The organism is Mesorhizobium sp. M0306 (assembly GCF_040321655.1).
Classification (GTDB): Bacteria; Pseudomonadota; Alphaproteobacteria; order Rhizobiales; family Rhizobiaceae; genus Mesorhizobium.
Window position 1 is genome coordinate 171,651 of the sequence record NZ_JAMYRY010000005.1, and the last position, 57,276, is coordinate 228,926.

At 59.8% G+C, this 57,276-nt stretch carries 49 protein-coding genes, 5 pseudogenes and 1 riboswitch (2 of these 55 running past the window's edge); of the genes and pseudogenes, 18 read left to right on the forward strand and 36 right to left on the reverse strand.

Features of this window, described 5'->3' with window-relative positions; genetic code table 11:
* The 5 genes from NKI95_RS10975 to NKI95_RS10995 form a co-directional block, all read right to left on the reverse strand.
* On the reverse strand, positions 1-473 hold the 5' portion of the coding sequence (locus tag NKI95_RS10975; protein ID WP_352716628.1) for a DUF2493 domain-containing protein. Its footprint begins 463 nt before the window's first position; the window shows 473 of its 936 coding nt (coding positions 1-473); the start codon lies at positions 471-473; its stop codon lies beyond the left edge, outside the window.
* A 308-nt stretch (positions 474-781) separates the two neighbouring features.
* Positions 782-1,828, reverse strand: coding sequence for a DUF7146 domain-containing protein (locus NKI95_RS10980; RefSeq protein ID WP_352716768.1), 1,047 nt, complete (start codon positions 1,826-1,828; stop codon positions 782-784).
* Positions 1,828-2,025 (reverse strand): hypothetical protein, encoded by a 198-nt coding sequence (locus NKI95_RS10985; RefSeq protein ID WP_502908385.1) that lies wholly within the window; start codon positions 2,023-2,025, stop codon positions 1,828-1,830. Before NKI95_RS10985 ends, NKI95_RS10980 begins: the two co-directional genes overlap by 1 nt.
* A 480-nt stretch (positions 2,026-2,505) precedes the next feature.
* Entirely contained in the window at positions 2,506-4,626 is a 2,121-nt protein-coding gene (locus NKI95_RS10990) for a ParB/RepB/Spo0J family partition protein (protein WP_352716629.1), read from the reverse strand.
* 249 nt (positions 4,627-4,875) lie between these two features.
* Positions 4,876-5,805: an ArdC family protein gene (locus tag NKI95_RS10995; protein ID WP_352716631.1), complete on the reverse strand. Its 930-nt coding sequence runs from the start codon at positions 5,803-5,805 to the stop codon at positions 4,876-4,878.
* 732 nt (positions 5,806-6,537) lie between these two features.
* Here NKI95_RS10995 and NKI95_RS11000 point away from each other — a divergent pair.
* Positions 6,538-7,764, forward strand: a complete 1,227-nt coding sequence (locus tag NKI95_RS11000; protein WP_352716632.1) for a tyrosine-type recombinase/integrase — start codon at positions 6,538-6,540, stop codon at positions 7,762-7,764.
* 127 nt (positions 7,765-7,891) lie between these two features.
* On the opposite strand, the pseudogene NKI95_RS11005 reads toward NKI95_RS11000, so the two are convergent.
* The 3 genes and pseudogenes from NKI95_RS11005 to NKI95_RS11015 form a co-directional block, all read right to left on the reverse strand.
* Positions 7,892-8,029: pseudogene (locus tag NKI95_RS11005) on the reverse strand (amino acid ABC transporter permease); the annotation flags it as partial.
* 18 nt (positions 8,030-8,047) lie between these two features.
* On the reverse strand, positions 8,048-8,692 hold the full coding sequence (locus tag NKI95_RS11010) for an amino acid ABC transporter permease (protein ID WP_502909146.1): 645 nt from the start codon (positions 8,690-8,692) through the stop codon (positions 8,048-8,050).
* A 128-nt stretch (positions 8,693-8,820) separates the two neighbouring features.
* On the reverse strand, positions 8,821-9,462 hold the full coding sequence (locus NKI95_RS11015; RefSeq protein WP_352716634.1) for a peroxiredoxin-like family protein: 642 nt from the start codon (positions 9,460-9,462) through the stop codon (positions 8,821-8,823).
* Positions 9,463-10,077: 615 nt separating this feature from the next.
* On the opposite strand from NKI95_RS11015, the gene NKI95_RS11020 reads away from it, so the two are divergent.
* Complete coding sequence (locus NKI95_RS11020; protein WP_292655108.1) at positions 10,078-10,587, forward strand: hypothetical protein; 510 nt, start codon at positions 10,078-10,080, stop codon at positions 10,585-10,587.
* A 170-nt stretch (positions 10,588-10,757) separates the two neighbouring features.
* Entirely contained in the window at positions 10,758-10,928 is a 171-nt protein-coding gene (locus NKI95_RS11025) for a hypothetical protein (protein WP_352716635.1), read from the forward strand.
* A 649-nt stretch (positions 10,929-11,577) separates the two neighbouring features.
* Here NKI95_RS11025 and NKI95_RS11030 read toward each other — a convergent pair.
* The 8 genes from NKI95_RS11030 to NKI95_RS34435 all read right to left on the reverse strand — a co-directional run bounded on the left by NKI95_RS11030 (position 11,578) and on the right by NKI95_RS34435 (position 18,905).
* Complete coding sequence (locus NKI95_RS11030) at positions 11,578-12,339, reverse strand: hydroxymethylpyrimidine/phosphomethylpyrimidine kinase (protein ID WP_352716636.1); 762 nt, start codon at positions 12,337-12,339, stop codon at positions 11,578-11,580.
* Complete coding sequence (locus NKI95_RS11035) at positions 12,330-12,935, reverse strand: thiamine phosphate synthase (protein ID WP_352716638.1); 606 nt, start codon at positions 12,933-12,935, stop codon at positions 12,330-12,332. The genes NKI95_RS11030 and NKI95_RS11035 overlap by 10 nt, the downstream gene beginning before the upstream one ends.
* Positions 12,932-13,705, reverse strand: a complete 774-nt coding sequence (locus tag NKI95_RS11040; protein ID WP_352716639.1) for a thiazole synthase — start codon at positions 13,703-13,705, stop codon at positions 12,932-12,934. The genes NKI95_RS11035 and NKI95_RS11040 overlap by 4 nt, the downstream gene beginning before the upstream one ends.
* A 1-nt stretch (position 13,706) precedes the next feature.
* Complete coding sequence (thiS, locus tag NKI95_RS11045) at positions 13,707-13,904, reverse strand: sulfur carrier protein ThiS (RefSeq protein ID WP_111545250.1); 198 nt, start codon at positions 13,902-13,904, stop codon at positions 13,707-13,709.
* The gene (gene thiO, locus NKI95_RS11050; protein ID WP_352716641.1) at positions 13,873-14,874 is read right to left on the reverse strand and encodes a glycine oxidase ThiO; all 1,002 of its coding nucleotides are present in this window, start codon (positions 14,872-14,874) and stop codon (positions 13,873-13,875) included. The genes thiS and thiO overlap by 32 nt, the downstream gene beginning before the upstream one ends.
* Positions 14,871-16,706, reverse strand: a complete 1,836-nt coding sequence (thiC, locus tag NKI95_RS11055) for a phosphomethylpyrimidine synthase ThiC (RefSeq protein ID WP_352716642.1) — start codon at positions 16,704-16,706, stop codon at positions 14,871-14,873. The genes thiO and thiC overlap by 4 nt, the downstream gene beginning before the upstream one ends.
* 103 nt (positions 16,707-16,809) lie before the next feature.
* A riboswitch (TPP riboswitch) is annotated at positions 16,810-16,926 on the reverse strand.
* A 182-nt stretch (positions 16,927-17,108) separates the two neighbouring features.
* Entirely contained in the window at positions 17,109-18,653 is a 1,545-nt protein-coding gene (locus tag NKI95_RS11060; RefSeq protein ID WP_353016017.1) for a Fic family protein, read from the reverse strand.
* 81 nt (positions 18,654-18,734) lie between these two features.
* The gene (locus NKI95_RS34435; protein ID WP_502908462.1) at positions 18,735-18,905 is read right to left on the reverse strand and encodes a hypothetical protein; all 171 of its coding nucleotides are present in this window, start codon (positions 18,903-18,905) and stop codon (positions 18,735-18,737) included.
* Between the two features lie 365 nt (positions 18,906-19,270).
* Between NKI95_RS34435 and NKI95_RS11070 the strand changes: the two genes are divergently transcribed.
* The 3 genes from NKI95_RS11070 to panC all read left to right on the forward strand — a co-directional run bounded on the left by NKI95_RS11070 (position 19,271) and on the right by panC (position 21,495).
* Complete coding sequence (locus NKI95_RS11070) at positions 19,271-19,489, forward strand: hypothetical protein (protein WP_352716783.1); 219 nt, start codon at positions 19,271-19,273, stop codon at positions 19,487-19,489.
* A gap of 279 nt (positions 19,490-19,768) precedes the next feature.
* Entirely contained in the window at positions 19,769-20,605 is an 837-nt protein-coding gene (gene panB / locus NKI95_RS11075) for a 3-methyl-2-oxobutanoate hydroxymethyltransferase (RefSeq protein ID WP_352716643.1), read from the forward strand.
* A complete protein-coding gene (panC, locus tag NKI95_RS11080) occupies positions 20,602-21,495 on the forward strand; it encodes a pantoate--beta-alanine ligase (protein WP_352716644.1) in 894 nt (297 codons plus the stop codon). Before panB ends, panC begins: the two co-directional genes overlap by 4 nt.
* A 181-nt stretch (positions 21,496-21,676) precedes the next feature.
* Here panC and adh read toward each other — a convergent pair.
* Positions 21,677-22,146: pseudogene (gene adh, locus NKI95_RS11085) on the reverse strand (aldehyde dehydrogenase); the annotation flags it as partial.
* Between the two features lie 313 nt (positions 22,147-22,459).
* Here adh and NKI95_RS11090 point away from each other — a divergent pair.
* Positions 22,460-22,969, forward strand: coding sequence for a Ros/MucR family transcriptional regulator (locus NKI95_RS11090; RefSeq protein WP_352716645.1), 510 nt, complete (start codon positions 22,460-22,462; stop codon positions 22,967-22,969).
* Positions 22,970-23,422: 453 nt separating this feature from the next.
* On the opposite strand, the gene NKI95_RS11095 is transcribed toward NKI95_RS11090, so the two are convergent.
* Positions 23,423-23,605, reverse strand: coding sequence for a DUF6074 family protein (locus NKI95_RS11095; protein WP_352716772.1), 183 nt, complete (start codon positions 23,603-23,605; stop codon positions 23,423-23,425).
* On the opposite strand from NKI95_RS11095, the gene NKI95_RS11100 reads away from it, so the two are divergent.
* On the forward strand, positions 23,550-23,753 hold the full coding sequence (locus tag NKI95_RS11100; protein WP_352716785.1) for a hypothetical protein: 204 nt from the start codon (positions 23,550-23,552) through the stop codon (positions 23,751-23,753). The two genes, NKI95_RS11095 and NKI95_RS11100, sit on opposite strands and share 56 nt — an antisense overlap.
* Before the next feature lie 196 nt (positions 23,754-23,949).
* Here NKI95_RS11100 and NKI95_RS11105 read toward each other — a convergent pair.
* The 9 genes and pseudogenes from NKI95_RS11105 to NKI95_RS11145 form a co-directional block, all read right to left on the reverse strand.
* A pseudogene (locus tag NKI95_RS11105) lies at positions 23,950-24,607 on the reverse strand (ABC transporter ATP-binding protein).
* A gap of 111 nt (positions 24,608-24,718) precedes the next feature.
* Positions 24,719-25,381, reverse strand: coding sequence for an ATP-dependent DNA ligase (locus tag NKI95_RS11110; RefSeq protein WP_352716646.1), 663 nt, complete (start codon positions 25,379-25,381; stop codon positions 24,719-24,721).
* A 176-nt stretch (positions 25,382-25,557) separates the two neighbouring features.
* Positions 25,558-25,896, reverse strand: coding sequence for a slr1659 superfamily regulator (locus NKI95_RS11115; RefSeq protein WP_352716647.1), 339 nt, complete (start codon positions 25,894-25,896; stop codon positions 25,558-25,560).
* Between the two features lie 18 nt (positions 25,897-25,914).
* A complete protein-coding gene (locus tag NKI95_RS11120) occupies positions 25,915-26,475 on the reverse strand; it encodes a slr1658 superfamily regulator (RefSeq protein WP_352716648.1) in 561 nt (186 codons plus the stop codon).
* Positions 26,476-26,477: 2 nt separating this feature from the next.
* Positions 26,478-28,844, reverse strand: a complete 2,367-nt coding sequence (locus NKI95_RS11125; RefSeq protein ID WP_352716649.1) for a SpoIIE family protein phosphatase — start codon at positions 28,842-28,844, stop codon at positions 26,478-26,480.
* Entirely contained in the window at positions 28,841-30,019 is a 1,179-nt protein-coding gene (locus NKI95_RS11130) for a methyltransferase domain-containing protein (RefSeq protein WP_352716651.1), read from the reverse strand. The genes NKI95_RS11125 and NKI95_RS11130 overlap by 4 nt, the downstream gene beginning before the upstream one ends.
* The gene (locus NKI95_RS11135; protein WP_352716774.1) at positions 30,016-30,537 is read right to left on the reverse strand and encodes a ubiquinone biosynthesis methyltransferase UbiE; all 522 of its coding nucleotides are present in this window, start codon (positions 30,535-30,537) and stop codon (positions 30,016-30,018) included. Before NKI95_RS11135 ends, NKI95_RS11130 begins: the two co-directional genes overlap by 4 nt.
* A 175-nt stretch (positions 30,538-30,712) precedes the next feature.
* Entirely contained in the window at positions 30,713-32,455 is a 1,743-nt protein-coding gene (locus tag NKI95_RS11140; protein ID WP_352716652.1) for a putative bifunctional diguanylate cyclase/phosphodiesterase, read from the reverse strand.
* A 319-nt stretch (positions 32,456-32,774) separates the two neighbouring features.
* Positions 32,775-33,917, reverse strand: a complete 1,143-nt coding sequence (locus tag NKI95_RS11145; RefSeq protein ID WP_352716653.1) for a helix-turn-helix domain-containing protein — start codon at positions 33,915-33,917, stop codon at positions 32,775-32,777.
* A gap of 644 nt (positions 33,918-34,561) precedes the next feature.
* On the opposite strand from NKI95_RS11145, the gene NKI95_RS11150 reads away from it, so the two are divergent.
* The 3 genes from NKI95_RS11150 (at position 34,562) to NKI95_RS11160 (ending at position 37,947) form a co-directional block, all read left to right on the forward strand.
* Positions 34,562-34,795 (forward strand): hypothetical protein, encoded by a 234-nt coding sequence (locus NKI95_RS11150; protein WP_352716655.1) that lies wholly within the window; start codon positions 34,562-34,564, stop codon positions 34,793-34,795.
* An 825-nt stretch (positions 34,796-35,620) separates the two neighbouring features.
* The gene (locus tag NKI95_RS11155; protein WP_352716657.1) at positions 35,621-35,851 is read left to right on the forward strand and encodes a hypothetical protein; all 231 of its coding nucleotides are present in this window, start codon (positions 35,621-35,623) and stop codon (positions 35,849-35,851) included.
* 1,571 nt (positions 35,852-37,422) lie between these two features.
* Positions 37,423-37,947 (forward strand): helix-turn-helix transcriptional regulator, encoded by a 525-nt coding sequence (locus tag NKI95_RS11160; RefSeq protein WP_352716659.1) that lies wholly within the window; start codon positions 37,423-37,425, stop codon positions 37,945-37,947.
* Between the two features lie 422 nt (positions 37,948-38,369).
* Here the strand turns inward: NKI95_RS11160 and NKI95_RS11165 are convergent, their stop codons facing one another.
* Positions 38,370-38,663: a hypothetical protein gene (locus tag NKI95_RS11165; RefSeq protein ID WP_352716661.1), complete on the reverse strand. Its 294-nt coding sequence runs from the start codon at positions 38,661-38,663 to the stop codon at positions 38,370-38,372.
* Between the two features lie 377 nt (positions 38,664-39,040).
* Between NKI95_RS11165 and NKI95_RS11170 the strand changes: the two genes are divergently transcribed.
* Positions 39,041-39,232 (forward strand): hypothetical protein, encoded by a 192-nt coding sequence (locus NKI95_RS11170; RefSeq protein ID WP_352716663.1) that lies wholly within the window; start codon positions 39,041-39,043, stop codon positions 39,230-39,232.
* Between the two features lie 2 nt (positions 39,233-39,234).
* Here NKI95_RS11170 and NKI95_RS11175 read toward each other — a convergent pair whose 3' ends face one another.
* Entirely contained in the window at positions 39,235-40,095 is an 861-nt protein-coding gene (locus tag NKI95_RS11175; protein WP_352716664.1) for an ATP-dependent DNA ligase, read from the reverse strand.
* Between the two features lie 780 nt (positions 40,096-40,875).
* Between NKI95_RS11175 and NKI95_RS11180 the strand changes: the two genes are divergently transcribed.
* From NKI95_RS11180 to ligD, 4 genes are all read left to right on the forward strand, one after another.
* The gene (locus tag NKI95_RS11180; protein WP_352716666.1) at positions 40,876-41,052 is read left to right on the forward strand and encodes a hypothetical protein; all 177 of its coding nucleotides are present in this window, start codon (positions 40,876-40,878) and stop codon (positions 41,050-41,052) included.
* Positions 41,053-41,158: 106 nt separating this feature from the next.
* A complete protein-coding gene (locus tag NKI95_RS11185) occupies positions 41,159-41,419 on the forward strand; it encodes a hypothetical protein (RefSeq protein WP_352716668.1) in 261 nt (86 codons plus the stop codon).
* 70 nt (positions 41,420-41,489) lie between these two features.
* Positions 41,490-41,702 (forward strand): hypothetical protein, encoded by a 213-nt coding sequence (locus NKI95_RS11190; protein WP_352716669.1) that lies wholly within the window; start codon positions 41,490-41,492, stop codon positions 41,700-41,702.
* 3,549 nt (positions 41,703-45,251) lie between these two features.
* On the forward strand, positions 45,252-47,042 hold the full coding sequence (gene ligD, locus NKI95_RS11195) for a DNA ligase D (protein ID WP_352716671.1): 1,791 nt from the start codon (positions 45,252-45,254) through the stop codon (positions 47,040-47,042).
* A gap of 207 nt (positions 47,043-47,249) precedes the next feature.
* Here the strand turns inward: ligD and NKI95_RS11200 are convergent.
* The 6 genes and pseudogenes from NKI95_RS11200 to NKI95_RS11225 all read right to left on the reverse strand — a co-directional run.
* Positions 47,250-47,678, reverse strand: a pseudogene (locus NKI95_RS11200) (alcohol dehydrogenase catalytic domain-containing protein); the annotation flags it as partial.
* A gap of 80 nt (positions 47,679-47,758) precedes the next feature.
* Entirely contained in the window at positions 47,759-48,508 is a 750-nt protein-coding gene (locus NKI95_RS11205) for an alpha/beta fold hydrolase (protein WP_352716775.1), read from the reverse strand.
* Between the two features lie 71 nt (positions 48,509-48,579).
* Complete coding sequence (locus NKI95_RS11210; protein WP_352716673.1) at positions 48,580-49,485, reverse strand: oxidoreductase; 906 nt, start codon at positions 49,483-49,485, stop codon at positions 48,580-48,582.
* A gap of 67 nt (positions 49,486-49,552) precedes the next feature.
* Positions 49,553-50,065, reverse strand: a complete 513-nt coding sequence (locus NKI95_RS11215) for a cytochrome P460 family protein (RefSeq protein WP_352716675.1) — start codon at positions 50,063-50,065, stop codon at positions 49,553-49,555.
* A gap of 24 nt (positions 50,066-50,089) precedes the next feature.
* Positions 50,090-51,151: an alpha/beta fold hydrolase gene (locus NKI95_RS11220; protein WP_352716777.1), complete on the reverse strand. Its 1,062-nt coding sequence runs from the start codon at positions 51,149-51,151 to the stop codon at positions 50,090-50,092.
* 72 nt (positions 51,152-51,223) lie between these two features.
* Positions 51,224-51,640: an organic hydroperoxide resistance protein gene (locus NKI95_RS11225; protein ID WP_352716677.1), complete on the reverse strand. Its 417-nt coding sequence runs from the start codon at positions 51,638-51,640 to the stop codon at positions 51,224-51,226.
* Positions 51,641-52,042: 402 nt separating this feature from the next.
* Between NKI95_RS11225 and NKI95_RS11230 the strand changes: the two genes are divergently transcribed.
* On the forward strand, positions 52,043-54,913 hold the full coding sequence (locus tag NKI95_RS11230) for an ATP-binding protein (RefSeq protein ID WP_352716679.1): 2,871 nt from the start codon (positions 52,043-52,045) through the stop codon (positions 54,911-54,913).
* A 977-nt stretch (positions 54,914-55,890) separates the two neighbouring features.
* Here NKI95_RS11230 and NKI95_RS11235 read toward each other — a convergent pair.
* The gene (locus tag NKI95_RS11235) at positions 55,891-56,274 is read right to left on the reverse strand and encodes a PIN domain-containing protein (protein ID WP_352716680.1); all 384 of its coding nucleotides are present in this window, start codon (positions 56,272-56,274) and stop codon (positions 55,891-55,893) included.
* 110 nt (positions 56,275-56,384) lie between these two features.
* Between NKI95_RS11235 and traG the strand changes: the two are divergent.
* Positions 56,385-57,276: pseudogene (gene traG, locus NKI95_RS11240) on the forward strand (IncP-type conjugal transfer protein TraG); its annotated part runs 524 nt beyond the window's last position; the annotation flags it as partial.

Genomic DNA, 57,276 nt, shown 5'->3' on the forward strand with positions numbered 1-57,276 from the left:
GATCCGCTGCGCGGTCGCCAGTTCGATCCGGTGTGGCGCTCATAGTACTCGGCGGCCTGATCGCGCATCAGTTCGAAGGCGTTCTGGCGTTCGATGAGAGTCTGTCCTTCGGCCGTCAGGCGTTCCAGCTCGACCGATTTCACTTCGCTGCCGTCCTGCTCACGCTGGCTGCGGCGCTGCGCCTGCTCATTATGGTCAAGTTCACGCTCGATCCGATCTGCGGCGCGGTGAAAGACGTTGACGGTCGACCAAAGGAGATCGTCGAGGTCGGGCTCGAGGCGGGTATCTTGCAGGGTGGCGACGAACGCGTCGAAGATGTCTGCAATCGCGCCGGCGACGCGGTGGCCCTCCGGAAGCGGTCGGGGATCCGGCTCATCCGCGAAGGGCCGGTAGCCATAGAGCTGGAGTTCGGTGAGGGCGTGGTCGATCGGTGAAGACGAATGCTGTGGTTCGTAGTCGTCATGCTCGCTCATTTGGATGCTCCGTCGGTTGGACCGCGACCCTCGCGGCCTTCATGGCAGAAAGCCGGCGGGCGGGACGGTCCTGCACCCGCAGCGAAGCGGAGGGCCGGAGCGTCAGCGGAGGAGGGCGCAGGCCGGCTATTTTGCTTCGCGATGGAAAGCGCTCCCTTGGGAGCGCGCCGGAAAATAGTCGGCCGAAGACATTGCGAGGCCGGGTCGTTTGCTGGCCGATCGCCCTCTTGAAGGCCGGAGGCACGGTTTCTCTCCGATCTCAGGAGCACCCGAGCAATGCCACTACGCGGGGAGCGGCCGGTTCCGAGCTATGCCGCCACTGGCATAAATCGGGCGATGTCCTGCGGGGCGAGTTGGACCCGGGCGCGCGCTCGAAGATCAGCGATGCCGAGCCTACAGAGATCTTCGTTGAAATCGCCAAATGCCGGCGAGAGCACGATCGCTTCGATCCCGGCAGCATTTGCTCTTTCGATCAAGACATCGCGCGCGCCGTCACCGGCTGGATCGGGGTCACGGACAATGTAGAGCCGTCTGAGGGTGACGGGGAACAGGATGGCAGCAAGATGCGCGGCCGAGAGCCCTGCGGCCATGGCCATGTCGGGCAAGATACACCGAAGCGACAGGACCGTCTCGATGCCCTCGCCGGCCGCCATGACTTCGCTGGGCGGACCAAAGCGAACCGCATGCCCGAGAAGGTCGCCCATAGCGCGCCTCGGGGTATCTACCGGTGCCTTGCCCCTGCCGGAAGGGTCAATCCAGGTGCGATGTGCGCCGGTCAAATGACCGCAGACATCGGTGACGGACGCGATCATCGCCGGCCAGGTCTCAGTCGGCGAGTGTTGGTCGGGCCGATAATAGCAGTGGGGGTGAAAACGCAGGCTTTCGGTCCCGTGCAAAGCAGTAATACTGCGGTTGCGCAGATACGTCTCTACGACCGTGCCTGCAATCGGCCGCGACACCGCAAACAGCCGACGCGCTTTCTCCGACGTTTCCGACGGCGCGGCCACCAACTTCAACCGGGTTGATGCCTGCTCTGGTTCGGGATGCGGTAAGCCGAGAAACGCTATTGCCTCATGGGCAACGTCCCTGAAGTCGCTCAAGCCGCGGCTTTCGCGGATGATATCGAGAAGATCGCCGTGCTCCCCGGTCGCCGCGTCAGTCCACTTGCCGGCTGCGCCCTTTCCGCTCTGCGAGCCGACGAGCCGCACGAACATCGAGCGGCCCGGCGTGTTTCGGACATCGCCGACAAACCAGTAGCGGCCCTCGCGATGTCCGTTCGATAGATAGTGGCGACAAACCGCCTCGGCCTGCCGGCCCAAGCGTTGCGCCAGGTTGGACGCGTCGTGCCGGGGCATCATGCATCCTCCCGCGTCTCGATGCGCCGCACGGGATAGCGCTCCAGCAGCTTGCCCAGAATTGCGGGGCCAGATGCGTCGGTGGGTGCGAACATGCGCAGTTTCCAGGAGATGATCTCGCCGAAGAGGCCGTAGGTCGAAAGGCGCTCTCGCATGGTGTCGTTGAAGTCCGCCAGTTCGATTCGGTTGACGCCCATGATGCGGCTGCGCCGAAGCTGGATAGATGCGGCTGGTTCGGCCGCCGGGGATGAGACAAGCGGAAGCGGCTCCGCCGAAGCGGCAGTCTTGGAAGCGGAAACGTCAAGCATGGAGAAAACCTCGAGGAGAGCGGAACGGGATGAATCGGGGGGCCCTCTCTCTCGACCAACCCGGCTCAAATCCGTCCTGGCCGGCCTCTCTCCTCTGGACTGCGGTCTGTCCGATAGCGGGCCTTCTTCGATCCGGCTCTACGCCGCTGCACGCCGTCAGCCCAATGGTGGCGGCGGCAACGCGGTCGATAGGCGGGCGAAATCTTGGCGCGCAGTGGGAATGGCGGGTTAGCAGCAGCGGCCGAGCGAGGAGGGACGCGGCAGAACTGGCCAATTGGCTTTGCCCCTCCGGTTGGCCAGGGGAAGCGAGCATCCGGTAGGTGGTAGGAAAGAGCGCGGAGCGGCCGAAGCCACCCCGCGCGAGGCGATCTATTCGGTGGCCATATGCGGTCCGCTATCTTCAATCTGCGCACTATCGTCTGAGAGGAATTCGGGAAGCTCTTCCCCATAGCCCTCGGCTCCGGTGCCACTATCAGCGCCGGCACTACCGTCAAGGTCGACCAGGCGCAGCGGCTCGGGCAGCCAGCTACTGTCAGCCAGCAGGCGCTCGGCTTCTTTCGCCATATCTCCCTTCTTCAGATGGTCGATAAGCTGCGCGGCCTGTTCACCCTTCGCCTCTCGCACCGCCTCGAGAATGCGAGACTTGGTGATGCGGCCGAGATAGTTTTCGACAGTCGGCATCCAACCCGCCTCGATCATATCGAGACCGACGGCCCGGGCCAGTCGATCAGCTTGCGCGATCCGCTGCTGAACACCACGCGCCGAGATAGCGCCGCCGTAACGGTCGCCCTTCTCGTGGAGCGCGTTCACGCCGTAGCTGATACAATGGCCGAGCAATGCCGCACGACTGGTCTCATCGAGTGCGGCAATCCAGTCCCAAAGTGCATCGTCGTCAGTCGGCAGGTCCGATTTCCAGGCCTCATGGCGTTCGGCCACCGATTTCGCCGAGGGGCTGTCCTTCAGTTCATCTGCCTGCAGAGGGAAGAAGACGTGACGGATCGAGGCCTCCAGGCACCCGGTTCTGGTGCGGTGCTGGAACGTGTCGGTGACCAGCTTGTGCAACAACGCTGTCATGGCGACGTGGGGATTGCTGGCAACCGCATCGCGCAACGTCAGCGTCCGGTGCGCGGTCAATTCTGTCACCAGTCGGTCCGGCAGGGGCCTGACCGCATCGTCCTCGTCTTCCTCGCGCTCGACTGCCTGGCCGGCCATGGTGACAACGGCACGGTGCACCGACGGGTCGCCGGGAGCCCCGGACCCGCCGTCATTTTTCGATTCATTCGAGCCATCGAGTGAAACTGGCGGCACGTCCTCAGGACGGAAAAACCCACGTTCTACCGCGAGCGAGCCGTCGGCGTCGATGCTGACGAACGCGCCGGCGATGGCGATGTCGCTCGGATCGAACTGCCTTGGGCGCTTGTCGAAAGTGGCGAGCGCGGCCTCGATTTCCCCGAGCCGCTGATCGACCTCTTCGGGCAGCTCGTCAGCACCCTCATATTCGGTTGCAAGTTTGGCGTGCTCGGCACTGAGGGCGTCAATGGCAGCTTGCTCCTCGGCAGAGAGGTCGAGAGGATCACCCTGCAGCTGGTACAGCCCACGTGTTGCGCCGTATGGGAGACTGACAGCGACCTCGACCCACTTCCAACCTTCGGCTGCAACTTCCTGCGCAACCTCTTTGATTTTTTCCGCAACCAGGCGGTCCAGCAGCGCTGCATCCTGCAACCAGCCGCCATTGTCCGACTGGAACAGGTCGTGCATGACGATGCCACCGGCAGCCTCATAGGCATCAATGCCCACGAAGACCGCGCGCTTGTCTGATGTTCGTACCGTCGTCTCGGTCAGCATGCGCCGGATTTGATAGGGCTCTTTCGACCAGCTATTTCTGATCGCTTCCCAGACCTGCTCCTGGCGGGCACGGTCTTCGGAGACCGTGAAAGCCATGAGTTGCTCCAGCGCTATGCCGTCATCGGCATACACTTCGAGCAGCACTGGCGAGACAGAAGCCAACCTAAGCCGTTGCTTAACGACGTTGACCGACACGAAGAAGGCTGCAGCAATCTCCTCCTCGCTCATGCCTTTTTGTTGCATATCCTGAAAGGCGCGAAACTGATCGAGCGGGTGCAGCGGCGCACGTTCGATGTTTTCGGTGAGCGACACCTCCTCAGCAATGATCGTGCTGTGACGGTCGCGCACCACACAGGGCACCGGCGCGGTCTTGGCGAGGCGCTTTTGCTTCACCAGCAGCTCAAGGGCGCGAAAGCGTCTGCCTCCGGCAGGCACCTCAAACATGCCAGTCTCGTTGCCGTCGCTATCGACGACGGGCAAGACACTGAGGCTCTGGATCAAGCCGCGGCGGGCGATCGAGCCAGCGAGATCCTCGATCGAGACGCCGACTTTGACGCGCCGGACGTTGGACTGGGAGAGCACCAGCTTGTTGAAGGGGATGTCGCGCGAGGACGACAGGGTGATCTTCTGAACGGCAGTAGCCATTGGGATTTACTCCGCGACGGGCAGCCGAGAGCCTCTCTTTCGACCTCCAAACCCGTCATGAGAATTCCGACACGCCTCTCCCTCCGATGTGCTCGACAGCCACGCCACGTTTGTCGCGGAGCTGCATCTCGGTCCTGGCGTCCTGCAACGACTTCGCCGCAGCGGCGTCCGGCATCGAGGAAGACTTCGATCACAAACGCATTCGCAGGGAGAAGCCGACCTGGAAGCAGGCGGCAATCACGCTGCCTCTCACTGATCATCGTCAGTGGCGATGCTGTCAGGCAAGAACCCCAGGAGATAATCCGCAGCCTTGCTTGCCAGTGCGGCGGCGCGAAAGATCGCACGGTTGTCCTCGCGCAGCACCTCTAGCCACGAGCCGACATAGTCGGCGTGACGCACGGTCGGCGTGATGCCAAGCGAGGCGCAGCAAAAAGCCGCGCTTATCTCGGCAACCAGCTCTTCGAAGGCATACTTCTTGGTGCCAAAGGAACCAGAGAAATCCCGGTTGAGGCGTGAGACATGACCCGTGGCGTGCGCAAGCTCATGCAGGGCGGTCTGGTGCCAGTTGATCGGATCGAAATAGGCCTGGGGTGGCGGGATCCGCACATAGTCGTGGGCCGGAGCGTAGAAGGCGCGGCTGCCCCCGATCCGGAAATCGATCCCGGTTTTCTTGATCAGCGTCTCGACCTTGGGCTCGATCAGGACGGACAAGGGTGGGGGTATGGCTATCGCAACATCGTCGGGCAGCCCGTCGCACTGCGCGGCGTTGAACACCGTGAAGCGTTTGAGGAATGGGATCGATCGGGCTTGCTCGCCGGTTTCGTGGGCGCGCTTTTTCTCGTCCTCGGGCACGAATCGGTCGGCGTAGACGACCGTCGTTCCATGCTCACCCTTGCGGACGCTGCCGCCAAGCGAGAGCGCCTGACGGAAAGTCAGCCAGCTCTGTCCCGAAAAGCCCTGCTCGATCACCGAACCCCAGAGGATCAGGATATTTATCCCAGAATATTGCCGGCCGGTGACGGCGTTCTTCGGCAAGGCCAGCGGCGCTTTCGCGGCCGCCGTCCCCCATGGCTGAACCCAGGGTAGCCGACCGTCCTCCAACTCGCCGATAATCTTATTGGTGATTTCGTCATATAAGCTGGCCCGGGTGGGGGCAGCTTCGTGCCGATGCTTGGGCATTGCCAGTCTCCGCGCCGGGCGCGGGGAGCCTCTCTCCCTGCTTTCAACCCGTCAGTGCACCAAGCGCGGCCCTCTAACTCTAGGAACGCGAACGAAGATTCGGCTGCCGACCAACTCGAGAGAGATTTCCGAAACCGCGGCGTGAGGCGATCAGCAGAACCCCCAAATGCGCGGCGCGCGGGTTCCAGCCCGAGGGCCGGCCAGTGAGTCCATGGAAACGGAAGCCGCACAGATGGCCGAAGTTCAGTCGGGAGCCGTTTGACCGGCCACGGGTGCGCAGCCAGCCGAAAGGCTCGCGGAGCGTCGAGGCGCAAAGGCGAAAGCGTGTTAGGACAACCGTTCCGATTAGCAGGTCGAAGGAGCACCTTTGCCGCAGCAGCTCCAGTTGGCGCTTTTCGCAGCAGCGTGGTCAGAGGAAGGATCGCGCGGCAGGGCATCCGGCACGGCGAGATAGGAAAAAAGATGCGCTCAACGAGACCCGCGATCCGACTGTTTCCGAGTGAAACTATCGGATCATAAAGATTTGGCTGAGGGCTCCGTTTTGAAAATCCCCGACCAATTCGATGAGACCACGCCTCTCCGCGTCGAGATTGCAGCACGAATTGCCTTTCCGGACGGCTCGATGCGCGCGGCGGGCCTGCGCAAGGAGCGTGACGCTGGTCGACTTGAAACCGAGCTAATCGCCGGAAAGGAGTACGTGACCTTGCTGGCGATCACCAGAATGAGGGAATTATGCCGCGGACGTCGAAAGGGCCACACCTCGTCTGGCGGGACAAAAGCTGGAAAAAGGACGGAACACTCCGAAACCAAGCTGGATGGTTTATCCGCGATAGAACAACGTTCATCAGCGCTGATAGCTGCGAAAAAGGCCGTCCAGGACCTGAAGCTGAAAAGGCGCTCGCGGCCTACATCGCCAGCAAGTACCACCGAGTGCGCGGCGCCGAAGATGTCTTGATTGCCGAGGTCATCAACATCTACCTGAGAGAGGTTGCACCGAAGCATGCCGCGCCAGAAGAGACGGCGGCTCGGCTGGACAAAATCCTCGATTTCTTCGGTGAAAAGACGCTCGCCGCTATCAACGGCAAACTCTGCCGCGACTACACCGCGTGCTGTCCCACAGAAGCCGTTGCGCGCCGGCAACTCGAGGATTTTCGTGCGGCCATCAACTACTATCGCAGGGAAGGCTACACGACTGCCGCACCGACGATTGTCCTGCCCGACAAGGCCGGTGCACGCGAGCGCTGGTTGACGCGCAGTGAAGCGGCCGCCCTCATCTGGGCAGCGTGGCGTATGAAGCAGAAATGGAAGGGCCAGGAGAGCGGCCGGCGTACCGGACGACACCTCGCCCGCTTCATGCTTGTCGCGCTTTACACAGGAACACGCTCGGCCGCAGTCTGCGGCGCCGCCGTCCGTCCAACCAAAGGGCGTGGTAATGTGGACCTTGACCGCGGCATCTTTTACCGCAGCGCCGATGGCGCAAAGAAGACCAAAAAACGCCAGCCGCCCGTGCGCCTGCCGGACCGGCTATTGGCTCACCTCCGCCGCTGGGCGTGCACCGATCTCGATATCAGAACCAAGGCGCGCGGCAAAAGCGCAAATATCGGCCGAAAAATATCGCAAGATTTTGTCGTGGAGTGGAATGGCAAGCCGGTGGTGTCGGTAAAGAAGAGCTTTAGGAGAGCTCGCGACGCGGCCGGCCTCGGTCCCGACGTCACTTCACACACGCTTCGCCATACCGCTGCGACATGGCTTATGCGGGCCGGCGCCGACATGTGGCAGGCGGCGGGCTTTCTCGGCATCACCGTGGATGTTCTGATTGAAACTTATGGCCACCATCACCCCGACTTCCAGGCTGACGCCGCCGAGAAGATCGCCAAGAAGCAGGTCGCCGCCAAGGCGACGAAATCGGTCTCAGGACAGGTGACAATGAAACATGAACTCGGCAGGGGCGCCCTGTAGGCTCCCCACCCAAAGCTCGAAGGGAAACGCAATCATTGCGAAGCAAGTGTGACGATCAAGCCCAAAAAGCTGCAGCTTTGCTGGTAGCGCACATCGTTCGGGACGATGGGGTCGCAGGTTCAAGCTGCCGCCTATATTCGACGAGCGCAAAAAGGCTGCCGACGATCGTGGACAGGATGAAAATCGTGAAAGCCATGCCGAGCGTCACGGGTACGGCGCCCAGAATTTCCTGCGAGTCCTGGAGCAGAATTTCGGTATCAAACATGGTCGGATTACCCTTACGTCACACGCTCGCGACGGCCGCGTTCTTGATCTGAGCTGTTGTCGTCGCCTCTGGCGCTTGCATTGGTGAGCGGAGCTCGAAGAAGCGCACGATGAGCCACGCGACAAGGCACATCAGCGAATAGATAACCGCCAGCACGAGGTACGTTTCGAACTGGTACTGGTTATAGTCGCGCTCCACGATCAAGTGCGCGGTCGCCATCACGTCCGCAGCCCCGATGTACATGACCAGCGCAACGTCATGGATCAGGTAGATGATCGAGTTTCCATAGCCCGGCAATGCGAAGTGCACCGCTTGCGGGCCGACTACGCGGGTGATCTTCTGTCGGAAGGTATATCCCAGACTGTCGGCCGCATCATGCTGGCCGGGATCGACAGCCAGGTATGCAGGTCGCATGACTTCCGACAGATACCCTCCATGATAGAGGCTCAGCCCCACCATCGCAGCGATCGTTGCAGAAATAAGATCCTTGGCGCCGAACAGGATCACCAACAAGGGCAGCCCGTAGAACGCGACGAATAACTGCAGGACGACGGGAACACTCCGGGCATAGGACACGTAGAGGTCAGTCAGGTGACTGATCACCGGAATCCTGGGAACCCGGAGTGTTGTCGCGACGAGAGCCAAGCAAAAGCCGACGACCAAATCGCTACGAAGCCCACGGGCAGACCTTAGCCTCCCGCGCTGAGCATTTCGACGATTGTTAAATCCAAAGAATCACCACAGGACGGTGGCCGTCGAGCGAGTTTTCAGCAGCCCATTTCCGCAGCCTCTTAATGTGCAACTTGCGAAGCTGCCGACATCAATTCCTCGGGATTCAGCGCTCTGAAGGTGTTGAGGCCATCCTCCAGAACTTCAGTGAAGTTCCAGCGTACGATGCCCGCCCGGTCGATTAGGAACTGACCGACAAGCTGCGCCTGGCTGGAAGCCATCGCCTGCTGATCGACTTCCGTAATCTCATATCCTTCCTTCTTGTTAAGAAATTCATTCATTGCCATGACGTCCATAGGCTCGGGCAACTCGCCCGGGAGATGGAACGATATCGCCATGACCGTGTCCATCCCGACCTCGCGCAAGCCGAAAGCACGGTGCGAGGCGCGCTCCGGGTCGGATGCGGCGAGGAGATCGGGTGCCGGGTGGTAACGGAAATAGAGCCGCGCCCGCTCGACCGGCGTATTGACCACAGCCAGGCATTCGACGCCTTTCTCACGCAGGGCCGGCTTGAGTTGCGCCATCGCCGCGACATGGCGCCGGCAGAACGGACAGTGCAGGCCTCGGAACAAACCGATCAACAACGGGCTACGGCCTCGAAAATCATCGAGCGCGATCTTGCCTTCGCGTGAGATCGCATTGAGCACAACATTCGGTGCCCGGTCGCCCGGCTGCAGCGGGCGGTCAACACTACTCGTGGACATGGACAACCTCCTCGCCCGGGTCAGTCAGGGAAAGCAGCACCCAGCGTTTCGGAGGCGATCAAGTGCTGGGGCGAAAGCTTCCTGTGCCAAGGCAATAGCTTTCGACCTCTGCCATATTGCCGAGGTCGAGATTACGCGCGTTGCAAGCCCATCATAACACGAAAAAGCATCTGCGTCGTCAGTCCGGCGATCGCGGCTTGCGAAGAATAGGCGGGGGCGGGCGAGGCCGCTATTCTGCGCTTGATTTCATCTGTCCTCGATGCTCTGACACGAGATCGAAGCGTAGGGAAAAATCGCACGCCGGCGTCAAAATCGCGACTTGGCGTAGAAAAGGCGATGGCTCCCCGGGATCGATGAAGCGGCGAATTACGAATTCTCCATAGCACTGCGCCAGGATCCGCCGCGAGCATACAATATGCGAAAAACGCGATCGGGACCGCGCGGAAGCACTTCGCCTCGCCGGCGGCCCCTTTGGCCCTTCCGCCGAAGTGAGTGCACCCTCTGCCGGCGGCTTTGTAAATGATGGACGCCTAGACACATGTTGTGAAAACGCGTGATAAGTTCGGTCTGCGCTAGATTCAAAGATGGCCGGGGCACCAGAAGATGGCCCACCAAATGTACAACGCAATGCTTGGCTTCGCCGCGCTTGTCTTAGCCGCGTGCCAATCGGCCCCCGAAACGCCGCAACCCGTCACTCTCGAACCTGCGTTAGAATCGGGAATTCCTCTCCAACCGCCCTTGGCTGCTGCCGGGGTTCCTTCCGGCTCAGCAATCATGCATCAATCCGTGGCGGTCACTCCGCCAGGCAAGGGCGTTCCAACAAAGTACGCCGATTTTTCCGGTCTATGGGCCGGCCGATTGGAGGGGATGTATGACGCCAAACTTGCTGTTCAAACGGTTTCTTCCAATGGGAAGGTGACGGTCACCTATGCGTGGGGAAATCTGGGCGACAACTATCCGGGAGAGGCCGCCGGCGCTGGAAGAATTGTAGGGAGGACGTTGAAGCTTGAGCGCCTGCCGAATGGCGCCGACGTCAGTTTTGTCATGCGGCCGGACGGAGCACTGGCCGGAACCGTTACGCTTGCCGGCCAGACCTACACGGGCGCGTTCCTCAAGCTACGATGAAGACGCATCCGAAGGGCTATGCAGAGGGCCAGGCGACTGTTCCAATATTGCCGTCTACTCAGTTTCGTCCCGACTGAAATTAAGCCTTCGTTAGGTATGTCTGAGACCGTCGCAGGCTGGATTCAAAACGTTGGTCGACGGTTGTAGGTGCGCTCGGTAGGAACGCCGGTATGCATCATCTGTCGGTAAGTGTCGCCCTGGCCATTTCGCTTGTCGTCGGTTTAGTCGTGGCGGCGATCGCGTCGCAGGGGCAGTCAGAAGGCTGCGGCATCCGACGCTCACTCGTCCTGGCAGACAGTGAAGAAACGACAGTCATGCCGTCGCGGAGCGGCTATCATTGAGAATTGGCTTCGGTAGGCGCCCGCGAGCTTCGCAAGACGGGATCATCGCAATCTACCTGATTGAAAGCCGCTGAAGGTCCTCGACCATCGAATCTCGGTGTGTTTCTCACAAAGTCGCTGGGATCACCGCCCTCCTAGGCTCACCGACCTTGAAACGTGGTGCTACGCGCCTCCCCATTGAGCTCGGGCCCAGGGCATTGGCTGCTTCGATGACCGCCTCCGGTCACCGGCTGGCTTTTGTGCATTTCGCCCGAAACTGTGCAGTGGTTGGGAAACGGGCTGAACAACAGCAATGGCTCAAATGGCTGTGGTCGCAATCTTCTCGCGCCATATTTCCGGGGAGAGCAGATCGGTCGCGAATTCCTGGCCCCTATGCGAACACCCGTCGCAATCCCGACAGCGACCGCCAAGGCAGCGGCGCAACGTGCCTGTTTTAGGGGAGGGAAGAGATTCGGCCAACCGATTGGTGCCTAAGCTCAAGCCTTGTTGTTCAACGCCTTTTGCCGCGACCGCTGGCGAATTGCTGCCACGAGTTCGGGTTCGAACCGCCGTGTTGTTGCGATTTTCGTCGAAGAGTTTGCGACAGCGAGCAAACGCTCAGGATCCGGCGTACTAGCGGCAAAAGCTGCTTGTACCGCACAAGCCGGGTTCATTCTGCTCCATTCTTCTGAAACGTGGCGAAGACAAGCCGCTTGCCTTCGCGCACGCTATCTTCGAGCGGCTTCGCCTTCGCCAGATGCGCCGCAATCGCGCTGGCCAGCATGCAACCTGTTCCGCGCATCGATGTGGCAAGGCGCGGTAGATCGACATGGATGGGTTGATGATCGGAGCGCAGCAGAATATCGGTCGATTGGGGTCCCGAGGCATGCCCACCCTTGATCAGCACTGCCTGAGGGCCGGCGGCCAGCAGTCTTTGTCCTTGTTGGAGCGCACCGTTCTCATCCACTGCCAGTTCGGAGCCAATAAGGAGCGCCAGTTCAGGAAGGTTGGGCGTGACCAGGCAGCAAAGCGGCATCAGATCGCGCTTCATGACGGCGATAGCGCCTGCTTCCAGGAGAGCCCGGCCTGAGGTGGAGGCCAGCACTGGATCGAGTACTGCCGGCACCTGTCGATTTTCGCGCAGTACGGCGGCAACCGCAGCGATGATCTCGGCTGTTCCGAGCATGCCGATCTTGATGGTCGCCACTTCGTTGGCCCGCAGCGCGGCGCGCATCTGATCGGCGACCAGGCTTGGTGGAGAATGATGAATTTCCGTCACGGCGTCGTGCGTTTGCACCGTTAGCGCTGTGACGGCCAGACAGGTGCGCACGCCAATGGATGCGATCGTTTCGATATCGCGTGCTATTCCAGCACCCCCGCTGGAATCCGATCCGCCAACGACAAGCACATGCGGTTCTCGTCTCATCGCCATCGGTCCGTCTTTTCGATCCATTCCCTGGTGCGCGCTTCGGGATCGGAGCTCAAAGTGATGTCGGTGACCACTGCGGCGCTGTCGGCGCCGGCTTCAAAGACGCCATCGAGGCGGCCAGGGTTGAGGCCGCCGATAGTGACTAATGGGATTGGCGCCACCCGCCGCTTCCACTCGCTGATCCGCTCTAGCCCTTGCGGTGCCCACTTCATTTTCTTCAAGATGGTGGGATAGATCGGACCCAGCGCAACATAGTCGGGATCGGCAAAAATGGCCATCGCCAGCTCGACATGATCATGCGTGCTCAACCCGAGCCTGACACCGGCTGACCGTATCCTTGAGAGGTCGGCGGTTTGCAGATCTTCCTGGCCGAGATGCACGAAGTCGCAGCCCTCCTCGATTGCCAGGCGCCAATGATCGTTCACGATGAGCTGGCACTGGTGCTCGGCGCACAGGGCCTTCGCCTTCCGGATTTCGGTGCACAACCTGGCCTCATCTATGGTCTTGATGCGCAGTTGCACCAGCCTGACGCCAAGCGGCACTAGCCGTTCGATCCAGGCAGCGCTGTCGACGATCAGGTAGAAGGGATCGAGCTTCATGAAAAAACTGCCCTGCCGATCGCCGGCGTCGACGGCACGGCGACGTCGCGCGGTTCGAGCATTCCCGAGCAGAAGGCCTCACGACCGGCCTCGACCGCCTTGCCGAAAGCACGCGCCATGCCGACCGGATCGGCCGCCTTGGCGACCGCCGTGTTCAGGAGCACGGCGTCAAAGCCGAGTTCCATGACGGTCGCCGCGTGCGACGGCCGTCCGAGCCCGGCATCCACGATCATGGGAACGTCGGGGAAATGCCCACGCATCGAGCGCAGCGCCATGAGGTTGATCGGCCCGAGGGCGGAACCGATCGGTGCGCACCACGGCATCAAGGCCTTGCAGCCCGCCGCAAGCAGCCGCTCGGCGACAACAAGGTCGTCGGTGGTATAGGGGAATACCGCAAAACCGTCCTCGTACAGGATGCGGGCGGCTTCGACCAGACCGAACACATCCGGCTGCAGCGTGTCGTGGTCGCCGATCACTTCGAGCTTGATCCAGGTCGTCCCGAAGATCTCGCGCGCCATCTTCGCGGTTGTGACCGCTTCCTTGACGGAGTGGCAGCCTGCGGTGTTGGCAAGGATTCTCGTGCCAAGCGAGCGGATCAGCGACCAGAATTTTTCGCCTTCCCTGCGGCCTGCCATCTCACGTCGCAAGGAGACGGTCACCACCGACGTGCCTGACGCCTTGACCGCATCGGCAAGGATGGCCGGCGAAGGATACTGAGCCGTGCCGAGAAGCAGGCGGGAGGGAAGCGTTGTCCCGAGAAGATCGAACATGCTAGCCTCCCTGCATCGGCGAGAGGATTTCGATCCGGTCGCCGTCGCTCAACTGGAATTCCGCCCGGTTGGCTTTGTGCACGAGGTCGCTGTTGACGGCCGTCGCCAGCCAATCGCCCTCATAGTCGAGCGCGGCAAGCAGCTCCGCCAGCGTGGTGGCGGCAACCTCATGCGCTTCGCCATTGACCGTTAGTTTCATGGGCAAGCTCCTTGGTTCTGTCTTGACTGAAAATCAGGTCGGCAGCCTGGCGCGCCATAGCGGGGGCGAGGAGAAAGCCGTGACGATAGAGTCCGTTGATCGCTATGATCTCGCCGTTCGTTTCCACGCGCGGCAGGTTGTCGGGAAAGGCTGGACGGACGCCAACACCGGTTTCAACGATCTCGGCCTCGCCAAAGGCCGGATGGAGGGCATAGGCGGCACCCAGCAGCTCCATCATCGATCGCGCCGTGACCGGTCCGACAGACTGGCTTTCAATCATCGTCGCGCCGATCATGAAACGGTGGTCGGTGCGTGGCACCGCATAAAGCGGAAAGCGCGGATGAAGCAGCCTGACTGGGCGCGACAGCGAGACATCAGGCGTATTCAGGATTAGCATCTCGCCGCGAACGCCGCGCAGTCGGTCATCGCCCGCCGCCATTCCCGTGCATTCGATCTGGCGATCGAAACCGGAAACAGCCGAAGCGTCGGCGCCGAAGTGGAACTCGACGCCCATCGCCGCCAGCCTATCATGAAGTGCCGCCATCGCCTGACGCGGGTCGAGATGGGCTTCGTCGGGGAAGAGCAGTCCGCGGCGGAAGCGGCCGGCGAGGTCGGGCTCGAGCAACACGATTTCATCTTCATCGACACGCCGATGACCCGAGGTGCGGCTGGCGAACCGGTCGAGCTCGCCCGCATCGCGCGGCGCGGCCACGACCAGGGTTCCGGCCCGTGTCACGTGACCCGGCAGTACCGCATCCCACCAGTCGGCGGCATCGCGTCCGAGATCCAGCACTGGCTGCTCCGCGCTTTCACGCTCGCACCATGGCGCCAGCATACCGCCGGCGAACCATGACGCATTGCCGCCAAGGCTGTGCCTTGTCTCGGCAACGGTCACAGCCGCGCCGCGCGTGGCGAGTTCGAAGGCGACGGTGAGGCCGCCGACGCCAGCCCCTTTGACCAGCAGTCTCATGATCGCTCATGTGCCTCCGGCACAAGCGGTGCGCCGGTCTCGTCCGAGGGCACGTAGAGGTCGCCGCCCTCGCGGTATTTCGCCGCCATCGCGGCCATTCCCTCTTTTTGGGCCTCCGTGCGGATATCGTGAGAGATACGCATGGAACAGAATTTCGGACCGCACATCGAGCAGAAATGTGCCAGCTTGTGCGCCTCCTTGGGCAAGGTCTGGTCGTGGAAGGACCGCGCGGTTTCGGGATCGAGCGACAGGTTGAACTGGTCCTCCCAGCGGAACTCGAAGCGCGCCCGGGAAAGGGCATCATCCCTAACCTTTGCAGCCGGATGACCCTTCGCCAGATCGGCGGCATGGGCGGCGATCTTGTAGGTGATTACGCCGGTCTTGACGTCGTCGCGATCGGGAAGGCCAAGATGCTCCTTGGGCGTGACGTAGCAGAGCATGGCTGTGCCGAACCAGCCGATCATGGCGGCGCCGATACCTGAGGTGATGTGGTCGTAGCCTGGCGCGATGTCGGTCGTCAGCGGGCCAAGCGTATAGAACGGCGCCTCACCGCAGACGGCGAGCTGCTTGTCCATGTTCTGTTTGATCTTGTGCATCGGCACGTGGCCCGGCCCCTCGATCATCACCTGGCAGTCCTTTGCCCAGGCGATCTTCGTCAATTCACCGAGCGTTTCCAGCTCGGCGAATTGCGCCGCATCATTGGCGTCGGCGATCGAGCCCGGACGAAGCCCGTCGCCGAGCGAGAAGGAGACGTCATAGCCGCGGCAGATGTCGCAGATTTCCGCGAAATGCTCGTAGAGGAAGCTTTCCCGGTGATGGTGCAGGCACCATTTGGCCATGATTGAGCCGCCGCGCGAGACAATGCCCGTGACCCGGTCGACGGTCAGCGGGATGTAATGCAGCCGCACACCGGCATGGATGGTGAAGTAGTCGACGCCTTGTTCGGCCTGCTCGATCAGCGTGTCTCGATAGACCTCCCAGCTCAGATCCTCGGCGATGCCGCCCACCTTCTCCAGCGCCTGGTAGAGCGGCACCGTGCCGATCGGCACCGGCGCATTGCGCACGATCCATTCGCGGATGTTGTGGATGTTGCGGCCAGTCGACAGGTCCATCACCGTGTCGGCGCCCCAGCGGATCGCCCACACCATCTTTTCCACTTCCTCGGCCATCGAGGAGGTGACCGCCGAATTACCGATATTGGCGTTGATCTTGACCAGGAAATTGCGGCCGATGATCATCGGCTCGCTCTCGGGATGATTGATGTTGGCGGGAATGATCGCGCGTCCGCGCGCCACCTCGTCGCGCACGAACTCCGGCGTTACGAAATCGGGGATGGCCGCGCCGAAGGCTTCGCCGTCGCGCTGCAGCTTGCCGCGCAACATCTGACGGCCGAAGTTCTCGCGGATGGCGACGAACTCCATCTCGGGGGTGATGATGCCGGCGCGCGCATAGCCAAGCTGGGTCACCGCCTTGCCTGCCTTGGCCCTGAGTGGCCGGTTGCGAATGGGAAATTCCGGCGTCAGGCGCTCACCGGTCACAAATCCGTTGTCCTCCGGCCGCACGCGGCGGCCGTCATAGGCCTCGACATCGCCGCGCGCCGTGATCCATTCGTGGCGAAGCCGGGCAAGACCGTTTTCAATGCTGGTTTCGACAGCCGGGTCGGTATAGGGGCCGGACGGATCGTAGACGGTGACGGGCGGCTCGCCGGCCGTTGGATGGACGGAGATTTCGCGCATCGGCACCCTGATCTGCGGATGGAGGACGCCGGGCTTGTGGATTTTCCGCGAGGCTGGCAGCGGTCCCGTCGAGACGGCGGGAGTGAGGGCATTCATCTTGAGGCTCCTTTGCTCATGCATTGGAGACCCAGTTCTGTGCCGGAAGGATGAAAAGACGCTTCTGTCGACCTGCCGAAACAGGACCTGGGGCGTAAACTCCCGCAAAGCGCTTGCACCGTCCCTACGCCAGTATGAACTGGATCAGGTTCAACGGGTCACTGCGCCGCGAAAGCAAGCAGTATCTCAGCCCCTTGCCGGGACTCCCCTGGTGAATGCGTCAGGTTGAACGGGCCGGCGCCGGTTTGTCAAGCGCGTTCTGGCCGCGGCCGATCGGCGGCCGGTCAGACCGTGCGGAAAAAATCGTGCATGTCTCGGCGACAAGTCAAGCGTGGGAGATGAAGGCAGGGACAAGGGAATCGCAAACGGTCGGACTAAAAATCGATCCTGATGATCACGCCTTCAATGGGCACCAAAGGTTTGCGCGTAGATCGCCTCGATTCTTCCTGCCTCGTCACTGGTCAGCGCGGCGAATTCCTTTTCGCGCGCGCGGTTCGACAGATGTCCATCATTCTGGTGAAGAAAACGGAAGAGCAGATCGGTCAACCGCTCGGGCATCTCGATAAAGGCGTCCACCTGCTGCCGGAATTGATCGTAGCGCTGCAGAAATGCGGTTTCCTCGGGAAGGTCCCGTTCGATCGTCCGCCGAACGCAGGCATAGAGGAATTCGGCGTGCGGGGTTGCATCGAAGAACCGGTAGAAATCACCGGTGTCATTCAGCACCCGGACGTTGAATTGCGGCGTCGGTTCCCATTCCACCAACGGCAGAAGGCGCTGCGAATAGCTCTCGAGCACGCCCCTGTACTCGTTGATCTGGTCCAGGATCGCGGCCGAGACGGGAAAGACCACTCCCGGCGGATTGAAGCCGCGCATGGCAAGGACGTGGTGGATTAGGTAGCGGTGAATGCGGCCGTTTCCGTCCTCGAACGGGTGGATGTAGACAAAGCCGAAGGCGAGGATTGCGGCGGCTATGACTGCATCAAGGTTCTGCGCGGGGCCCTGATCGAAGGCCGCCATTCCATCGATTAGCCGCGGCAGGTCCTCGGGCCGAGCGCTGATGTGATCGGGCAGGGGCGTGCCGTTGTCTCGGTCATGCTCACCGACGAAACCCCCTTCTTTTCGGAAGCCAAGTCTTACTAAACGGGCGTCGCCAAGTACAATTCTTTGCAGACGCAGCAGCTCATCGCGATCGATCGGCCAGCGGCCGGCTTCGCCGATGGCGCGGCCCCAGCGCTGGATGCGATCTTGCGGCGGGCGCTCGCCCTCGATCGCATAGCTTGATCGCGAGTCTTTGAGCAAAAGAAAGGCGGCGGTCCGAGCAAGGAGGTCGCGCGGCACGTCCGCTACGATTGCCTCCGCGCGCCGCGGTAGTTCAAGGGCGATGAATTTTTCGAGAGTCTTGGTTCGGAACACCAGCGGGCAGAACTCAGGCGTGCCGGGGAGATTGTCCCTTATGCGGTAGCGCGAAGCGGTCTTCTCGGATCCGGGCCACTGCAGCTCGGGATCGACAACCGAAACGTATCGTCCGGCCTCCGCGTCCGCCAGATCGAGACGCGTGCCCGTCAGCCATTCATATAGAAACCAGATGCGGCGGGCATAGCTGCCTGTGGGGCTTTCACGGACGAGCGCCTCGATCGGTGCGGGACCGGTCACCTGGAACAGCCGTTTGAGGACGGCAAGGTCGAGCCCCTCGTACTTGAGCGCGAAGGTCAGGTGGCCTTCGAGTGTTGGATGTGGGGCATGGCGGGGCGTCATGATCCGCCAACCATCCCGTTCGGTAATGCGATGATGCTCGCCAGTGGCCGACAGCGTCCGGGGCAAGGGGACGGCGAGCTCGTAGGCTCCGATCAGGGCGCTGTACCCGGCCGGGGTCACCATCTCCGGAAGGCGGATTTCCTGAAAAACGAGAACAGGACCTGAAAATTGGTGCTTCTGCGCCACAGGCATGAAAAGGGGATCCTTTCCTCGAATTTTGGTGCAGCTCAGCCAAATACTATGAAAAACGATTCTATCTGATGAAAATTGATGCTACAAGCCGACTTTTGCGAAAACCGATCCTGAAGGGCGGCGGTGATCCTTCTGCATGGCTCGGCCGAAGATTGATGGGGCGTAAGCGTCATTTTGACCGCGCTGGGCTTCCTCCACAAACCCCGCCTCGTAAAGCAGTTCGTAGCGCTGCAGCACCAAGTCCTCATCCAAGCGTGGTTCTCAAGGCCGAAAGCGATCACCGCGCGCCGCCAGCGATCGTGGCTCACTGCGCGATCATCGGCTGCCTCGGCCCACGCCTTCAGGCGTGGGACAAACGCCTCAGGCAATGTCGACGGAGCGCCAGCGCGATGATGTTCCCATGGGAAATAAGCGTACCAGTTGCGCCAGGCGGCCTTATCGGCAGGTTCAGCCTGCTCCTCGCGGGTCAGGGCGAGATAGCTAATCGAAATCACCCCGCTGCGCGCCCCCGTCTCCTGACCGGTCGCGGTCGGCGAAGGTGTAGAGCTGCTCGATGTAGCCCAGCGGATGGCGCGTCTGCTGCTCGACCCAGTCTCTCAGGCCGGATTGCAGGATCGATGTCCAAGCTCGAACGGGCCGGAAGGCAAGGCTTTGCCGTCTCCAATCGTTATGATACGCGGTTGGCCAGCCGTCACCGCGACCAAAACCGCAATCAGTTCCGCGGCGATAGCATGGCGCTCGCCGGCTTTTATGCGTTGCCTTACAGCTTTGGTCCCGTGTTCAGTCATTGCCTATTTTTTTCGCCACAATGCATTTCGGTACGCCTTGTGGCCTGAGATCGATTCTGAACGTGAACCGCGCTGTTGCGGCAGTCAAACCGTTCGAGCTGAAGCACACCCCTTGAGACCACCACCACGCTCTTGCTCAAAACAATCACAATAAGGGTACTGCGAAACTCGGCCGAAGCAGCAGAAAATGGCGGCCTCTAGCCCTTGGTTTGAAGCGCTTCGCAATGCACCAACTTTTCCGATGCAGTTTGATTTTGGCCTTCGCACCTGCACAAAACTATGCAAAACCGTTGACCGCTTAAAACCTGACGCCGGGGAAATGTGCCGATGAGTGTGGCGGTAGAAACGAAGGCGTTGACGCCGCCGGACATCGCGGCCAGCAAGGGCAAGGATCGGGTCGTCTGCTTGACCGCCTACACCACACCCGTTGCGCAGCTCGTCGACAGATATTGCGACGTCGTGCTGGTCGGCGACAGTGTCGGCATGGTGCTTCACGGTCTGCCCTCGACCCTCGGCGTCACGCTCGACATGATGATCATGCATGGCAAGGCCGTGCGACGCGGTCTTGAGCGCGCGTTGATGGTCGTTGACATGCCATTCGGCTCCTATGAAGAAGGCCCCGAACAGGCCTTTCGCAACGGCGCGCGGCTCATGGCGGAAACCGGATGCGCCGCCGTCAAGCTGGAAGGCGGCGAGAGCATGGCCGAGACGATCCGCTTTCTCACTGCTCGCGGGATTCCCATCATGGCCCACGTCGGGCTGACGCCGCAATCGGTCAATGTGTTCGGCGGCTATAAAGTCCAGGGCAGGGGCGGAGACGGCGACAGGATTTTTCGCGACGCCATTGCTGTTGCCGAGGCCGGGGCGTTCAGCATAGTGCTGGAAAAGGTCACGGATCCGCTCGCACGGAGAATAACCGAGAGAGCCACAATTCCCACGATCGGCATCGGTGCCTCGGACGCCTGCGATGGGCAGATCCTTGTGATCGACGACATCCTGGGCATGTTCACTGGTTTTCGGCCGAAATTCGTGAAGCGCTATGCTGAACTGGGCTCAGCGGCCGAAGCTGCCATTGCGGCCTACGCGGCTGATGTGCGGGAAGGGCGCTTTCCAGCCGCCGAACATCTCTTCGCCGATGCGCCCAAGGCCGGAGATTTCCCATGAGCGTGCCGATTGTCCGCACCATTGTCGAACTTCGTGCCGTTGTGGCGGGATGGCGCCGTTCTGGTGCCAGCATCGCCGTGGTGCCCACGATGGGAGCCTTGCACGAAGGACATTTGAGTCTCGTGCGTTCTGCGCTTCAGAAGGCCGATCGTGTGATCGTGACGCTGTTCGTCAATCCCAAGCAGTTCAACAGTGCCGCGGATCTTGCAGCCTATCCCCGCACCGAAAACGAAGACGCTGCAAAACTCACTCCACTGGGCGCACACCTGCTCTACGTTCCGCATGCGACTGAGATGTATCCTGACGGCTTCACCACGACCGTGTCCGTGTCCGGCGTCAGCGAAGGCCTGTGCGGTGCGTCCCGGCCTGGCCATTTCGACGGGGTGGCGACCGTCGTTGCAAAGCTCTTCCTGCAGACCGGCGCTGACTTCGCCTTTTTCGGAGAGAAGGATTTTCAGCAGCTTCTACTTATCACTCGCATGGTCCGGGACCTGGATATGCCAATTACCATCGTCCCCTGTCCGACAGTCCGGGAACCCGATGGTCTGGCTTTGTCATCGCGCAATGTTCGGCTCTCGCCAGCGGAGCGGGCCATTGCCCCAAGGCTCGCATCGGTCCTGCTCGATACTGCGGAGGGGCTCTCGAACGGCTCTCCCGTCCTCCCAGCGCTTGCCCAAGCGCGTGCAGCGATCCTGTCCGCAGGCTATCGCGAGGTCGAGTACCTGGAACTCCGTGGCGAAGCAGATCTGCAACCGATAGCAAGCATCGATCGGCCGACCCGCCTGCTCGCAGCCGCCTGGCTCGGCCAAACGCGGCTCATTGACAACGTCAGAACACTGCCGGCTTGCCAACTCCCAAATGAGTCGCTGCGGACTTCCCCGCTAGGGTGAAATCCAACTCCTGCCGCGAACGCGATTTGGCGCGGCTCATCTCCATGTCAACCTGCTTGTCGGACACTCAGGATAGCGGAGCGTTCTCCTAGGGCGAATACGGCATGTGCCAAACAAAGCTAACACAGCAGCGGAGCCAAGGCGGAAACCCCGCCGTTGTGGTAGCGCAGTCGGATCGATCAAAAAAAGCGAGTTTTTTCGGGCTGTAGCTGACCAGCATGTTCTTGGTCTGCTGATAGTGGTCAAGCACATCTTATGGGTCTCGCGGCCGATGCCCGACTGCTTGTAACCGCCAAACGCAGCATGCGCGGGATAAGCGTGGTAGCAGTTGGTCCACACGCGGCCCGCCTAGATGGCTCGGCCGAAGCGGTAGCAATGATTTGCATCGCGGCTCCAGACACCGGCGCCGAGGCCGTAAAGGGTATAGTTAGCGATCGACAGCGCCTGTCCGTCATCCTTGAACATGGTGACTGAGACCACCGGTCCAAAGATTTCCTCCTGGAACACGCGCATCTTGTTATGCCCCTTGAACACGGTCGGCTGAACATAGTAGCCGCCGGCAAGGTCGCCCGGAAGTTCGGCGCGCCCGCCGCCAGTCAGCACCTCGGCGCCTTCCTGACGGCCGATATCAAAGTAGCCTAGGATTTTTCGAGTTGCTCCGAGATGCATCAATGGATGATGAGTCGGCCAAGGATAGTTGTCCAGCCGACTAGAACGATCGCATACCGGCAGCGGCGCGCGCCTGCTCTCGCAATATCTGGCGGGCAGCGGACTCCGAAGGACCGCCGCCGAGGGGCGGCGCCAGCCACTGGGAGTTGAGCGTGGGCTGAATGCAAATGCGTCGGCGATGGCTGGCGTCTGCGTTCATTTACGAGCACGCATTGCTGTCGTAGTTACCTGCCAAACAAATAGTCGTCGTTAGGATTTGCGTTGGTAAAAATTCCGAAATAGGAACGTGTGACTAATGAGGGGACTGACCTTGATGGCTCAAGCAACTAAGCAGACAAGCACTGGTTTGTTGGGCCTGACGGCGGACATCGTCGCGGCCTATGTCCAGAACAACGCAATGCCCGTGGCCGATCTGCCAACTCTGATTGCTACCGTCAATTCTGCGTTATCGGCCCTAGTCCAGCCGGTCGTGGCACCGCCACCGGTATTTACTCCGGCCATAAATCCGAAGAAGTCGATATTTGCTGACTATATCGTGAGCCTAGAGGATGGGCGGAAATTCAAGTCTATGAAGCGTCACCTGGGTTTGCTGGGCATGACACCTGACGAGTATAGAGCCAAGTGGGGACTGGCCTGGGACTACCCTATGGTGGCGCCTAACTATGCGGCCAAGCGGTCTGCTCTGGCTAAAGCTAGCGGTCTTGGCCGCAGAGCGACTGCAAAACCACCCCAGGGAAAGGCCCCGCAAAGCGGAAAGCTACGGTCTAAGCGCGTCCGGTCAGAGTTGGCAGACGCCAAAGCCTGACCTCCGCCAGATGGACGCGATTGCGCCCAGCCATCTTTGCGGCATAGTTGGCGGCGACGGCGTGCCCCAGCACATCGGTGACCGGATCGTCCACTTGCGCCGTGCCATACCTGCCGAGAAAGTGTAGCCGAACTCCCGCCGTTCCTTCAGCGGCCTCGAGTTACGAATAGCGGCCAGCGTGCGTTCGAGAACCAAATTCGGCCTGCACTGTCGACCTGGCTGGTAGTTCCAAGACGAATTCCGCCCACGCGACCGAAACAATCTGCGAGCCGCACCTGACATTGGATGCGGACTGCGAAATCACGCAAAATAGCGTCACCCGCTCGGTTGCCGAATCTACCAGCCTAGACCCAATGGGGATAGAGAGGCCTTGCGTTCGACGGAAGCAGTGCTGGTAACATATGCCAAGCCTAGTCGAGTCTGCGAGGGGCAATCAATCCTCGTGAGTCGACGCTAATGTACGCGTTTCGCAGCACTCCGGCTGGCTATATCGCCTAAGACGGCATGAAGAAGCGATCCAACTTCCAGTTCGGCGAGCCTGAGCGCAACTCCTGATTCGGACAACTGAAGGAGAATTGTCTTGGCGGTGCTGCGCCAGAACGCATTCGCATCCTCCCCGTTCTTGGATTCCAGCACGCGGGCAATTTCCTCGACCAACTTCCGCCGCCGATACAGCGGAAACGCCCTTATGTTTGACACCGATCACCTCACCCATTCAGTCTCGCGATTAAGCATTGGAGGGTTAGAAAATCTGGTTAACGGCGCATCCCTTTTTGGCTGGTGAGCATGTAGCAAGAGTTCTGGCATGGGCGAACGGTCTCGCGACTAGTCACCAAACATTGTGATGGTCTCGTAGGCGGGCGTATCGGGGTTTCTGGCGCCGACCTCAACCAGGCTGCCGCACGCAATTTTTTTCCCATCACAAACGCATGTCATCCACGCTCCCCATCTGGGTCGGGCAGTGGCACGTCTGTGGCTTGCTACCGCGCCGCAATCAAGACCGTGCTTTCCGGCGACCAACACAGCACGACATCCTGACCTTCCGTCAGCCTGCCAGCACCGGTGTTCTGCACAATCACCTTGAGCGTCTGGTCAGCACGCTCGACAAAGTAGGTGCTGCTATTCCGGCGAAGATGCGCTTTGACACCTTCCCTCGCAGCACATTCGCATTGGACGCATCCGGTGCCTCGGCATCAGTGAAGATGCGGATGCGTTCGGGTCGCACAGCGCAGCTTGCCTTGGCGCCTGCGGCAAGCTTGGTACCCGGGCCGACGGCAATCGGCCGCCGGACAGCTGGTGCGGCCGGCGGCCGCCGAGCCTGCTGAGCTGCACCAGGTCGAGTGCGCGCTGCACCTCGCTGGCAATCACCGCCTTGGGCTCGCCGCGCACTGACAAGCCGAAGGCGACATTGTCGGAGACGCTCATATTGGGAAACAGCGCGTCTTCTGGAACACCATGCCAATGCGCCGCTTCTCCACCGGTACCCGCTCAACACTTTCGCCGCCTATGGAGATGCGACCAGAGTCGGGAAAGTCGAAGCCTGCGATCTGGCGCAGCAGCGTGGTCGATCGAGACATCGTCCAGCGCCTTGTGCGCGCCAAAACTGCGCGACACATTCGATACCTGTACGCCCGCCATTGGGCTGCAATGGATGCCGCTTCGCGCCGCATGGCGGCCATTCCCGACTTGACCGCCGACCAAAGCGGACATCGCCGAGCCCGCGATTGCGCCAAAGGCGGTCGTCGACGCTCAGAAATCGGCTTCTTCGAAATATTTGGCCTTCAGCCATGTGTTCGACGATCCGCTCCTGTAGCGGCTGTCGGCGCGTTTCGAAATGATGCTCTCGAGCCCCGTCTTCTCGATGGCCCGGAAGATCGCTAGCGCACTGCGCTCGAAATGCTCGCTGTACTGGATCTTGCCGAGGCCGTGCTCAACCAGTCGCCACAGCACCTGCTTGCGCTGCAGCAGGGGCAAAGAGGCTAGATTGCGACCGTCGAGATGGAGGATGTCGAACGCGACGAACACCAGGCGGCTGGGTTCGTTCCAGATCACGGCTTCCAGGGCAGGGCAATCGGGAGCGCGTTGGTCGCCTGGCACAATGACCTCGCCGTCGATAATGGCAGCCCAGCATGGAAGCTCGACAGCCAGCGCGATGGGCCAGTATTTCGTGGTCCAGTCACTGCCGTTCTTGCTGAAAAGACGCACGCCGCCTTTATCGATGATGATCTGGGTTCGGTAACCGTCAAGATTGACCTCGTGAACCCATCCCCGGTCTTCGGGCGGCTGCTCTACCCAAGTCGGGATCTGTGGCGGAATGAACTCCAGCCGGCCACCGTTGACCTCGGCACGCTTACTCAATGACGTCACCTTTGACTGCGCAGCGGCGACTGATCGGCACAGGCGGCCCGACATCCCCCCAACCTGGACGCCTGCCGCCTGTGCCAGCCCCCGCCAAGCATTTGCGAGCATCTGCCCACGAAGCCGAATTGTCGTTAGCTTCGCATCCAGATACTTATCCTGGCGTACATATCTCGCTCGCCGCAGCGCCCTTGCACCACGCGGTCGTTTGGCATTTCGGACGACCTTGGTCAGTCCATCAAAAGCACCACAGCGGGATGCAGCTTCTTCAGATTCGGCAATGATTTCGATTGCCAGGGTATGTCGGGCGTTCCACGCACAATAAGTCGAACAGCGGGATGCTTGCGCACCTCGATGGTAAATTTCGCCAGCAAGTTGATGCCGGAAGAGTTGAGAAATTGAAGGTCCTTCAGATTGAGCGTAATGGAAGCGGGATTCGAGGCAAGAACACTGGTCGCCAACGCCGTGATAGGCGCCCCGGCGTCGGAACTGGCAAGTCGCATTGCACCGTCGAAGAAAATTTCGGTTCCTTCAGTCCACACACGGTAGTCGTCTGTCTTGATTTCCATAGCCTGGCTTCGTTTCATCTAGTTGTGAATTTGCGAGATCGGAATGGAGGCATATGTCTCCACGCAAATCCGATCGCTTTCGTCGGCGGCGCTGAATATCCAAGCCAGGCGTGCGCCGTAGTCGCTCATCAACGTCAGCAATCCAAGTCCGGAGCCTGCCATGTCGGGGTTGTTGGCATTCTCTTCAATTCGCTGTATCAGCAGGTCCATGGGGTCGCCAACCGTGAGATCCGCCAGGAGACTTTGGAACTTAGAGGCATCTTCACCATCGACCTCATTCGACACTTTGAGCTTGAAGCACTCCGAATCCATCGACGCCTCGATCAAGATCTCACCTGGTGCGCGAAACTTGACGGCATTTTCGATGAGTTCGTTGACCAGATATCCGATACTGTGCCGCACTTCTATGTAGTCATTGCGGGACGACCGGAAGCGCAACGCGAAAAGATCGGCGATGAAGTCCGCGGTCGTGGCACAATGACGCCAACTCAAGTCGAGAGGTCCGTCAAAGAGCCGCACGCGACTGGCGCTCTCCTTCATCCCGATTGCAATGTCAGGGGTACCGAACAGCGTTGGCATGGCTATTTATGCCTTATGATCACGAGGGTGATGTCGTCGTGGATCTTCTGGATCCCGATATGGGCCATCAGATCGTCGATGATCCCGGTTTTGATGTCCTCGGCGCTGCTGCCGTGACGTTTTTGTGCGCTCTGGCAGAGGCGCTCGAACCCGAACAATTCTCTGTCTTGGTCTTCGGCCTCCGTCACACCGTCTGTGTGCAGCACGATCACGTCGCCGCTCCCGAACAGGATGTCACGCGTGGCAATGAACTTCGAGATGTCATTCTCCAAGCCAACCGGCAAACCCAGATCAATCGTATCGATACGTTCAACTTCCCCATCCGCACGCACGACAAGAACGTCCTCATGCTGGCCGGATAGCGTTACCCGCTCATCTTCGAAGTCAAGAAAGGCCAACGAGAGATGCTTGCCGGTGTTCGTCCGCTCTATGTTCTTGTAGATTGCCCTGTTCAATCGATCCAGAAACTGGTGCGGGTTCCCCTCGTTGGTCTCCTGCAGCGCACGTGCAACGGATTGGACCATCAGCATCAGCACGCCGCTCTCGAGACCATGACCGGTCACGTCGCCGATGCCGATCTTGACCCGTGGCCCGTTCTGCAGGACGTCGTAATAGTCGCCGCCGACCTCGTCGGCCGGCCGCATGTAGGCTGCGATCTCCAGCCCCGGAATCGCTTCTAGTTCGAATTGTTTCGGCAGGACCATCATCTGGATCTGTCTGGCGACCGCGAGTTCGGCACCAAGGCGAACGTTCTCGTCCTGCAGCTTTTCATTGAGTGCGGAAATCTCCTGATTTGCGTCCCCAAGTTCCCTGGTTCGTTCGTCGACGAGTTGCTCGAGGTTTTCCGTGTGAAAGCTGATCTGCTCAGCCATGCGGTTGAAAGCGATCCCTGCCGCTCCAACTTCGTCGCGCGTTGGGATGCTCACGCGGACTGAATAGTCTTTGGACTGGAGCCGCTGGGCGGCGCTGGCAAGCGCCCTGAGGCCCGCGGTGATCCGCTTCGAAATTCCAAGCACGGCGGCAAAAACAATCAGAAGCGAAACTACGATCGCGGCGATCTGAAAGAGCAGGATACGGTTGGTTGCGCGGGAAATACTCTTCTGCGCGGCGAACAGGGACGCATAGATCTCTCGTTCGGGAACGACGATCCCGACCGACATCATTTCGGACTTGATCGGTCCCGAACTCCACAGATTGGTCGGCTTCAATCTTTTGAGGACAACAATGTAGGGTACGCGTTCGCCCTTGTCGCCGAGCATGACATGCTGAATGACACCGTCATTGTTCTGGTCGAGAGGCAGCGACGCGATAGCCGGCTGCGTACTTCCCCGCAGGGACCTCTCCAGGCCGGTGACGCCCTGGGTGCCCGCATCGCTCGATGAAGTCAGGCCGATGATTGCCTGGCCTGACGGATTGATCGCCACCACGTTGCCAGTCGACATTGTGAGAAAGCCGAACCCGGTCTCAGCGATCTTCACACGTTCGACGACTTCCGCGAGTTGATCGAGAGTAATGTCTGCTCCCGCTGTACCAGCGATACCGGTGCGATCGCGCGTCCACAGCGGGTGGAAAAAGCTGACGATTAGCTTTCCCGTGATCGCATCGGTGTAAGGCGCTGTCTGGGTGATATCGTCAGGGACCGGACGCGAGGCTGGATCCTTGGCCCATTGCTGCCATGACCCATAGATTCCCGGAAAGAAAAACTCCCAGAACTCCGCCTTGTTGTGGCCTGGATAGAGCCGGTCGAAGGTCTGTGCCTGGTCCGTATACGGTACGGTCCTGAAGATCGGCCGTTCCTTTGGACCAATATAGTACATTTGCAGTTTGGACGACCCGCTGGACATGAGCGTCGGCGCAACGAGGTCCAACACGGTGCTGTCTTCTATTTCCCGCTGAACGCTTGGCATTGGACTGTGGTCGGCGTCCAGCAGGTAGCCCCAGACGCTGACCACGGAAGGCGCTCCCGGCAGGTTCTGTGCCCAATCGCCCTGTGCGTCGTAGACGACCCTCACGGAGCCGGGCACCTCCTTCGAAAGCGTGGCCCCGACCTGTTGTTGCCTGCTTGGATCGTCGATCTGGGCCTGCAGCACGCCCGCCAGCGCCTTGACGTCCCCATGGACTCGATCGAGCAGCAGGTCGACGCTTAACGCTGTCGATTCGGCATAGGAACGAATGTATTCTTGGTTTGCGGTCGTCAGGCCCTCACCGACTTCGGATGTGGCGTCGCGCGACAGTTTTTGAACATTCCAAAGCGCCAGGCCACCGCTCAAAAGGAGGTCGAACAGCACGGCGCCGCCAACGACCAATACGAATTTCGCTCGAAAGGAGCGCAGGCCGAATCGCGGTGTAGGCTCATCGTCGGCTTTCATTGCGGCCGTCGCCCCGATGCGACCCAGATCGGCCAACCCGTATAACCCTTGGGGTGGAGCGCAGCGAAAATGTGGTCCTGGAAGCCCTGCCGGAATCGTGCGACGAACTCCGGTCCATCGCCGCGTCTGGTCGCCATCTCGCCCGCATAGACGTCCGCCCAGGCCGCAATGACGTCGGCGAAGTCCTGCGGATCCCCGTCCAGGTTAGTGACCATGAAGGTCTCCATACGGATGTCTTCGAATCCGGCTTCGATCAGGTATCGCCGGCTCTTGGGTCCAAGCTCGACGTCCATCTCGAAATGCCCGAACAGCTTCGCCACCTCGTTGTAGGTCCAACGAATGCTTTCGGCGCGCGGCTCGCCCAGGCAATGCGAATTCTTCTCGTTGGTGATATAGACCCGACCGCCCGGCTTGCAGATGCGGTAGAGCTCCTTGAGAATGAGTTCAGGTCGATTGAAGATTTGAAGGGAATGTCGGCAGGTGACCAAGTCGAACTGCGCTTCGTCGAGCAGCATCTCCGACGCATCGCCATAGGTATATTCGATGCCCCGGATGTCGAACTCCCGCATCACTCGTCGAGCATAGTTCAGGCTTGATATGGAGTGGTCGAGGGCGACGATCCGCGACGGCTGGAACTCCTTCTGCGCGAGCACGGCGAAATCACCGATCCCGCAACAGATGTCGGCCATGACGATCCCGGACCTCATGCCGTGTCGCGGCAAGATTGCGCGCTCGTGGCGCCAGGTCAACTTTGTCTGAGTGCGCAGGATGGGTACGAACCCCCCTTCCTCAAGGAAACCCTGCCCCGGATAGAATTCGGTGTCATACTCCTCGACCGTGATGTTCGGTTCGATTGCGCTCAGGCGACCGAATTTTCGCGAGGTCCATCCGACGACGCTTGACGTGATGACCACGAATTTGAGATCGGGTCGAGCGCGACAAGCGTCGATGATGATCCTCGAAAAGCTGTGAAACGCAGCGTTGTTCATCTGCGTCAGGCGCCTGACATTGACGTAGAGAACGCCGCGCACATGGCCGATCGCATCGCGGAGCAATGCTATGCTCGGCCCAAGCTCATCGATCGCCTGAGGCCGGACCACTCCCGAAATGGAGAACTCCTGGTTATTGGCGTCGTATTGCGCCTTGAAGCGCGGGAGAAGGTCGTAAGGGCTCAATGTTGCAAGCCCTCAAGCGGAAGGTCCACGACAAGCTTGATTGCATCGCCCTCGGCGTCCTCGATCCAGAGTGTCGCGTTGTAGTCAACAGCCAATTCCAGGAGTACGACCTCGCGGCTCGGCGCGAGATCCCCAGACACCGAATTGAGATACCGCTCTCTGGCCTCCATTCCTACGAACTGCGACACGGCTTCTTCGTAGAATTGGCGCTCCTCTGGCACGCAAGGAAATGTCAACTCGATCCTATCTGTCGCGCCATGGCGAGACACCCTGCACGCCAGTTCGCCGTCGGCATGGCGAGTACGAAAGGCGACTTCCAGCAATTCGTTGAAGGCAGAGGAAAAGAGATTTGAATGGTGGACCGAGTCTGACCTGTTCTGACTGATCATCCGGGCCACGTATGTCGAGACATAATCGCAATGCTTCCAAGCGGAGACAAAAGCTTTGATTTCCATGTCGATCTGGATCATCGGCTCAAAGGTCGGCTCTCCAGCCAGGTCATGATGAACAGGTCCCATCGGCATCCTCACTTGTTCCATCAGTATTGAGCTCTCGCGGGGTGATGGCCTCCGCGATGAAAAATTTCTCCGCGCCCGTAATGAGTCAGTCTCGCACCGACTTGAAGAACTGCGCGGTATCTGCCTCGATCGTTCTACAAATCTCCGCCTCACCGTTAACGAAGGGCGCAAGGCGCTAGAGCGCTTGTTTTGATTCCTCCATCGCGCGTACCACCCTCAGCGGGGACCGCCTGATGAAACCGCTGATCGCCTCGGCTCCAAGCGGCTTTCCCAGGAAGTTGCCTTGCAGGCAATCGCAATTCTCCTTGATCAGCCACCGTGCCTGTGCCGGGGTCTCGACCCCCTCGGCAGTGACATTTATCCCGAGGCCGTGCGCCAGATTCATGATCGATCGCACGATCGTTTGGCTTTTGAGATCGGTCTCCAAGTCCGCAATAAAGTACTGATCTATCTTCAACGTATCGAAGGGAAAATTTTTAAGGTAGCTCAACGAAGAATAGTATGTTCCAAAATCGTCTAGCGATATTCGTATTCCCAAGACATTCAGCGTATTCAATGTGTCTATATTGTCAATCGTCTTCTCAAGTAGGACCCTCTCGGTTATCTCAAGTTCAAGTCTGTCGGCTTCAATCCCAACTGCGTCGAGGACCTGAGCGACGGTGTCCGTCAGCGAACCGCTGAGGAACTGAGCCGGCGACAGGTTCACTGCGACTGTCAGCGAGGAAGGCCACGTCAACGCCTGGCGACAGGCTTCCTCGATCACCCATCGTCCAATCTCGTCCATCAGACCGTCGGCTTCGGCGATCGGTATGAACACGTTGGGTGGAATGATTCCGACCTCGGGGTGCCGCCACCGCAGCAGCGCTTCGAAACCCGTCACTGACGAGGGAGGCCGAATGAGCGGCTGATACTCCAGATAAAGCTCGCCGCGCTCCAGCGCGGTTCGAAGGCTGCGCCTGAGATTCTCGCGTTGCTCGAGCAAGAGCAGCATCGAACGGTTGAATGTTCGAGCGCAGCCGCGTCCATCTGTCTTGGCCGCGTAAAGAGCAATGTCAGCGGCTTTCATCAACTGTTCGCCATCGGTCCCGTGCTCCGGCCCGAAAGCAATTCCGATACTCGAGCCGACGAACACGGGAATGCCGTTGATGACGAACGGGTCCTTGAACGCGTCGACTAGAGATCCGGCGAGGCGTTCAGCCTCTGCTGGCTGCTCCTTTCCCAATTGGATGACAGCGAACTCATCGCCGGCATACCGGTATGCGGATTCGCCGTCCTGCAGCGCATCGCGGATACGACCCGCCGCGAGTTGAAGAAGAGTGTCGCCTGCTCCATGGCCGAGCGTGTCGTTGACCGCTTTGAAATCGTCAAGGTCGATTTGCAGAAGGGCGGCTTTCGGCTTTGATCCGCCGAGGGCCGCGATTGCCTGCTGCAGCCGCTCGCCGAATCGCCGCCGATTCTGCAGTCCGGTCAGCACGTCGTGCGTCGCCTGATGGAGTAGAACTACATGCTCTTGTTCCTCCGCTGCGCTCCGCCCGCCGTCCTCTCTTGATTCGATGATTCCCGCACCGTTTGCCGTGGTGAACACAAAAACGGACCGTTGCGCTCCGCCCGATGATCGCGGCAAGTCGATGCTTGCCGGAGAGGCACCTTGGAACACACGAAGAAATTCGTCGCGATAGCTCGTATCGAGAAAGCTCGGGTAGATCTCCCAGACGGCGGCGCCCGGCGCTACCGCGCCTCCGTACAAGCCTTTGAGCCTGGCCGCGTAGTGCGTCAGGCGAAAGTCACGGTCATAGAACGACAAAAGTTCGGTCGTGTTCGCCAAAAGGTCTGCGAGAACGCCTTCGCCGACACTTGGAGCATCGCTCGATGAAGGCCCCTCACTCTCCGTGCCGACGCCTGAAGCCTCTGAGGGCAAGAACCACCTCCATAGGCGGTGCAGACTCGCGCCCCCCAGTCTAAAAGTAGCATAACTGTCGAGCTTGGCAAACTTTCAAATCGCAGTCTTAATAAGAGCCGCCCGCAGCCTAGTTCCATGTATTCTCCGCCGTGACTGGCGGCAAATTATCGATAACGATGAACCGTCACAGTTCGTTAACAAACCGTGAATTGGCGAGAATCAGCTGTGTGATTGATGCGCAGTAGGCGCGACACGAAGATATTGTGGTCCATGAGGCGGCGTGACCTTCGCCGCCCCGGGCACCTGAGTCAGCCCAATCAGCTTCGCGATCCTGTAGTCAGTTTCCGAGCGCCTTGAGCCAACCTTCAAAGGAAGAGGCCTCCTTGTCTCCGGCATGCGAAACAGAGTGTGCGGGGCGCGGCAATACCACAGTACTGCGGCCTTCGCGGGGGCTGTAACCGAATTCCTTGCTGAATGCTCGGCTGAAATTAGCCGCTGAACTAAACCCAAAGGCCTCAGCAATTTCAACAATGCGCCGCCTGTCCGCTGGATCGCTAAGCGCAACATGGGCTGCCATAAGTCGGCGACTTTGTATGTAATGGAGAACGCCACCGCTCGGTTCGAACACCTGATAGAGACGAGAGCGCGATACGCCGAGCGCCCGGCCCATTGAATCCGGTGTGAGATGAGCTGCATCCAAATTGTTTTGGACGTATCGACGCGCTCGCTCCATTAGGGCGACACTTCTCAATTGTTCGGCGGCCGCAGCCTGTTCGGCCGGAGGCCCGAGGCAGGCAATGATCATGCTGCGTGTTACGTGCACAATGCGGGGTAGATCGTCAGCGGTGAGACTGCGCAGCCTTGCTTCGATGCTGTTGACGTAGTCGACCAAGAGGTTGGCAAAGTTACCGGACAGAATTGAATTGTTCTTTGCATCGAGGGTTGACGCCGCATCAGAGAACAAATCACGCGGCAGATAGAGAACGAGACTTTCCGAGTCAGTTACCCTCCCGCGAAACGGATAGCCAAGTGATCTGATCTCCAACTTGCCCGGCTGGTTTTCCGCAACGCGGCGATCGATCTCCGTCCACGACCGGCCGGTACGAGGCAAGACGATATACCAGTGATCGATCGAACTGGATCGGAGCTTCGCGGCGGAACGCATGAAGCTATGTGCCGGCGCGCGCTGTTGAATCATCAGCATGCCACCGAGATTCCAAGCCGTGTGGTCGGCGGGAAAGCCATCGTTCAACGATTTGTCATCCGGCAACCTGACCTCGACAAGCGGCGCCATATGCGCTTGCCAAGCGGCGAACTGATCCTCTGGCGCCAGTTCCAGCGTCGAAAAGGGCAGAGGTTCGAACGCCGGCGCGGGCGATGGAGCGTCCTCATTGTGGGGTTGATCTTCGCGTGGCCAACGACGCCGATCACGGTCCCGCGGCTGCCCCGCACGGACCTCGTCTTGCCTCTTAGTGTCCATCGCGTGGTGCCATATCCGAATCGGGTATGCCCATGCCCGTCTCAATCATGTGGTGTACTTCGGGCATCTGGCAAGACTGGTGAACTCGAGTCGAGTGAAACGGCGATCACGCTGGATTACGGCAAGAAATGCATTGCGAGATAAGTTTCTGGATGCGACGCCAACGACACTCTTCAACCTGGTGCGTATAGAATCGGGCATCGTGGAATATCAGTTGAGGAGACCACCAAAATGGCCACTAGGCTCAACAGCGAAGCTCGTCGCAGGATAATTCTGGATGGATACGGTAACAACGAGCCGTTGAAAAACATTGCGGCAAAGGTCGGATGCTCACTGGCGAGTTTGAAAGTCACCGCCAGCAAACTCGGTTGCACTCGAACTCCGAAAGAGGCAGCCGAATTTCGGCGCGGATTTCACGTCCCGGAAAACAAGCGGCAGGATTACTATAGACTTATGATTACCGGACAATATAAAGCCCGTGAGTGTGCGCTTATGCTAGGACTAATAACGGAGCAGTCAGGAACCAAGTAAATTGATTCCTATGCACTGCGGATGACGTTGTCACTTAAACAGCCATCGCTTCAGCGGTTCATCAACAAAAGCCCGCCGCAAGCACGGTAGCGGGCCCTGAAAGGTTCGCACAGATGCTGCGTCGGCATTTCAATCGCACCTGCCTCAGCCCTCATGACCTGGCTATTTGCGAACGCGTGTTCGATCAGGTCTGCGCGGATGAGCATCTCGACCCTTTGGACCAGGCGGCCGAAATCTTGACAGTAATGGTTGTGGCCATTTTTCGAAATGCTCACACCAGCGAGCGCGAACTGCTTGAGGCGGTCAAGTCTCGTCGGCAAAAGGCTGCGGGAAGGCGCGTCGCATGAATCCGTTCAGTCGCGACGCGCTGTTGCCAAGGCACCGGACTTGAAATTCGCTACCAGCCATCCCTAGCCATCCCGCCGCGTACCCGCAAAGCCTTATCCCTCAACGGTTTCGAAGCTTGCTTGCGCTGTTCGTGACGCCTCGCCCCGTTCGATACCGTAGCGTTGCGTTGCAAAAAGCGTAGCAACTCGTTCCTCGGTTGTTCTGGCTCGCGCTCTCACTCATTTCCTGCGACAAGGTCTATCTAAATAGGCGTGAATTACAAGGGCAGTTGCGTGAGCGAGCAGAACAGAATCGGTTCAAGGCAGAAAGCGTTCTGCGCATCGTGCAAAGGCGAGCGGAATTGTGAAATCAAAGGTCACCACCGCGTAACTGGCAGCGAAGGGAACTACGATGGTGGAAGGATTGGTATCTGCTCGTCTGCTGCGGCTGTGATCATGTCTTTGCCCAGTCGGAGTTCACCGATTCCGAGTCGCACTATCCTGTTGGATATGACAGCGCTGGAAACGTCGAGTATGAGCACGACATTCTAGTTACACGACATTCTAGTTAAGAGCTGGCCGGCTAAATTTAAGCGCGACCGCCTGGTTAGACAGGCTGAATAGCTACATTGAGCATGACAAATCAGCCGATCTAGAAGCTTGCCTGTTTCAGATTTATAAAGCTCTTGACCACGATCTGAATATCCTCGCAGCAATCGGGATCCGCTCTGCCTTCGATGTGGCATCGGAAGTTCTTGGCGTCGATCCAGAGCAGGCATTTGAAGCCAAGCTCAAAACTATGGAGGACTCGGGCCTGATACCCCGTCACAACGCGACAATTTCGAGGTGCTGATAAATGCCGGCAATGCTTCCGCCCATCGTGGCTGGAACCCTTCGTTCAAGGATCTCGATCCTCTCATTGGCAGCTTGGAACACTTCATCACCGACAAATTTGTTACGCCTCAATTGCGGAAGAAGTCTGCTGACGGCGTAGCGGAGGTCCGATCTAAAGTGCCTCAGCGCTTGAAAAAGAAGAAGGACGCAGCGTTGTCGGCGCCCCAGGGCGGGCAAAAATGACCGGGCGAGCGCCTGGGAATTGTGCAAGGGTTTCACATGAGGCGAAACCGAGAAGACTCCGCAAGGAAGGTGCGTCAACACTTTACGCCACGATTGCTGGCTGCCCGTCGTCACGGCGCATATACGACGTTCGGTTAGCCGCCGATCGCGTTCCTATCCACGACAATCGCGTGGTGATACATTCGCTCGATTTGGCGAATGTTTTTGTCGTCAAACTCACCGGGAAACCGGGGAGGTGATCATGAGAATTATTACCACTCTAGCATGTGTCGCGTTGCTTGCAGGTTGCGCAACGGCGGGCCCCCCAGGGCCCCAAGGGCCTGTCGGTCCACAAGGTCTGCCCGGCAAGCAGGGACCTAAAGGTGCAATGGGGGCTGAGGGTCCAGCGGGGAAGGACGGCGTCAGCGGTTGGGAAATCACCCGCTATGCAAGTGCGAGTGATACAAGCCCAGACAAATCCGCACAGGCTTGGTGTCCCAAGCCAAAAGTCGTGATAGGTGGCGGTGCCAGCGCGTCAAATTCAAATGCTCTAATTTCTAGGAGCTTGCCGGTTACTTCCCCAGCTCCGGGGTGGGTAGCACAAGCGCATGTAGCCACTACGCTCCCAACGGCTTGGACGCTGACAGCATATGCCATTTGCGCGCTTGTCAAATAGGCCGGGCCGGTGAACTTTGCGTTGTCGCGCCTCTGAAGGTGAAAACCTATCGCGAGTTGCCTACCCGTGAGCGCGACAGGCGCGTCCCGGTGCTTAGGATGGGATCAATCTACCTGATCTGGTGGTCGAGCAAGCAACACACCCACGACAATTAGCTGGCTTTCTAGCTAGCAGCGATGTCTACCCCCTGAGGGAGAAGCGCTTTCTAGGGAGGAAGCATGCGAGGCAAGCGTCGCACCGTTATGGTGGCGGGGGTTCTTGGGTCGTTCTTTGGGTTTTTTCTGTTGATGCTAGTCCTGCAGACCGTAGGCAGATTGCTTACTATGCTGCCCCCTGAGGTTGAGCTTTTCGGGAAATTGACATCCGCCGTCCGCGATACGGCTTGGCTGACTCGGTGGTGCTCGTAACGCTCGTCGAGCGGGGCGTGGTGGCCGTGGTGGTCATGGGGATCTCCCATATTTATGGTCAGTTTTGAGATAAAAGAGCTGTACGAAGTTCTGATAATCTTGCCGTTTCGTGGGAGGGCTGTGTGGTGTCGGAAACAGGTGAGCAGGAATACTATCGGCAGCTTGGCGGCATGAAGAAATCTTAAGAAATGCATTCCGAGATAAGTTTCTGGATGCGAAGCTAACGACAATCTTCAATTTGGTTCGTATAGAATCGCGTATTGTGGAAGCGTGGATTGAGGAATCCACTTGCTTCGGGCTGGTGAAACTTTGGGCAGGGGTAGAAAATGACTCTGATCGATAGACACACTGAAGCTGCAGCCGGCAACCGATACATTGTGATGAGGACCAAGTATGACCGTGAGGCGCATACGAAGGGGCCCTCTTATGCCTATTCAGATCGTGCATCAGATCGACTGGGCGCAGGGGTCGGGGAGCCAAGAGCACGCAGCCTGGAATCCATAACCGGCATGCTTGATCGCATCGGCTGCGGCTATCTCGTGCTGAACCGCGAGAGGAAAGTGGTCGAATGGAACGCCGCCGCTCAAACCACGCTGGAGCGCCAGGGCGAAGTGGCCGATACGGCCAGCGGGCTTTCGGTGGCCTTGAGGCGGCTGATCGCGAATGTTCCGGCCCATTTCCTGCCGGGCTCACTATCGTGGGTAGTGATCCGCAGCAGCGGCGACAGGCCGGTGATATTGGATGAGGACGGGTTTATCGCTCCTGACGGAACGAGCATTGTGGCGTTGCTGGACCGCGAGAACAGGTCGGGGCCAAATCCTCAGACACTGCAAAAGATGTTTGGCTTGACGAGCGCGGAAACGCACCTCGCGTTGCGTTTGGCTCAGGGCGATGCGCCTTTGGAAATTGCCCGCAGTTGGCGCCTCAGCCGCACCACGATCCGCTCCCAGCTTGCCTCGCTGTTCGCCAAGACCGAAACGAAACGTCAGGCGGAACTGGTGGCTCTTCTTGGGCGCATTTCAGTCTTGCCATAAGGGCGTCGCTTGGATGCATCAAACAGCCAATCCCGAAACGCTTTTGACTTCATGGGGTTCGCGGTGTCCCCTAATAAGCGACAAGTTCCGCAAACCCCGGATGCCAGTTGGCTCCCCGGAGGGCGGGGAGATAGGGTACAGCCTATCTCCCGTTCGGGGCACCACTTTGGCCCGAAGTTGCAAGTTCTGCAACGAGCGGGTTTTTAGTCTACAGATTTTCGGCTTGATCAAGCTTGAGTTTTGCAGCGGTTGAATTATTCAAGCGCCGGGTGCGGCTTCGGCCGGTTCAAGTGGGTCGGTCACAGATCGCTTGTTCGCTCGACGGCTTTGCTCGGCACCGGCTGTGAGTACGGCACGATCATACCCGATTGTGCCCTTCGCCGCCCCAGCTACGATCAGCCCCTGAACTGTCCAGCCTTTTGTCACCCCCGGAACCGTTCGGTGGCCCAATGGATCTTGCCGTCGATCTTCATTGGCTTGTGGATCATCAGTCGTTTCGGCAGGTGCTCCGGGTGCACCTCTAGGAGCGTGATCTTCACCGTCGGCTTGCAGCGGCTGCAATCGAACTTCAGCTTTGGGGGATCGACGCCGCCGCCATACACCATCATCAGGTCAGCGGAGCGGAAGTAGCGGACATTGCCGCAGCTGCATTCTGCCTTCACAAGCATGTTGTGCCGGGTCGCCTTGCCCAGCGTGTCGATAGGATCGTGCGCCATGAGAACAGAAAAGGAACATTTTCCTTGATCGTCAAGACCGGGTGTGGAATCTTTTCGACCAATCTAAGCCGAGAAAGGACCAGATGAGCGACGAACTGGACCCGCATCCTTGGCCAGGCGGAGTTTGGTGTCCCCCATGTTTATCCACAGGCCCGCACCTAAGTCGATGGCGCATATTCGCCAAAGCGAAAAAACGTGGTTTAAGGCCTCAAGGGGTACTTCTGGGAGGGAGGCCATGCGTCGAAAAGAACGCACCTTTTTTTGGCGGGAGTTTTTGGGTCAGCCTTTAGATTTATCCTGCTGACGCTGATCCTGCAAATGGTCGGTTCCCTTGACTAGGTGCTTGACGGCCGCCGGAGTCGCACCAGAATCCGGGGATGGATGAAAACTACAAATATGGCGAGCGCAGCGGCCTGCAGCTCGTGCGCATGGCGATCGAGCTGACCTGTCCGGCCGGCGTGCTGCCAAGCGAGGAACCGGTGAACGTGCTCTACGGCCCCCGCCCCGTGCACGAGGGCGAGGCTCTGGCCAAGGCCATAATCGAAACAGTCGAACGGCTGACCCGGTAGGATTATTTCTCATCCCAAAAATCTTGCAACGATGCGTGTCGTAAGTCCTCCTCGCCCCTGAGGTGCTTCACGCGGGCTTTGATCCCCGGCTTGACCCATTGCGTCGCTGGCCGCTTCATGCCCTTGGGCGGTGGCCCCGCATGTTCCTGGGCCCGTTTCCATAGCCGCTCGCGGATCGCTCGGCTCGAATTGATGAAAGCAGGTCCGACATATTTGCGCGTGCCGATCTCACCCATCAGGGCGAAGGCTGGCTTGCCCGCCTCGCGCTCGACGCCGAGCAGTTCATATTCCTCAACGGTGTAGCAATTCACTTTCAGCCAGTTGATCGACCGCCCGCTGCGATACTTACTGCGACGGCGCTTGGAGACCATCCCCTCCAGACCGGCCTTATCAAGTAGATGAAAGATAGCTTTGGCCTCCCCCGGAAGAGCTTCACTGAATTGGATGCGACTTGCCGCAGGGATCAAGCCAACCAGCAGTTCGCGCCGATGTTCAAGGGGCACGTCGCGTAGGTCATGACCGTTGAGGTGCAGGAGATCGAAGGCGACGAAATAGAGGTCATGTTGGCGACGGGTAATCGCCTTCCGCAAAGCAGCGTAATCGGCGAGACCAGCTTCATTCGGAACGATGATTTCCCCATCTATGATGGCGCTGTCGACAACAAGTCCTTTGGCCGTCTCGACCAGGTCGGGATACTTCGCCGTCCAGTCCATTCCGTTGCGCGTGAAGATTCGCGTGCCCGCTTCGTCGATGATGATCTGCGAGCGGTAGCCGTCGAACTTGACCTCGTGGATCCAGTCGCCTCCTTCTGGAGGCTTATCCACCAAGGTCGGCATCAACGGCTCTACAAACGGCAAAGGCATGAACGGCACTCACGAGACCGCCATTCAATCCTTCTGGTTATATTAGGTTCCAGAAATATACGCTGTGGGCAACAATCCGCATCCACTGACGTTGCGGTGCCGTCGAGCTTGACCTCGTAAATCCACTGTTCACCGTCGGGTGGCTTTGAAACCAGCTTGGGCTGCATCGGCGGAATGAACTCGAGGCGGCCCTTGCACTCACTGGTTTACGCACGGAATCGAGTCTAGGCCCGATCGCACTGGCGCCTAGGGGAACGTACCATGATCATTTTATTAAATTAGCAATGATGCATGAACGGGCGTATTATCCGGCCCAGCTGGGGCGAACGCTCTCAGCCGGTAGGTAGGCCCAGCGGCCAATCGTCCCCCAAATGCCGTCGGGCTATCCCAACAGGTTATGATGGGTGACGACGTGAGACGGGATAAGCACAATCCGCCAACTATGAAGGGCAAAATCCACGGGTCGCCGGACAACGACGAACCGGGGCATTTGGAGTTCTGCCCAATTTGCGGCCAGACATTCGACAAGCGAAACCTTGTCGAAGTGCTGCATCATCACCTTCCCGAGCATGAGCCGTTCGCGACGGATAGGTGACAGAGGTCGAAGCCGCCTCGGTTTTCCCGCCGCACGTGCCAGGACGGAATTCGAACTGAACCGCATAGCGCGCCGGGGGGGCACGCGAGCCACTCATCCCCCGCTCAGAAATTTCTACCAAACATTCCCGAGGAACAAGTCCGGCTCCTCGCTGGTTCGTTGTATGTAGCATGCAGGCTCGGCCAATGGTTGAGGTCGACAAAAGGAAGCAGAAGGTTATCGCCGGCCTTATACGACGGTGGATCACGTCAGAAGCCATCCGTGACTACCTTCGCAAGGCGCTAAATCTTCCCCTAGAAGAGGGGCTGCCGGATGAGCATAGGTCTTTGCTTGATGAAATCGATCAGGCCGACAACGAGTGAGTACGTGTTGGCCGTGAACTGCCCACGATGTTTGGTTAAAAACGTACGTGGCCAGACTCATCGTCCACATCGGCTTATAGTTATTCTTCCGAAAGGGGAGGCTTCCATGCTACCATTACCCCACGCCGTCGATCCAAAGGTAGTTGCTGAGATCAATAGTCTGCTAGCCCATCACGCCGGGGCGGTGCCGGTCCCCGTTCACAAACTCGCGGCGGTTGTCCGGCTGCGCCTTAAAAGCCATCTTTCCATCGCGACTATCGAGGAGCTGATCGTGGACGAAGCCGAGTGTCGCCATCTGCCCATGCTGTTCGAACTGCCGGGAACGGAAGCGGCTGTAGTTTCATCCGCTCTGGGTCGTGCGACTTGAAGCCTAGGCGATTTGGCATTGGGCTCGGCTAGAGGGAGCCCGCCGCGTCCGCCCCTAATGGGAACAGTCTATGACCAGCAGCAGCTCAATGAGTGGCATTGCCTATCCTGGCGACCTGATTCTGTTGAAGCAGGTCTTTGATCGTGTATGCGCCGAGGAAAGCATTCCAGTAGGAAGCGAGCGGGCGGGGCGCCTGAGCGTGAGCGCTATGGAACTCTTCTCGGAGGGCGAGTTCGAGGAGGCAGTTCTTTATGAACGCCTTCGACTTTATGCCCAATTGTAGCGCGGAAAGTCTCCCGTCATCAGGAAATCCTGACGAGCGTTGTCGCTCGGTATGAAATCCTTATGTCGATACAGGACAGGATCGTTGAACGCGACCGGCGCTTCGGTGAACCTGCCCAAACGGACGAAGCCGTTTTGAAGTGGCTGTTGATCTCACTAGGGAGATCGGGCCGACGTTCTAGTTTCCACTCTAGTCGGAGGTCCGCCGCCTCGAAGGGATGGCGACGGACCCCGACAGTGCTGCACCGAGACGGATCGACCGCTGCGAGTCCTTGACCGGGGAGGGCTGCATTTGTTCCCTAAATGCGTGTGGCGCTGCGACTGTGTGGGCAGCCTGATCCTGCCGCCCTAAGTTCCCCTCATGGCAAACCATTGGTTCTCCCCTCCGGTGTACGTCAGGACTGAAGGTCCCAATGTGACGTACCACGTCAACAACGCAGTGGCAGGAGTTAAGGAACTCCTGAAGTGGACCAACTGTCGCCCTCAGTGAAACTTGGCGGTGCATGTTTGCCTCGCTGTGATTATTCCGGCACTACAAGAGCGGGGACAGCCTTCCGACCCCTTCCGTTCGCTTTCGTACATCGAATTGATCCTTAAGACCACGGTAGTATCATCGAACCCTTACAACCGGGGGGTTGGATGGGCGTTGCAAGGATCGATCCAGTGTTGGAGGAGGCAATTGATGCGGTCCTCACCAGGGCTGACCGAGAGGACACCATATCGATTTCTGCCGCGCTACGCCGGGTTCGGGAGGCGGCACCTCATTTGGTCGCGACAGACCAAGAGATAAAGGACGCCATAGTCGAAGTTGCCGATGCCCTTCGGCTGCCAGTAGCGGACAATGACACGTAGAATCCACTGGCATTTCCCGACGGCTCAGAAATCCATCTGACCAAGAAGAGACCCAAGTGTAAGAAGGCTGTGCAGCTCTGCACAGAGGCATTGGCGGGCACCAGAAGAGGCACGTATGGCCTTCGAGGCTGCGAAGGAGGAGGGGATGCTACGGCCCTCAGTTTAGGGCTCGGTGTGCCCGATGTTCGGTCCCGCCTCCACATCGTGTCGCGTGCCCCTCATGGGAACATCGCCAAGGACGGATGAGCATCACGTGCCGCAGCCTTCCGACTGATCCTTCGCGGCAATCGCCGTCACGACTAAACCGAATGCAAGCGAAATGGCGAGGGCGACACCCATTGGGAGATGATGCATGCCTGCCCGCCTACCGAGCGCTTCGAAGACGGTCGATAAACGTTTGGAGACAGTCCCATCACGGCCTCAAACAGGCCTAACGAACCGTTATGCGGCGTCATCGATTGAAGCGATTGAGGGAAGATGAAACCCTTTAGCCGCCCTATTGCGGAGCCGGGGGACTAGCTACCCACAGAAGCAGGGCAACGCCGGCCCCGTAGGGAACCAGAACGACCGCCAGCGCTACCCAAAAGCCGGGGTCCGCCAAAACAGCCATTTCACTGCGAAGCTGTTCCATCGCGTGTTTCCAAGGAGGGTGTTTTCTCAGCCTTCAGCCGCTGCTCCCGGAGCCGAGCCGTCTTTGCGTCTCGGGCCGCGCGCTCGACATCGATTAATGACCGTGCAGCATCTGACGTGCGCTGCTCTCTCTCATCTATGTCCAAGTGGCCAAGCGTCGCAGTCCTATCTTTTTGCGTGCCTCTGACCGGAGGGCACGCTGCTGCTTGATCAAATCGTGAATCGCAGACGAGTGTTCCACCAGGACCACAAAAAAGTCCCGCCGCACATGCCCCATGACGGCGGGACCCGATCAAGTGACTTGCCAAGCTGGGGGATGCGGGGGGTGGGCTTGCCCGGTGCACGCAGACCGTCAGGGACTTTAGGCTCATCATCTGCAACGCGTCCACCAACCGTCAGTTGGAAGGAAATTCGGCCACCGACAGATCGGTCATCCCCGGATCGCTGTGGCCAGCAACCGTGCCAGTGACGGCCGTTTTGTATTTTACCCGTCGTACGATTGAAGCGACTGGAGGACTTCCCGACGGAGCTGAGGCTCGTGGCTCCAATGAAACTACTAACAGTCGCGGGCACTATAGAAGCTCGCCGCAGATAGGAACGCCGTTTACTGAGGGATTTTTCCTGCGCTTGTTTGATGTAGCAGCACGTCTATGCCCTCGGTTGCGCCTTCAGACCACGCTACGCTTCAAAGTATCGCTGATCTGCGTTGCTGCCCATGTGCCACCGCGAGCCGTCGGATACCCCGCGCATTGAGGCCGGCGGCCGTTTTCCGCATGGATGCGCCCGTTGCCTGAATTTGTCTGATAATAGGCAGGACGTTGGATGCGAAGCCGTCGGCAATGGCCGTACGGCGCTCTGCAGCGGCTTTCTGAGCCTTGCGGATCTTGCCGACTGATTCTTACAGACACGATCATCAATCTCGAATTGGACATGATCGATGAGCCTTGGCGCACGGTGACGAAGCTGACTGGGATGGCTCACCCGCACGGGCGGACCTTCCTTGGCATGCGGCTGCCAATTCTCCTGCATCGGCAGAAAGCACGGGCAGTAATAGGCAAACTCCAGTCGTGGCAACCGCGGCGGGTGTTTCTCAGTCACGGCCGCTGCTTTGATGCGAATGAAGACGAGATTGTCCGTAGAATATTCGGAAAGACGGCTTGGTGAGGCAGTGGTTTGGGGGAAGCCAAATGTCCATTTCGGCTCGGCTCCGCCGCTCGCCCCGATCGCTTTAATGACCGCCCCTGGCGCTCCTTGCTCGTTTCGCGGATGCCCACGAGGATCAGCTCGCAGCGTGACTTGTAGGACGTCATCGGCGGCCTTGCGTTCCTTTCATTCGGATGCTGACGATAGCGACCCGGGATGATCTGACCACCCGAAATCGTTGCGATGGGCGAAGCTAGTCTAGTGATCCAACCGTTGATTGGTGGACGCATTGCAACTGATGCGCCTATGGTCCCTGACGGTCCGCGCGCAACCGGGCAAGCCCACCCCCCGCATCCCCCCTGCCTGGTGCAAGTCGCTTGATCGGGTCCCGCCGTCCTGGCATGTGCGGCGGGACTTTTTACTGCTGTAACACCCGACCGGCGCGGCGGTTCATCTTAACGCAGCAAGTCTCTCACCGATCGGCCCGGCCGCGTCCTCTCCCGGAGGGGGCGGGCTTATTCGACGCTTATTTGACATTGACGTGGTGAGCGAAACCCCTCGTAAAATAGTACATTAGAAATCTGGAACGTAAATAAGGCAGAAAGCATTGTTGGTGCCATGGACAAGAACGATGGCGACAATCTCCCTGAATGGCTTCCGAGCGACCTGCCGGAGGATCCAGTGATCCGAGCGGATATCGCGACAAGGATTTCGAGAGAGACCGACGGCAAAAACTCGGCGACGAGGTGGCAATTGCCGTCACGGTCCTGCAGGCGGGCGCGATCATTGCCGTAGGTCTCGGCGGTCGTCAAGAGATCGCCAATTATGGAGAGGTTGCGAACTGCGCCCCGACCTACGCTTTGTTTCGGAACCGATTCGAACCAGCGATATTGAATCGAATTGTAGTGTCTGGAGTGAGGGGTGCATGCTTACCGAGCTTGGCGTTGGCCGGCTGTCCTTCATTGAATTCCAAATGCCCACGCTGGTCGATAAGCCACCTAAGGGAAGCGGATGGATTCACGAAATCAAGTATGATGGCTACCGCACACAGCTGATCATTCATTTGGGGCGGGTGCAGGCCTTCACACGAAACGGCTACAACTGGACCGACAGATACCTCCCGATCGTCCGCGCTGCGGCTGAGCTAAAAGCGAAGCTGGCAATCATCGATGGCGAAGCGACAGTGTTCGGCACCACCGGGCGTCCGGATTTCCAGGCGCTACGGCGGGAACTTGGAAAGGCCGCGTCGACCAAGCTGGTCTTCCACGCCTTCGACCTCCTCCAGCTCAACGGCCAAGACCTGCGTGACGCTCCGCTCCTCGAACGCAAGCGGGCATTGCAAAGTCTGTTGAAAGACGCGCCCCCAGCGCTCGTCTATGTCGATCATCTGGAAGGTGACGGCCCGACTGTGTTTGCGCACGCGTGCGAAATGGGCCTTGAGGGAATTGTCTCGAAACGCGCGGATTCGCCTTACCGCTCCGGCCGGCAGGAGAGCTGGCTCAAGCTCAAATGCATTAAGAGCGACAATTTTCCGATTGTTGCCTTCGTTGAAAAACTGGGCGCCAGGCCGCGCAGGATTGCCTCGCTTTACCTCGGCCGCCGAGATGGCAATCGCGTCTACTATGCCGGCAAGGCGCAGAGCGGCTACAGCCTTAGCGACGCACGCGAAGTCCGCGAGCGCTTGGACCCGCTAATCGTTGACAAATCTCCGCTTGCCGAACCGATAGACAAACCCAAGGCGACTTGGGTACAGCCGACCGTCGAGGCCGAAGTCCAATACAGCGGGATTACCGATGACGGGCTGCTTCGCGAAGCCGTGTTCAAAGGGCTGCGGGATGATCTGAGCTTACCAGCCCACACGCCGTTGGTTCGCAAGACGCGGCCGTCCAGTGAAAGTTTCGGCGTCCCTCGCGAGAACATTCTGCAACTGCTGCCCGACGCCTTGGTGCCGTCGAAAGAGGAGCTGATGAGCTATTGGACGAAGGTGGCGAAAAAGGCGCTTGTCCACCTCGGCCGGCGCCCGCTCAAGCTGGTTCGCCACTCGCACGGGGTCACCTTCTATCATAAGGGCAGATTGCCCGACATTCCGGATACCGTGCACCAACTGCGTGTTCAGAAGCGCGAGGGTGGAGAAGGCGTGAGGCTGTGGGTCGATGATCTTGATGGCCTGCTTGGCTTGGTGGAAATAGGCGCTGTCGAGTTGCATCCCTGGAACGCCACCGTCGATGATATCGAGCATGCCGACCGGGTTGTCATCGATCTGGATCCTGGCGAAGGGGTCGAATGGGAGATGATCGTCGAGACGGCTCTGAAGGTCCGGGACATGCTGCGTTCGGAAGGACTCGATAGCTGGCCGAAGGTGACAGGCGGCAAGGGCCTGCATGTGATGGCGCCTCTGCAGGCCGTGATCACCCACGACGCCGCCCGGCAGTATGCCCGAAAGCTGGCGCAGCACTTGGTCAGCAAGCATCCCGATCGCTATCTTTTGTCGGCTGCGCCGTCGGCTCGTTGTGGGCGCATCTTTCTGGATTACCTCCGCAATGGCCGCGGCAACACAGCTGTCGGCGCTTACTCGCCTCGAGCCCGTTCAAGCTTTCCGATAGCCGCTCCAGTCACATGGACGCAGGTCGAAAAGGGAATTTTGCCAGACGCGTTTACGTTGGAGAGCCCATTTCGGCCGGCGAAGGCCGCCTGGACCACGCGCAAAAGCCAATAGCAATCGCGAAGGTTAGTCCCATGCGCGAAGGCCTTAACCGCCGGCGTCACTGCGGCCGCGGCAAGTGGCCGGCGTCATTGGGGCACTTGGGGTAGATGCCTAGTAGACGCCGGCCCAGCGGGTTGGGGTCCGCCACCGGGAATAATAATGGGTCTGGAAATTCAGGTAACTCCGTGATCACGGAAGACGAGCCTTTGCGGTCCCGTCCGCTATGTCGGCGGGCTGTACGGGATAGAAATCCTTCGCGAAATGGCTGGCAGTAAGTCCCTGCATCATCACAGCCGCCGCGGTGCGGTCGTCGATTTCGTCGGGAATCGGCACGAGAGCATCGGCCGGTATGGCCGCCCGCTCTGTATAGCTCCCTGGCGCGTAGACCCACGCAACACGGTCCCCAACTCGGACGTTCCCAACTCCGTCACCAACTGACACGACGCGCCCGGCACCTTCCACGCCTAGAATCTTCGGGTCGAGCCTCTCTGTCCACGCTAGGCCGTGTCGCACGCCGATATCCATGAAGTTCACGCCCGCTGCAGCGATCTCGACCAGCACCTGGCCGGGACCCGGTACAGGTTCCGGCCGTTCGACAAATTCCATCACCTCTGGCCCGCCCTGCCGGGTCATTAGGACTGCCTTCATTTCAACATTTCCTATTGTTGACGGAACAAGCCAGAACTCGGCAAGATCGAAGGCGCCGCCTCACTGCAAGGCACGGCGAGCTAGTGCACGGCCGCCCTCTCGATCAGCCTCGCGACGGGTTCGGGATTTGAAACCATCACCACGTGTGAGGCCCCCTCGACTACGACGGTTTCTCGCGAGTGCGCTCGTGCAGCCATGAATGCGGAAGCCTGCGGAGGGATATTCCTGTCTTTGTCCCCATAGATGAACAACGCCGGTATTTTCTTCCAGGCCGGCGCGGTCTGGGGCTCGTTCAGCGCCGCTTCCGTGATGGGTCGCTGCGTCGCGGCCATCAGCTTCGCCTCGGCAACGGGAACGTCCGCTGCGAATTGATCGCGAAACTTGTCCTGCTGGATATAGAGATCCTTGCCGCCGCCTGAAAGCGGAACTGGCGGAGCAAGGGTGGGACCGAGCGTGCTGCCGGGAAACTTGCCCGCCAGCCCTGCAGCCGTTTCGCCGGCATCCGGTGCAAACGCCGCCACATAGACCAGTGCCTTGACGTTGGTGTTGTCGTTGGCGGCTTCGCTGATGACCGAACCGCCATAGGAATGCCCCACCAAGACGACAGGCGACCCAATGCTTGAAAGGACATCGGAAATATACGCGGCGTCATTGGCAACACCCCGCAAGGGATTGGCGGCGGCCACTACGGAAAAGCCGTCCTTCTCGAGGATTTTGACGACGCCGTTCCAACTCGATGCGTCAGCAAACGCGCCATGAACCAGGACGACAGTGGGCTTAACGGGGGCGGGCTTTTCGGCCTGCGCGTAGGTGTTGCCCGATAAGGCCATGGCGACCGTCAATCCTGCCAGCAACCTTTTCATCATCTATCCTTTCGATGGTTTTGGTCGGAGTGGTTATTTCATCGCGATGGACGCAAGGCCAAAAGCGGGGACGTTTCAGAGTGTCCCTCGGCCGAACCCGCGATGGAACGGACCTCTTGCGGAAAGTCTGTTGAGATGCTCAGCCCGCGCCACCTCTCGAGTTCTTCCAGCTTCGCGAGATCGGCCTGCTCGATGACCTTTACGGCGTCGCTACCGAGCGGTAGGCGCAGCGGCGGGCGGTTCATCGCGGCGATCTCGAGAATCACCTGCGCGGCCCGCGCCGGGTCGCCGGGCTGATGGTTGTTGTATGCGCGTTGCAGCCTGGCGGTTGCGCCGACGACCGAGTCATATTCGGGCCGGCCCTCCCGCAGCGAGGTCGAGGAGCCTGCGAAGTCGGTCCGGAAGCCTCCGGGTTCGATGACGGTGACCTTGACGCCGATCAGCGCCATCTCCAGGGAGAGCGCTTCGGAAAAACCCTCAACGCCCCACTTGGCGGCCGAATAGGGTGCGCGACCTGGCGCGCCCACGCGTCCGCCGACCGACGAGAACTGGATGATGTGGCCAGCGCGCTGCTCGCGCATGACTGGGATGACCGCCTTGGTCACGATGATCGTCCCGAATAGGTTCGTTTCGATCTCCCTGCGGAAATCGTCCAGGTCCGTATCCTCGACTGAGTTGACGTTGCCATAGCCGGCATTGTTGACGAGGACGTCGAGGCCACCGAAGCTGTCCACGGCCACGCGGACGGCTGCCTGTGCCGCAGCCGGATCCGTAACGTCGAGCGCAACCGTTCGGACGGCATCGCCGTAGCGCTCCGTGAGGTCAGCCAAATGCGCGGGCTCTCGTGCGGTCGCGACCATACGATGACCGGCGTCGAGGACCGCTTCCGAGAGGGCACGGCCGATGCCGCGCGAACTTCCGGTGACAAGCCATCTTTGCGACATGCCACTTTCTCCTTCGATAGGGTTACCTACCCTGCAGGGCGTTCAGGCAAAGACTCCAGTGAGCCCGTTAGGGCGCGTAGCGCGTGAAGACGTAGTCATGGCCCTGGACCCGCGCCTCATGACAGGCAAAGCAGGTTTGATGCTGGGCCTCGTCAGCCGGCTTGCCATCGACAAATCTGCCGAAGCCCCATCCACCGGTGGTGGCATATTTCTTCGAGTCCTTGACCATGATCTGAACCGTCGTAGCCGCGCCAGGAACGGAGGCGGATTCGAATTCGGACGATTGGACGTCTTTCCAGGCGAGCTTTGCCAGAACGGTCCCATCAGGTAACGGCAGCGTTCCCTCGCGGTATGCGTTGATCGCCACGGCGTTGCCGAGGACCGCCCTAAGCTCGTTGAGGGGCTCTGCTTCCTCAGCCGGCGCGACCAGTTCCCATTGCCGATATCCCTCGGGGATGGTGACGCCATAGATCGGAGATGCAGCCTGCGGATTCGCACCCACATTCGAACCGGCCAACACCACGAAGCCGCATGACGCAAGGATCGCACCCAAACACGGCAGGAGATAATGAGGTTTCATCGGAAAGCTCCGCTTCATGGATCGTCAGAACTTGCCGACATCGATGACCGCCTGCGCAAAGGCCTGCGGCGCCTCCTGCGGCAGGTTGTGGCCAATACCACCTGAGATCAGTCGGTGTTCGTACTTGCCGGAGAACTTCTTGGCGTAGGCCGCCGGATCGGGATGCGGGGCGCCATTTGCGTCGCCTTCCATCGTGATCGTCGGCACACCGATCGTCGGCAACGCTGCAAGCTTCTTTTCCAAAGCATCATATTCTGGCTCGCCCGGTGCCAGACCGAGTCGCCAACGATAGTTGTGGATCGAAATGGCGACGTGGTCGGGATTGTCGAATGCGGCAGCGGACCGTTCGAAGGTGGCGTCGTCGAAGGCCCATTTCGGCGAGGCAAGCTCCCAGATCAGGCGGGCGAAATCCCGGGTGTACTTCTCATAACCCGCCCGTCCCCGTTCCGTGGCGAAGTAATATTGATACCACCATTGCAACTCGGCCTTGGGCGGCAGCGGCATCCGATTCAACTCCTGACTGCCGATGAGATAGCCGCTGACGGAAACCATGGCCTTGCAGCGCTCAGGCCAGAGCGCGGCGATGATGTTGGTCGTTCGCGCGCCCCAGTCATAGCCTGCGACCACCGCTTTTTGGATGTTCAGCGCATTCATCAAGGCAATGATGTCGGACGCAAGCGCCGCTTGCTGGCCGTTCCTGGGCGTTGCGTCCGACAGGAACCGGGTCGTGCCGTAGCCGCGCAGATATGGCACGATGACCCGGTACCCTGCGTCTGCAAGCAGTGGCGCGACGTCGACATAGCTGTAGATGTCATAGGGCCATCCGTGCAGAAGGATGACCGGGGGTCCATCCGCAGGACCGTCCTCGGCATATCCGACGTTCAGCGGGCCCGCGTCGATCTGCTTCAGTGGGGAGAACGAGGTCCGCGGCTTAACTGGGCGGGAAGCGGTCGTTTCCGTTCCGCTGCGCTGCGCTCCCGCAATACCGATCGCGCCGAGCTGCGCTGCGGCGACCGTCGCGGCAGCGATGCCAAAGAGATGACGACGATGATGGTCGATTTTTTCCGGGGTTCTGACTGCGTTCATTAGTGCACCGCCTTGTCGTAATGACATTTTGCTGAGAGTGGTCACGCTTGATCGATCAATGTGATCGATGGGCTAGACCAAGGTGATTGCGACCTCGATGTTGCCGCGCGTAGCTTTCGAGTAGGGGCAGGTCTGATGCGCCGCATCCACAACAGCCTGGGCAACGTCGCGGTCGAGCCCGGGCACGCTCACATTGAGCCGCGCACCGAGAAAGAAGGCGCCGTCCGCAACGTTCAGATCCACCTCCGCATCGATTGCGAGGCCAGCCGGCAGGATAATATTCATCTTGCGGGCGGCGATTGCCATCGCTCCCTCGAAGCAGGCTGACCAGCCGGCCGCAAACAGCTGTTCCGGATTGGTGCCCCCGCCTGGGCCGCCGGGCGTGGAAAGCCTGATGTCCAGTCGACCGTCGGAACTGCGCGACGTGCCATCCCTGCCACCAGTGGTGCGGATTTTGGCGGTATACAACACCTTTTCAGACTGGCTCATGATGTCTGTGTTCCTTGCAAAAGGGCACTTGGAAAATCGATGGAAAATTGCGCGTGGCTTCGCTATCCACGAGAGCGCAAGCACACGGTAAGGGCTTGCGTCCGAAGCGAGTCGCGCGGCACGGGCGATAACGACAGTGCAGGCATCATCATTCTCCCTGGGCTGGTCAGCGGAAGTTCTTGCTGCTTCGACACATAGAGAAGGATCGCCTGGAGCACCCGTTATGCACTATGATGCGGTGTTAGCGCTCGCCAGTGACCGCACGTCTTGGAACTGGGGCTGGGCTGCTATCATGCCCTGCCTCAAATCGTTGCTCGACGAAATCGGAGTTTCTGTGACACAGGTCTTGGACCTGGACCCCGAGATCTGCCCCAGCCATCACGAAACACGAAGAATGATGCCATGATATCGCCAGCCGCGCCGACGAGCGACAGGATATCGTTTGGTCACTTTACGCTGGCGGCGGGTGAGCGGCTCCTGCTGCGGCAAGGCGTGCCTGTCGATCTCGGCACGCGCTCTTTCGATATACTGGCAGCCTTGGCTGCGCGCCCCAACCAGATCGTCAGCAAGAAGGATCTGCTGGCCCAGGTCTGGCCCGACGTCACTGTCGAAGAAGGCAGTCTGCGGTTTCACATCGCCAACCTCAGAAAGGCGTTGGGCGACGGCAGGGACGGCGCACGCTACATCGCCACTCTGACGGGGCGAGGCTACTGCTTCGTGGCCCCCGTCTCGCGAGTGGATGGTCAAAACAGGGTGCAAAGCGAGGTCGCCGTCGGCTATCCGCAAGCCAACCTGCCAAGTCGCCTGATCCGGATGGTCGGCCGGACCGATGATACTATCGCACTTTCAACGCAACTGGCCGGCACGCGCTTCGTTACGGTCGTCGGCACGGGTGGGGTCGGCAAGACCACTGTTGCCGTGGCGGTGGGCCATGACCTAATCGAAGCATTCGCGGGTGCCGTACATTTCGTCGATCTCGGGGCGCTGAGTGATCCCAGCCTGGTTGCTACGACCGTAGCCTCGATGTTGGGGCTGCCTCTTCAGTCCGACGATCCGACATCCGGTCTGGTCGCCTATCTGGCGGACAAGCGAATCCTCCTGGTCCTCGACACTTGCGAGCACGTCATCGACGCGGCGGCAGATCTGGCGGCCCGCATCTTCGCCACTGCACCGCAGGCGCACCTGCTGGCAACGAGCCGAGAGCCTCTTCAAGTCGAAGGCGAGTACATCTACAAGCTGGAGCCGCTTCTATGCGCGCCGGGCGATCAGGACCTCGCCCCATCTGTGGCGCAGAGCTTCCCTGCAACCCAGCTGTTCCTGGAACGCGCCGCGGCGAGCGGGGCGCGCCTTGACCTCCAGGATGCGGACGCCGCCATCGTGGCCGCTATCTGCCGCAAGCTCGACGGCGTGCCGCTCGCGATCGAACTCGCAGCCGGACGGGTTGCGAGTTACGGCCTGCAGAAAACCGCTGAACTTCTCGACGAGCGGCTGACGCTGTTGTGGCCAGGACAACGTACCGCGCCGCCCCGGCAGAAGACCCTCCAGGCCACGTTGGACTGGAGCTACGGGCTGCTATCCGAGCTCGAGCGCCATTTGCTTCGTCGGCTCGCCGTCTTCGTTGGTCATTTTTCGATTGATGCCGTCCTGGACGTCGTGACGAGCGCGACCATCGATGACGCTCTCGTGTTTGGCGCCATCGACAGCCTCGTTGCCAAGTCGATGGTAGCGGCAAGGCCGGCCGGAGCGACGATGCGTTACCGGCTGCTCGATACGACGCGGGCTTACGCCCTTCAGCTCGACGTCGACGATGCGGAACTCGAGAGCCTCGCCGAACGTCATGCGGCCCACTACCTGCGCTGGCTGGAGGAGACGCGAGCCGAGTGGCCGACTTTGTCGAGCGCCGTGCAACGGTCGCTTCACCTAGCGGGCTTGGCCAATGTGCGAGCGGCTCTGGACTGGTGCTTCGGGCCGGACGGAAATACTGAAGTCGGCGTCCGCCTGGCTGCCGCGGCGGCTCCGGTTTTTGTGTCGATGTCTTTGCTCGCCGAATGCCATCGCTGGACGGCGGAGGCGGTCCTTGCCCTCGACGACACTACCGGCGGCGGCTTGGAGGAGATGCGTCTTCAGGCCGCCCTGGGGGTGTCCCTGATGTTCACGCGTGGCGGAAAGGATGCGGCGCGCGTGGCTTTGAACAGAAGCCTTGCCATTGCCGACAGGCGTGGCGACGCGCTCGATCAGCTTCAAATTCTTGGCCCGCTGCAGATGTTCCACCTGCGTAGGGGAGAGTTCACGTCTGCGTTGCACTATGCCGAGCGCTGTTCCGTCATCGCCGGAACCCTTGAGGACTCTGTCTCAACCACATTGGCGCATTCCCTGATGGGGATTTCGCTTCACCTCAACGGAGAGCTCGATCGTGCCCAAATGGCGGTTGAAGCGGCGTTACGATACGGGCCGCGCTCCGACCGGACCACGACGAACTATCTCGGTTTCGACGGCAGGATTTTGGCCAGCGCGATTTTGGCAAGGACACTCTGGCTGCAAGGCCATCCAGAACGGGCTCGGGAGCGCGCGCTCCTGACGATAAAGGATGCGGAAGTCCTGAACCATCCGCTGACCCTGTCCATTGCACTCGTCTGGGCAATTTCCGTATTCCTCTGGGTGGGCGACCTGGAGAACGCGAAGGAACACATCAATCGTCTTTTCTCGCGCGCCGAATTCCATTCCCTCGGGCCCTATCTTGCGCTTGGGCGCGGCTTCAAGGGGGAGCTGGCCATTCGTCGAGGCAACGTAAGCAGCGGTGTCGAAAGCCTTCGAAGCTGCCTTGCCGAGCTTCACGCAGCGCCATACGAATTGCTCACCACGCCGCTCAACATGGCGTTCATTCAGGGCCTCGCCTCAACAGGCCGATCCGCGGAAGCGCTATCACTGATCGATGAGACGATCCGGCAGGTCGAAGCAAACGGCGATCTTTGCTACATGCCGGAGCTGTTGCGGGTGAAAGGTAGTCATGTTCTCGCGGCTTCGCGACCTGACGCCGACGAAGAAGCAGAATTGTGTTTTCGTCGATCGTTGGAACTCAGCAATCGTCAGGGCGCGCGTGCATGGGAGTTGCGGACCGCTGTCGACCTTGCTTCCCTGTTGGTCGCTCGCGGACAACGCGAGGGCGCCCGAGCACTTCTCCAGCCAATTTTCGCGCGATTTGGGGAGGGCTTGGAGACAGCAGACCTGCAGTCAGCCGCACTCCTGCTGGCGAGGCTGACCCAGTCGACTTGAGCTTTTCGCTAACCAACCCTGCCAGTCCGCCTCACGACAGCGGACATAAGGGCTGGCCAAGGGTCCCACCTATCAGATCGATCTCAAGTCCGGCCACGGCCAAGATGAACTTGAAAGTTACGCCACCCTGGCGCAGTTGACCGGCGCTGGGGTCATACTTGAGATTATCACCAAAGGCATGCTCGAGCCCTTCAGCGAATTGGAGCCGATTGAGCGGCTGTGCACACATCGGCCTCGACTTTGAAGCTGTTTCATCTACCCTGGTGACTTCGCCTCGAAGCTCGATTTGCTGGCCTAGCTAGACCTTGTATTTGCTGTGCCTGATCGAATGCGGGAAATCGTAGCTCGGGATGGAGAGGCTGACGCGGTCATCCGTCACCCGCCTTCGGACTGTAACGGTGAGCGCCACGTCGTCTCCAATGCCCCGTCCCGCGCTGAGGGACCCAGCGGCTTGGCTGCGGGGGGATTGTCAGCTAGAGGCCGCTGGGCCTTGACGACCAGCGAGCGTAAGAGGAGGCCCTGTGCTGGCTGACGAAAACTTGCGCGCAAGGCCACGGAAAAGCATCATTCGAACGAACACTTTCGTCGAGACGAGGGGGGGCAGTGAGGCGGTAGCCGGCGCTTTGAAGCTCTCCGGCAGCTGCTACGCTGGTCGTTCAGTGGGTCGCAGCTGTGCTTGCACAGTCATATCAGATAAGCCTAATGTAAGCCGCGTCTGGCCATTGAGCGCGCCCGCGGCGCACTCGGATTGGGCGTGCGTTCTCCGGCTCGGCAACAACGATGCGGATGGCCGGATTCGTCAGCCGCAGCACCTGAGTTACGCCTTTCAGCGTCGTGCCGCGCTATGTGAAAGATCACCATCTCGCGAGGTTACTTGAAATGTAATCGAGCGCCATGGCGGCGGCTGTGCGTCGACAGAGAGCGCTAAGACGATTCCCGGCGCGGCCGAGCTGAGCATTCCTTGATCGGCCGTTGCATCAGACTGCTCCGCGTATTGGATTGACAATCTGAATTCCGGCAAAGTCCTTTTCGTTATCCGTCACCACCACACACTCATTCGCACCGGCGACGGCGGCGATGATCATGTCGAGTCCGCTGCGCGGCTGGCCGGCCGCTTTCCCTTCTGCCATCAGCCGCGCCCAGATCAGCCCCCCCTTGTCGTCAAACGCTAGGATACGGCCCGCAAACGGCACCTGCGGTCCTTCGGACCCAGAGGACCATTTGTCGAGTGCGTCGCGCTTGTTGCCCCGCGGCTTCTCCAGAATCCCGCGGCGGATTTCAGCAACGGTCAGCGAGGCGATGACCAAATCCTCGTCGCGCCTCCCCGATGCTCGTTCAACAGTCGAGACCGCATCGGGCAAGTCTTTCCACGCCCGGGTACGCCCTGCTGCTTCGACCGCTCCTTTTTTCTTGCGGATTTAGGAATTCGAGCTTTTCGGTTGTTTCCGATCATCCATTTGGGAAACGACGCATGCAGGCAAGCAAGGTTTTATGGGGCCAGGTCGTCACCGCCTTTCTGATCGTCGTCGCGACAACATGGGGGGCGACACAGTGGACGGCAGGGCGGCTCGGCTTTCAAAGCCAACTCGGTCCACCGTGGTTCGAACTGGCTGGACAGCCCATTTATCCGCCGCCAGCCTTTTTCTGGTGGTGGTTTTTCTACGACGCCTACGCGCCGAAGGTCTTCATGGAGGGCGCGGCGATTGCGGCGAGCGGAAGCCTTATGGCGATCGCTACAGCGATCGGGATGTCGCTGTGGCGGGCGCGCGAGGCAAAGGACACCACGACCTACGGCTCGGCGCGCTGGGCGACGCGAGACGAAATCAAGGCCGCTGGGATGATCGGTCATGATGGGGTGGTGCTGGGTATGTTGGACCGACACTATCTGCGTCATGACGGTCCGGAACACGTGCTATGTTTCGCACCGACCCGAAGCGGCAAAGGCGTCGGCCTGGTCGTGCCGTCACTACTGACCTGGCCGGGTTCGGCAATCGTCCACGACATCAAAGGCGAAAACTGGGAACTGACGGCCGGATGGCGGGCCCGTTTCGGCCAGGTGCTTCTGTTTGATCCGACCAATGCTGGATCCGCAGCGTACAATCCTCTGCTGGAGGTGCGACGGGGCGAGTGGGAAGTTCGAGATGTGCAGAACGTAGCGGATGTCCTGGTCGACCCAGAAGGCACATTGGAACGCCGCAACCATTGGGAGAAGACCAGCCATGCGCTGCTGGTCGGCGCCATACTGCACGTGCTCTATGCGGAGAAAGACAAGACCCTCGCCGGGGTGGCGAACTTCCTTTCCGATCCAGAGCGGCCAATCGAGGCGACGCTGCGCGCCATGATGCTGACGCGGCATTTGGGTG

What these genes read in the sequence shown, in the direction of transcription:
- NKI95_RS11035 (WP_352716638.1), bottom strand. Translation starts at nt 12,935, where the DNA reads ATGAAGCTCGATCCCTTCTACCTGATCGTCGACAGCGCTGCCTGGATC.
- ligD (WP_352716671.1), top strand. Translation starts at nt 45,252, where the DNA reads ATGCTTACCGAGCTTGGCGTTGGCCGGCTGTCCTTCATTGAATTCCAA.
- NKI95_RS11110 (WP_352716646.1), bottom strand. Translation starts at nt 25,381, where the DNA reads ATGTCGGGCCGCCTGTGCCGATCAGTCGCCGCTGCGCAGTCAAAGGTG.
- NKI95_RS11025 (WP_352716635.1), top strand. Translation starts at nt 10,758, where the DNA reads ATGCATCATCTGTCGGTAAGTGTCGCCCTGGCCATTTCGCTTGTCGTC.
- NKI95_RS11180 (WP_352716666.1), top strand. Translation starts at nt 40,876, where the DNA reads ATGGTTGAGGTCGACAAAAGGAAGCAGAAGGTTATCGCCGGCCTTATA.
- NKI95_RS11170 (WP_352716663.1), top strand. Translation starts at nt 39,041, where the DNA reads ATGGATGAAAACTACAAATATGGCGAGCGCAGCGGCCTGCAGCTCGTG.
- NKI95_RS11190 (WP_352716669.1), top strand. Translation starts at nt 41,490, where the DNA reads ATGACCAGCAGCAGCTCAATGAGTGGCATTGCCTATCCTGGCGACCTG.
- NKI95_RS11060 (WP_353016017.1), bottom strand. Translation starts at nt 18,653, where the DNA reads ATGCCTGTGGCGCAGAAGCACCAATTTTCAGGTCCTGTTCTCGTTTTT.
- NKI95_RS10995 (WP_352716631.1), bottom strand. Translation starts at nt 5,805, where the DNA reads ATGCCCAAGCATCGGCACGAAGCTGCCCCCACCCGGGCCAGCTTATAT.
- NKI95_RS11030 (WP_352716636.1), bottom strand. Translation starts at nt 12,339, where the DNA reads ATGGCGATGAGACGAGAACCGCATGTGCTTGTCGTTGGCGGATCGGAT.
- NKI95_RS11175 (WP_352716664.1), bottom strand. Translation starts at nt 40,095, where the DNA reads ATGCCTTTGCCGTTTGTAGAGCCGTTGATGCCGACCTTGGTGGATAAG.
- panC (WP_352716644.1), top strand. Translation starts at nt 20,602, where the DNA reads ATGAGCGTGCCGATTGTCCGCACCATTGTCGAACTTCGTGCCGTTGTG.
- NKI95_RS11145 (WP_352716653.1), bottom strand. Translation starts at nt 33,917, where the DNA reads ATGGACACTAAGAGGCAAGACGAGGTCCGTGCGGGGCAGCCGCGGGAC.
- thiC (WP_352716642.1), bottom strand. Translation starts at nt 16,706, where the DNA reads ATGAATGCCCTCACTCCCGCCGTCTCGACGGGACCGCTGCCAGCCTCG.
- NKI95_RS11115 (WP_352716647.1), bottom strand. Translation starts at nt 25,896, where the DNA reads ATGGAAATCAAGACAGACGACTACCGTGTGTGGACTGAAGGAACCGAA.
- thiO (WP_352716641.1), bottom strand. Translation starts at nt 14,874, where the DNA reads ATGAGACTGCTGGTCAAAGGGGCTGGCGTCGGCGGCCTCACCGTCGCC.
- NKI95_RS10985 (WP_502908385.1), bottom strand. Translation starts at nt 2,025, where the DNA reads ATGGGCGTCAACCGAATCGAACTGGCGGACTTCAACGACACCATGCGA.
- NKI95_RS11125 (WP_352716649.1), bottom strand. Translation starts at nt 28,844, where the DNA reads ATGAAAGCCGACGATGAGCCTACACCGCGATTCGGCCTGCGCTCCTTT.
- NKI95_RS11205 (WP_352716775.1), bottom strand. Translation starts at nt 48,508, where the DNA reads ATGGCCTTATCGGGCAACACCTACGCGCAGGCCGAAAAGCCCGCCCCC.
- NKI95_RS10990 (WP_352716629.1), bottom strand. Translation starts at nt 4,626, where the DNA reads ATGGCTACTGCCGTTCAGAAGATCACCCTGTCGTCCTCGCGCGACATC.
- NKI95_RS11090 (WP_352716645.1), top strand. Translation starts at nt 22,460, where the DNA reads ATGAGGGGACTGACCTTGATGGCTCAAGCAACTAAGCAGACAAGCACT.
- NKI95_RS11070 (WP_352716783.1), top strand. Translation starts at nt 19,271, where the DNA reads ATGTCCAAGCTCGAACGGGCCGGAAGGCAAGGCTTTGCCGTCTCCAAT.
- NKI95_RS11150 (WP_352716655.1), top strand. Translation starts at nt 34,562, where the DNA reads ATGCTGCGTCGGCATTTCAATCGCACCTGCCTCAGCCCTCATGACCTG.
- NKI95_RS11040 (WP_352716639.1), bottom strand. Translation starts at nt 13,705, where the DNA reads ATGTTCGATCTTCTCGGGACAACGCTTCCCTCCCGCCTGCTTCTCGGC.
- NKI95_RS11165 (WP_352716661.1), bottom strand. Translation starts at nt 38,663, where the DNA reads ATGGCGCACGATCCTATCGACACGCTGGGCAAGGCGACCCGGCACAAC.
- panB (WP_352716643.1), top strand. Translation starts at nt 19,769, where the DNA reads ATGAGTGTGGCGGTAGAAACGAAGGCGTTGACGCCGCCGGACATCGCG.
- NKI95_RS11120 (WP_352716648.1), bottom strand. Translation starts at nt 26,475, where the DNA reads ATGCCAACGCTGTTCGGTACCCCTGACATTGCAATCGGGATGAAGGAG.
- NKI95_RS11210 (WP_352716673.1), bottom strand. Translation starts at nt 49,485, where the DNA reads ATGTCGCAAAGATGGCTTGTCACCGGAAGTTCGCGCGGCATCGGCCGT.
- NKI95_RS11000 (WP_352716632.1), top strand. Translation starts at nt 6,538, where the DNA reads ATGCCGCGGACGTCGAAAGGGCCACACCTCGTCTGGCGGGACAAAAGC.
- NKI95_RS11215 (WP_352716675.1), bottom strand. Translation starts at nt 50,065, where the DNA reads ATGAAACCTCATTATCTCCTGCCGTGTTTGGGTGCGATCCTTGCGTCA.
- NKI95_RS11020 (WP_292655108.1), top strand. Translation starts at nt 10,078, where the DNA reads ATGTACAACGCAATGCTTGGCTTCGCCGCGCTTGTCTTAGCCGCGTGC.
- NKI95_RS11220 (WP_352716777.1), bottom strand. Translation starts at nt 51,151, where the DNA reads ATGAACGCAGTCAGAACCCCGGAAAAAATCGACCATCATCGTCGTCAT.
- NKI95_RS10980 (WP_352716768.1), bottom strand. Translation starts at nt 1,828, where the DNA reads ATGCCCCGGCACGACGCGTCCAACCTGGCGCAACGCTTGGGCCGGCAG.
- NKI95_RS11135 (WP_352716774.1), bottom strand. Translation starts at nt 30,537, where the DNA reads ATGGGACCTGTTCATCATGACCTGGCTGGAGAGCCGACCTTTGAGCCG.
- NKI95_RS11230 (WP_352716679.1), top strand. Translation starts at nt 52,043, where the DNA reads ATGATATCGCCAGCCGCGCCGACGAGCGACAGGATATCGTTTGGTCAC.
- NKI95_RS11225 (WP_352716677.1), bottom strand. Translation starts at nt 51,640, where the DNA reads ATGAGCCAGTCTGAAAAGGTGTTGTATACCGCCAAAATCCGCACCACT.
- thiS (WP_111545250.1), bottom strand. Translation starts at nt 13,904, where the DNA reads ATGAAACTAACGGTCAATGGCGAAGCGCATGAGGTTGCCGCCACCACG.
- NKI95_RS11015 (WP_352716634.1), bottom strand. Translation starts at nt 9,462, where the DNA reads ATGTCCACGAGTAGTGTTGACCGCCCGCTGCAGCCGGGCGACCGGGCA.
- NKI95_RS11160 (WP_352716659.1), top strand. Translation starts at nt 37,423, where the DNA reads ATGCTTGATCGCATCGGCTGCGGCTATCTCGTGCTGAACCGCGAGAGG.
- NKI95_RS11185 (WP_352716668.1), top strand. Translation starts at nt 41,159, where the DNA reads ATGCTACCATTACCCCACGCCGTCGATCCAAAGGTAGTTGCTGAGATC.